Annotated in this window: 49 protein-coding genes (2 of these 49 cut by a window edge); 24 read left to right on the top strand and 25 right to left on the bottom strand. The window is 56.6% G+C overall.

Features of this window, described 5'->3' with window-relative positions; all coding sequences use genetic code 11:
• The 4 genes from QT230_RS00790 to QT230_RS00775 all read right to left on the bottom strand — a co-directional run.
• Window positions 1-2,634, bottom strand: partial view of an NAD-glutamate dehydrogenase gene (locus QT230_RS00790; RefSeq protein WP_308319593.1) — the 5' portion only. The gene continues 2,190 nt to the left of window position 1, outside the view; the window shows 2,634 of its 4,824 coding nt (coding positions 1-2,634); it begins with the start codon at window positions 2,632-2,634; its stop codon lies beyond the left edge, outside the window.
• Window positions 2,635-2,796: 162 nt separating this feature from the next.
• The gene (trmA, locus tag QT230_RS00785) at window positions 2,797-3,918 is read right to left on the bottom strand and encodes a tRNA (uridine(54)-C5)-methyltransferase TrmA (protein ID WP_308319592.1); all 1,122 of its coding nucleotides are present in this window, start codon (window positions 3,916-3,918) and stop codon (window positions 2,797-2,799) included.
• Between the two features lie 47 nt (window positions 3,919-3,965).
• Window positions 3,966-4,769, bottom strand: coding sequence for a glutamate racemase (gene murI / locus QT230_RS00780; protein WP_308319591.1), 804 nt, complete (start codon window positions 4,767-4,769; stop codon window positions 3,966-3,968).
• Window positions 4,770-4,850: 81 nt separating this feature from the next.
• Window positions 4,851-5,396 carry a hemerythrin domain-containing protein gene (locus QT230_RS00775; RefSeq protein WP_308319590.1) on the bottom strand — a complete coding sequence of 182 codons (546 nt, stop codon included), beginning with the start codon at window positions 5,394-5,396 and terminating at the stop codon, window positions 4,851-4,853.
• Window positions 5,397-5,635: 239 nt separating this feature from the next.
• Between QT230_RS00775 and QT230_RS00770 the strand changes: the two genes are divergently transcribed.
• Window positions 5,636-6,979: a replication-associated recombination protein A gene (locus QT230_RS00770; protein WP_308319589.1), complete on the top strand. Its 1,344-nt coding sequence runs from the start codon at window positions 5,636-5,638 to the stop codon at window positions 6,977-6,979.
• 105 nt (window positions 6,980-7,084) lie between these two features.
• On the opposite strand, the gene lolA is transcribed toward QT230_RS00770, so the two are convergent.
• Both lolA and QT230_RS00760 read right to left on the bottom strand, forming a co-directional pair.
• Window positions 7,085-7,750: an outer membrane lipoprotein chaperone LolA gene (gene lolA / locus QT230_RS00765; RefSeq protein WP_308319588.1), complete on the bottom strand. Its 666-nt coding sequence runs from the start codon at window positions 7,748-7,750 to the stop codon at window positions 7,085-7,087.
• A 245-nt stretch (window positions 7,751-7,995) separates the two neighbouring features.
• Window positions 7,996-11,106 (bottom strand): DNA translocase FtsK 4TM domain-containing protein, encoded by a 3,111-nt coding sequence (locus QT230_RS00760; protein WP_308319587.1) that lies wholly within the window; start codon window positions 11,104-11,106, stop codon window positions 7,996-7,998.
• 159 nt (window positions 11,107-11,265) lie between these two features.
• Between QT230_RS00760 and aat the strand changes: the two genes are divergently transcribed.
• The 3 genes from aat (at window position 11,266) to infA (ending at window position 13,132) form a co-directional block, all read left to right on the top strand.
• Window positions 11,266-12,015 carry a leucyl/phenylalanyl-tRNA--protein transferase gene (gene aat / locus QT230_RS00755; RefSeq protein WP_308319586.1) on the top strand — a complete coding sequence of 250 codons (750 nt, stop codon included), beginning with the start codon at window positions 11,266-11,268 and terminating at the stop codon, window positions 12,013-12,015.
• Window positions 12,016-12,048: 33 nt separating this feature from the next.
• The gene (locus QT230_RS00750) at window positions 12,049-12,783 is read left to right on the top strand and encodes an arginyltransferase (RefSeq protein WP_308319585.1); all 735 of its coding nucleotides are present in this window, start codon (window positions 12,049-12,051) and stop codon (window positions 12,781-12,783) included.
• Window positions 12,784-12,913: 130 nt separating this feature from the next.
• The gene (infA, locus tag QT230_RS00745) at window positions 12,914-13,132 is read left to right on the top strand and encodes a translation initiation factor IF-1 (protein ID WP_007111068.1); all 219 of its coding nucleotides are present in this window, start codon (window positions 12,914-12,916) and stop codon (window positions 13,130-13,132) included.
• Window positions 13,133-13,286: 154 nt separating this feature from the next.
• Here infA and clpA read toward each other — a convergent pair whose 3' ends face one another.
• The 3 genes from clpA to QT230_RS00730 all read right to left on the bottom strand — a co-directional run bounded on the left by clpA (window position 13,287) and on the right by QT230_RS00730 (window position 18,559).
• Window positions 13,287-15,563, bottom strand: coding sequence for an ATP-dependent Clp protease ATP-binding subunit ClpA (gene clpA / locus QT230_RS00740; protein WP_308319584.1), 2,277 nt, complete (start codon window positions 15,561-15,563; stop codon window positions 13,287-13,289).
• A gap of 139 nt (window positions 15,564-15,702) precedes the next feature.
• On the bottom strand, window positions 15,703-16,011 hold the full coding sequence (clpS, locus tag QT230_RS00735) for an ATP-dependent Clp protease adapter ClpS (protein WP_308319583.1): 309 nt from the start codon (window positions 16,009-16,011) through the stop codon (window positions 15,703-15,705).
• A 310-nt stretch (window positions 16,012-16,321) separates the two neighbouring features.
• Window positions 16,322-18,559 (bottom strand): NADP-dependent isocitrate dehydrogenase, encoded by a 2,238-nt coding sequence (locus tag QT230_RS00730; protein ID WP_308319582.1) that lies wholly within the window; start codon window positions 18,557-18,559, stop codon window positions 16,322-16,324.
• A 244-nt stretch (window positions 18,560-18,803) separates the two neighbouring features.
• Here QT230_RS00730 and QT230_RS00725 point away from each other — a divergent pair, with 244 nt between their 5' ends.
• The 9 genes from QT230_RS00725 to QT230_RS00685 all read left to right on the top strand — a co-directional run bounded on the left by QT230_RS00725 (window position 18,804) and on the right by QT230_RS00685 (window position 27,690).
• A complete protein-coding gene (locus QT230_RS00725; protein WP_308319581.1) occupies window positions 18,804-19,448 on the top strand; it encodes a pseudouridine synthase in 645 nt (214 codons plus the stop codon).
• Window positions 19,448-19,888: an NUDIX hydrolase gene (locus QT230_RS00720; RefSeq protein ID WP_308319580.1), complete on the top strand. Its 441-nt coding sequence runs from the start codon at window positions 19,448-19,450 to the stop codon at window positions 19,886-19,888. The genes QT230_RS00725 and QT230_RS00720 overlap by 1 nt, the downstream gene beginning before the upstream one ends.
• Before the next feature lie 73 nt (window positions 19,889-19,961).
• Complete coding sequence (gene mnmA / locus QT230_RS00715; RefSeq protein ID WP_374694430.1) at window positions 19,962-21,137, top strand: tRNA 2-thiouridine(34) synthase MnmA; 1,176 nt, start codon at window positions 19,962-19,964, stop codon at window positions 21,135-21,137.
• Window positions 21,134-21,775, top strand: a complete 642-nt coding sequence (hflD, locus tag QT230_RS00710; RefSeq protein WP_308319578.1) for a high frequency lysogenization protein HflD — start codon at window positions 21,134-21,136, stop codon at window positions 21,773-21,775. Before mnmA ends, hflD begins: the two co-directional genes overlap by 4 nt.
• 65 nt (window positions 21,776-21,840) lie before the next feature.
• Window positions 21,841-23,226: an adenylosuccinate lyase gene (gene purB, locus QT230_RS00705; RefSeq protein ID WP_308319577.1), complete on the top strand. Its 1,386-nt coding sequence runs from the start codon at window positions 21,841-21,843 to the stop codon at window positions 23,224-23,226.
• Between the two features lie 65 nt (window positions 23,227-23,291).
• Entirely contained in the window at window positions 23,292-24,479 is a 1,188-nt protein-coding gene (locus QT230_RS00700) for a cupin domain-containing protein (RefSeq protein ID WP_308319576.1), read from the top strand.
• Window positions 24,479-24,907, top strand: a complete 429-nt coding sequence (locus tag QT230_RS00695; protein WP_308319575.1) for a GNAT family N-acetyltransferase — start codon at window positions 24,479-24,481, stop codon at window positions 24,905-24,907. The genes QT230_RS00700 and QT230_RS00695 overlap by 1 nt, the downstream gene beginning before the upstream one ends.
• 364 nt (window positions 24,908-25,271) lie before the next feature.
• A complete protein-coding gene (locus QT230_RS00690) occupies window positions 25,272-26,870 on the top strand; it encodes an isocitrate lyase (RefSeq protein WP_308319574.1) in 1,599 nt (532 codons plus the stop codon).
• Between the two features lie 349 nt (window positions 26,871-27,219).
• A complete protein-coding gene (locus QT230_RS00685) occupies window positions 27,220-27,690 on the top strand; it encodes a glycine zipper 2TM domain-containing protein (RefSeq protein ID WP_308319573.1) in 471 nt (156 codons plus the stop codon).
• Window positions 27,691-27,773: 83 nt separating this feature from the next.
• Here the strand turns inward: QT230_RS00685 and QT230_RS00680 are convergent, their stop codons facing one another.
• Window positions 27,774-28,055, bottom strand: coding sequence for a hypothetical protein (locus QT230_RS00680; RefSeq protein ID WP_308319572.1), 282 nt, complete (start codon window positions 28,053-28,055; stop codon window positions 27,774-27,776).
• A 176-nt stretch (window positions 28,056-28,231) separates the two neighbouring features.
• Here QT230_RS00680 and QT230_RS00675 point away from each other — a divergent pair, with 176 nt between their 5' ends.
• On the top strand, window positions 28,232-28,714 hold the full coding sequence (locus QT230_RS00675; protein WP_071695751.1) for a peptidylprolyl isomerase: 483 nt from the start codon (window positions 28,232-28,234) through the stop codon (window positions 28,712-28,714).
• 71 nt (window positions 28,715-28,785) lie between these two features.
• Here QT230_RS00675 and nikR read toward each other — a convergent pair whose 3' ends face one another.
• Window positions 28,786-29,187, bottom strand: coding sequence for a nickel-responsive transcriptional regulator NikR (nikR, locus tag QT230_RS00670; protein WP_308319571.1), 402 nt, complete (start codon window positions 29,185-29,187; stop codon window positions 28,786-28,788).
• Between the two features lie 99 nt (window positions 29,188-29,286).
• Here nikR and QT230_RS00665 point away from each other — a divergent pair, with 99 nt between their 5' ends.
• From QT230_RS00665 to QT230_RS00645, 5 genes are read left to right on the top strand one after another with little or no spacing between them, the layout of a single operon-like run.
• The gene (locus tag QT230_RS00665; RefSeq protein ID WP_308319570.1) at window positions 29,287-30,879 is read left to right on the top strand and encodes an ABC transporter substrate-binding protein; all 1,593 of its coding nucleotides are present in this window, start codon (window positions 29,287-29,289) and stop codon (window positions 30,877-30,879) included.
• An 11-nt stretch (window positions 30,880-30,890) separates the two neighbouring features.
• A complete protein-coding gene (locus QT230_RS00660) occupies window positions 30,891-31,847 on the top strand; it encodes an ABC transporter permease (RefSeq protein ID WP_308319569.1) in 957 nt (318 codons plus the stop codon).
• Complete coding sequence (locus QT230_RS00655; protein ID WP_308319568.1) at window positions 31,844-32,662, top strand: ABC transporter permease; 819 nt, start codon at window positions 31,844-31,846, stop codon at window positions 32,660-32,662. The genes QT230_RS00660 and QT230_RS00655 overlap by 4 nt, the downstream gene beginning before the upstream one ends.
• 13 nt (window positions 32,663-32,675) lie before the next feature.
• Window positions 32,676-33,512: an ATP-binding cassette domain-containing protein gene (locus tag QT230_RS00650; protein WP_308319567.1), complete on the top strand. Its 837-nt coding sequence runs from the start codon at window positions 32,676-32,678 to the stop codon at window positions 33,510-33,512.
• Window positions 33,505-34,122, top strand: a complete 618-nt coding sequence (locus QT230_RS00645) for an ATP-binding cassette domain-containing protein (protein WP_308319566.1) — start codon at window positions 33,505-33,507, stop codon at window positions 34,120-34,122. The genes QT230_RS00650 and QT230_RS00645 overlap by 8 nt, the downstream gene beginning before the upstream one ends.
• Here QT230_RS00645 and QT230_RS00640 read toward each other — a convergent pair.
• From QT230_RS00640 to QT230_RS00625, 4 genes are all read right to left on the bottom strand, one after another.
• Window positions 34,119-35,321, bottom strand: a complete 1,203-nt coding sequence (locus tag QT230_RS00640; protein WP_308319565.1) for an MFS transporter — start codon at window positions 35,319-35,321, stop codon at window positions 34,119-34,121. The two genes, QT230_RS00645 and QT230_RS00640, sit on opposite strands and share 4 nt — an antisense overlap.
• Before the next feature lie 26 nt (window positions 35,322-35,347).
• The gene (locus QT230_RS00635; protein WP_308319564.1) at window positions 35,348-35,977 is read right to left on the bottom strand and encodes an NlpC/P60 family protein; all 630 of its coding nucleotides are present in this window, start codon (window positions 35,975-35,977) and stop codon (window positions 35,348-35,350) included.
• Between the two features lie 93 nt (window positions 35,978-36,070).
• Window positions 36,071-38,536, bottom strand: a complete 2,466-nt coding sequence (locus QT230_RS00630; RefSeq protein ID WP_308319563.1) for a YbeU/YbeR family protein — start codon at window positions 38,534-38,536, stop codon at window positions 36,071-36,073.
• Between the two features lie 177 nt (window positions 38,537-38,713).
• The gene (locus QT230_RS00625; RefSeq protein WP_008958536.1) at window positions 38,714-38,956 is read right to left on the bottom strand and encodes a GlsB/YeaQ/YmgE family stress response membrane protein; all 243 of its coding nucleotides are present in this window, start codon (window positions 38,954-38,956) and stop codon (window positions 38,714-38,716) included.
• Between the two features lie 149 nt (window positions 38,957-39,105).
• Here QT230_RS00625 and QT230_RS00620 point away from each other — a divergent pair, with 149 nt between their 5' ends.
• The 5 genes from QT230_RS00620 (at window position 39,106) to QT230_RS00600 (ending at window position 44,518) form a co-directional block, all read left to right on the top strand.
• Window positions 39,106-39,975, top strand: a complete 870-nt coding sequence (locus QT230_RS00620) for a D-hexose-6-phosphate mutarotase (RefSeq protein ID WP_308319562.1) — start codon at window positions 39,106-39,108, stop codon at window positions 39,973-39,975.
• Between the two features lie 61 nt (window positions 39,976-40,036).
• The gene (locus tag QT230_RS00615) at window positions 40,037-40,225 is read left to right on the top strand and encodes a hypothetical protein (protein WP_094890159.1); all 189 of its coding nucleotides are present in this window, start codon (window positions 40,037-40,039) and stop codon (window positions 40,223-40,225) included.
• A 93-nt stretch (window positions 40,226-40,318) separates the two neighbouring features.
• On the top strand, window positions 40,319-41,722 hold the full coding sequence (locus tag QT230_RS00610) for a YcjX family protein (RefSeq protein WP_308319561.1): 1,404 nt from the start codon (window positions 40,319-40,321) through the stop codon (window positions 41,720-41,722).
• Complete coding sequence (locus QT230_RS00605) at window positions 41,719-42,759, top strand: TIGR01620 family protein (RefSeq protein WP_308319560.1); 1,041 nt, start codon at window positions 41,719-41,721, stop codon at window positions 42,757-42,759. The genes QT230_RS00610 and QT230_RS00605 overlap by 4 nt, the downstream gene beginning before the upstream one ends.
• A 109-nt stretch (window positions 42,760-42,868) precedes the next feature.
• The gene (locus tag QT230_RS00600; protein ID WP_308319559.1) at window positions 42,869-44,518 is read left to right on the top strand and encodes a BCCT family transporter; all 1,650 of its coding nucleotides are present in this window, start codon (window positions 42,869-42,871) and stop codon (window positions 44,516-44,518) included.
• 86 nt (window positions 44,519-44,604) lie between these two features.
• Here QT230_RS00600 and QT230_RS00595 read toward each other — a convergent pair whose 3' ends face one another.
• From QT230_RS00595 to QT230_RS00550, 10 genes are all read right to left on the bottom strand, one after another.
• Complete coding sequence (locus tag QT230_RS00595; protein ID WP_308319558.1) at window positions 44,605-45,726, bottom strand: ABC transporter ATP-binding protein; 1,122 nt, start codon at window positions 45,724-45,726, stop codon at window positions 44,605-44,607.
• Between the two features lie 181 nt (window positions 45,727-45,907).
• The gene (locus QT230_RS00590) at window positions 45,908-46,786 is read right to left on the bottom strand and encodes a carbohydrate ABC transporter permease (protein WP_308319557.1); all 879 of its coding nucleotides are present in this window, start codon (window positions 46,784-46,786) and stop codon (window positions 45,908-45,910) included.
• Complete coding sequence (locus tag QT230_RS00585; protein WP_308319556.1) at window positions 46,779-47,705, bottom strand: sugar ABC transporter permease; 927 nt, start codon at window positions 47,703-47,705, stop codon at window positions 46,779-46,781. Before QT230_RS00585 ends, QT230_RS00590 begins: the two co-directional genes overlap by 8 nt.
• A gap of 94 nt (window positions 47,706-47,799) precedes the next feature.
• Window positions 47,800-49,059, bottom strand: a complete 1,260-nt coding sequence (locus tag QT230_RS00580; RefSeq protein WP_308319555.1) for an ABC transporter substrate-binding protein — start codon at window positions 49,057-49,059, stop codon at window positions 47,800-47,802.
• A 111-nt stretch (window positions 49,060-49,170) separates the two neighbouring features.
• Complete coding sequence (locus QT230_RS00575) at window positions 49,171-50,583, bottom strand: ATP-binding protein (RefSeq protein WP_308320102.1); 1,413 nt, start codon at window positions 50,581-50,583, stop codon at window positions 49,171-49,173.
• Between the two features lie 95 nt (window positions 50,584-50,678).
• Window positions 50,679-51,404 carry a response regulator gene (locus QT230_RS00570; protein WP_308319554.1) on the bottom strand — a complete coding sequence of 242 codons (726 nt, stop codon included), beginning with the start codon at window positions 51,402-51,404 and terminating at the stop codon, window positions 50,679-50,681.
• A gap of 118 nt (window positions 51,405-51,522) precedes the next feature.
• Window positions 51,523-52,320 (bottom strand): HAD family hydrolase, encoded by a 798-nt coding sequence (locus QT230_RS00565; protein WP_308319553.1) that lies wholly within the window; start codon window positions 52,318-52,320, stop codon window positions 51,523-51,525.
• A gap of 131 nt (window positions 52,321-52,451) precedes the next feature.
• The gene (gene nagE, locus QT230_RS00560) at window positions 52,452-54,161 is read right to left on the bottom strand and encodes an N-acetylglucosamine-specific PTS transporter subunit IIBC (RefSeq protein WP_308319552.1); all 1,710 of its coding nucleotides are present in this window, start codon (window positions 54,159-54,161) and stop codon (window positions 52,452-52,454) included.
• Between the two features lies 1 nt (window position 54,162).
• Window positions 54,163-56,751, bottom strand: a complete 2,589-nt coding sequence (ptsP, locus tag QT230_RS00555; protein WP_308319551.1) for a phosphoenolpyruvate--protein phosphotransferase — start codon at window positions 56,749-56,751, stop codon at window positions 54,163-54,165.
• Window positions 56,752-56,801: 50 nt separating this feature from the next.
• Window positions 56,802-57,671 carry the 3' portion of an SIS domain-containing protein gene (locus tag QT230_RS00550; RefSeq protein ID WP_308319550.1) on the bottom strand. 150 nt of this gene lie beyond the right edge of the window, so only the last 870 of its 1,020 coding nucleotides appear in the window; its start codon lies beyond the right edge, outside the window; its stop codon occupies window positions 56,802-56,804.

The following is a 57,671-nucleotide window of genomic DNA, read 5'->3' as shown; positions in this document are numbered from 1 at the left end:
CACATCTAGCAGCGCACGAATAAAGATTTGATAACAGGCGATGCCCTCTTTCTGTACCACGTCGCGGCTAGCACTCTCTGGCATGCGTTTGCATACAAAACCGCCTTTGGCTCCCACCGGGACGATAACGGCGTTCTTAACCTGCTGCGCTTTCACCAAGCCCAGCACTTCGGTGCGGTAATCTTCGAAGCGGTCTGACCAACGCAGGCCACCGCGCGCCACTTTACCGCCGCGCAGGTGCACGCCTTCGACACGTGGCGAGCAGACAAAAATCTCGAACATCGGCCGTGGCTTGGGCATGCCAGTGACTTTGGAAGGCTCAAGCTTATAAGCGATATAGTCTTTAAAGCGCCCACCCTCGCCGAGCTGGTAATAGTTGGTACGCAGCGTAGCGAGAATCAGCTCCATAAAGCGACGCAGCAGTTGGTCGTCATTGAGGCTGGCAACCCCCTCCAGCCGCTCGTTTATACTCGCAATGCAGCCGTCAGTAGCATGATCCTGGTGCTCTGGATCAAAGCGCAGGCAGAATAGCTCAACCAATTCACGCGTAATGGCCGGGTAGTTGGCCAGCGTGGCGGCAATATAGTCCTGAGACATCCCGAAGCGGATCTGTTTGAGATAGCGAGCGTAGCCGCGCAGCATGGCCACTTCGCGCCAATCCAGCCCTGCACCGATAATTAGCCGATTGAAGGCGTCATTGTCGGCTTCGCCGGTCCAAATGCGCTTAAAGGCTTCGGTGAACACATCGCGCATATCAGCCAAGCTGACATCTTTGCCGCCGTGTTCAAGCTCAAAATCGTGTATCCAGTAGCGCTGCTCTGTGGCATTAACATCGTAGGGGCGCTCACCAAGCACGCGCAGTCCTAGATTCTCCATCATCGGCAGCACGTCGGAGAGAGGAATCTGTGAGCCGCGGTGGAACAGTTTCAGATTCACACCGCCGCCCTGCTCTTCCAGTGGGCGGTAGAGCGACAGCGATAAGTCGTCACCGTTATTCAGCGTCAGCAAGTGCTGAACATCAAACACCGCAGTACGCGCGGAAAAATCTTCCCGATAGCTGGCTGAGAATGCCTCGCGGAATTCATCCATTAGGCTGTTAGCGCGCTCTTCACCGAAACCCTCGATCATCGCGCTCTGCAGCTCGTCGCGCCAACTGCGCGCTAGCCGCGCCACTTTGCTCTCCAGGCGCTTTAGATCGTAGTCGCTGGGGGCTTCACCGTTAAAGCGCAGAATCAGTTGAATACGCGCCAGCACCGATTCAGATAAGTAGGTGTTGAAGTCGCCAAAGTGGGCATCTAACTCATCGCACAGCACGTTTTGGATACGCTGGCGTAGATCTGTGGAGAACACGTCGCGAGGCACAAACACCAGGCAGGAATAGAACTTGCCGCTGATATCGGCGCGAATAAACAGCCGCACCTGGCGGCGCTCACGGATATTGAGAATGCCCAGCGCCGTACTCGCCAGTGACTCGGTATCGATCTGGAACAGGTCATCGCGGGGGTAAACTTCCAGCACCTGGAGAAGCTGCTTACCGTTATGGCCCTGGGGATTAAACCCAGCGATGTCCATCACCGCTTTAAGCTTGCGGCGCAGCAGTGGAATATTACGCGGCGACTCGTTATACACGGTGGAGGTAAATAGACCGAAGAAGCGTCGCTCACCAATCACATTGCCATCGTCGTCGTAGCGATCAACGGTGATGTAATCGGGATACGTCGGGCGATGAACTCGGGAGTGGTGGGCGCTCTTGGCAAACGACAGCAACTGCGGCACCAGCACATATTCGTCGTGCTCATCCACGCCCTCTTCGGTGCGAATGCGCTCACAGTAGCGCGGCTGGTCAAGGCGGAACACGCCTAATACGCTATCGTTATCGCGCTGCAATTTGCTGCTTTCCAGCAGGTATTCGTCGTAGCCTAGGAAGGTGAAATTATCTTTGAGCATCCACTCTAGGAAGGCTATCGCCTCTTCGTGGTCGTCCGGGTCGATTTGCGGCGGGCAGTTTTTCTCGAGTTCCTGAATCGACGCGGTAATTTGCGCGCACATGGCGTCGTAATCGACCACGGCGGTGCGCACATCACGAAGCACGTCATTGAGATTGCTTTCGATTTTCTCAAGCAAGGCCGCATCGGTGTGCCGGTCTACCTCAATCACAATCAGCGACTCGCGGGCGTCAGGTGCTTTTTCTGCTCTGGGCGAGGCCAACGCCTGCAGCTGGTGACGCTCATCGCGGGCGACCGCCAGCACGGCGTTTTGAATCGCGTGCACGGTCAAACCTCGGCGGTTGAGTTCGATACGCACCGAGTCGACCAGAAACGGCATATCTTCATGCAGAACGGCTACAAAGGTATGCGTTGATTGCCAGCCGTGCTCTTCAAAATCTGGGTTAAAAACGCGTACTTTGGGGCTTTGCGGGTCGTGGTGCTGCAAAAACTGCCAGATCGACAGCGTTGCGCCATACAGATCGTCAAGGCGACGATCAATCAAGTCCTCTACCGGCACGGTGGCGTAAAAGTGTCGAGCAAAGGCGTCAATGGTCGCGGCTCGAGTAGGCTCCAGGCGCGCATATAATCGTTCCTGAAGCTGCTTCAAAAGATCCTGACGACTCTCTTCAATCGCAACATAGTGCATCCATCACCTCGACTGCCTAGGCCGTTAAACGGCCAAAAAAACGAAGGACAATAGGCCGTTAGGCCAACATAGCAACTAGCTTACGCTACCTATCGTCGCGACCCTAATCACCTGACGTGTTAATCATGGCACATGCCGCTTATGCATCAGGTCTTATGCTGATTAGACTGCATGCCGCTGTAATAACACACCACACTCAAGATGATCAGTAAACGGGAACTGGTCAAACAGCGCAAAGCGCTCTATCCGATGCGTTTTGGTCAGTATCGTCAAATTTTCAGCCAATGTGGCCGGATTACATGAAATATAGACAATTTGAGCATACTCGCTGAGCAGTTCGCAGCTCTGCTCATCCAAACCGGCCCGCGGCGGGTCCACCAGCACAGTGGAAAAATCGTACGCTTCGAGCCCCATTTCTGCCACACGGCGCCCGGCTTTTTCACCTTTCAGCGCCAGCGAGAACTCCTCCGCTGACATGCGACCAATTTGCGCGTTCGTGACTCCGTTGGCTTCCAGATTGACGTTGGCACTGGCCACCGAGGTACGGGAAATTTCTGTGGCCAGTACGCGGCGGAAGTTATCGGCCAGAGCGATGGTAAAATTGCCATTCCCGCAGTAGAGCTCGACCAGGTCTTTCTTTAAGCCCTGATGCTGCTGGCTAGTGGTGACTTCCCGCGCCCAACTGAGCATTTTTTGGCAGATGTGCGCATTGGGCTGGGTAAAGCTATTTTCGACCTGCTGGTAGTGAAGCGTGCGGCCATCTACCTCGAGACGCTCCCAGACATGATCGCGGGTCAACACAATGCGCTGCTTACGGGAGCGGCCAATAATCATGATACCCAGCTCAGCTTCCAGCGCCCGCGCTTGTTGCTCCCACTCATCGCCAAGCGGGCGGTGATAGATTAGCGTTACCAGCGCTTCACCTGAAAGAGTGGTTAAAAACTCAACCTGAAACAGCTTTCGGCGCAGCTCATCAGATCTGAGAAAGGCCTCACGCAACTGCGGCATTAGTTGATTAATCCGCTCACTGGCTACCGCGTACTGGTCAAGCCGAATCACTCTCTTGTTCTTAGGATTTTCGGGGTCTACCTCGAACATGGCGTAAAAGAGGTCACTCTCTTCATGCCAAATGCGAAATTCGCAGCGCTGGCGGTAGTAGCCCGGCGGCGATTCAAATACTTCCAAATCCGGCGGCTGGAAAGCAGCAAAGGCACTCTCCAGATAGTCGCGTTTAGCGGCTAGCTGCTCAGCATAGCGTTCAGGTTCTACGACGGGAATTGCCAAGGCGGCTCCTTTTAAATCGATCAAAGTAGTCGTGGTGAATAGCCCCATTACCTTGTTATGGATAGCAACTGGGGCGTTTGAAACCCGTAGCGCGCTAAACCAACAGTTAGATTGGCAGCGGGCGCGGTGGTAAAACAGCGGCCATCCTGCTGTTGGCGATGATTTAGCCCATCGACCACTTGGGCTACCCGTCGGGCAATCGCATCGCCAGAATCCACCCAGTGCAGGGGCACGGGGGCGAGCTGTGTTAACCACGATTTGAGAAGAGGAAAATGGGTGCAGCCTAACACCACCGTATCCAACGCGGCATTAGCTATTGAAGGGGCAGCAGCCTGCCACAGCGGTGCCAGTGCGGCCTGAATTCGCTCAATGTTAGGCGCTTTGCCGGCTAAGTGCGCCTCTGCTTCTTTCACCAAGCCGTCGGCGGCGACGCGAGTAATTAAACAGTCGCTGGCAAAACTATCAATTAAATGCTGGGTGTAGGGGCGCCCTACCGTGGCTTTAGTTGCCAACAACCCAATATGGCGCGTCTGGCTAAGCGCCGCTGCGGGCTTAATGGCAGGCACGGTGCCCACCACGGGAATCGCTAACTGCTCGCGTAAATTCTCCAACGCCAGCGTGCTTGCGGTATTGCAAGCAACGACCAGCACACGAGGTTGGCAAGCTTCAACGGCAGTTCGGCATACCGCCACGATGCGCTCGGTTAACGCTGCGTCTTCGCGCAGGCCATAAGGTAGCCAAGCATTATCGCAGGCGTAGCACATGGCCGCGTCAGGATAGTGTTGACGCAGCGACTGTGCCACGGATAGGCCGCCGACACCGGAATCAAAAATTAATACAGGGCCTGTCATGACTCTGCCTGTAAAAAACGGAGCTGCTAGTTTAGCATGCTCCGTCATTTTATCGATTGCGGTTTCAGTTGGCCGCTCGCGTTACACTGCGGGTACGTCAGCCCCGCGCAGCTCTGCGTAAAGTTCAGGGTAGTCTTGCTGCAGGCGCTCTAACTCCTTCTCAGCGCCTTCAGGAAGCGCCTGACGCAGCTCTTCCATGTCCTCGGGGCTAAAGTGCTCGTCAATCAGCGGAAATAAGCCTTCACGCTCATGGCGTAGATAGGCGCGGTGCGCTTCCAAATAGGCTTTTAAATCATCGGCGAAGCGATCCATCGGTAGGACATTATCCATCAGGATCATGTCGATATCGTTGGATAAGCGTTGTAAACGCGGCTTTAATTCACGGTAGTCCTCCGCCATCTGCTCAGTAAGTGCAATATGCTCGGGCGCTTGGGTTTGCAGCCGCTCCACACAGACGCGCTCCAGCGGTGCAGCGAAACCATCCATATAGGACAAAATGTAGTCTACAACTTCACGCATTAGCTGAAAGTTGGGCCGCTCTCCTAGCACGAGAGTTTTCTGTTTAAGCTGTAGCACATGGAGTAATCTCGCCATATTGGCATGATCTGTACGCAGTTGGTTAAACATCGAACTGTCTCCTTTGTGGGGTCATGCCTACCGTCGGGCCATGGTGGTTAACGGCATGCGATCATAAGCGCGCAGGATTTATTATCAGTGGTTATCATCAACAATGCCTCTGTGGCGTTATCCTAGCAAGTGCATCTTTTGAGTAGTTTACGCCAAAGGTAGTTCGCCAAGGCATGGTTTACCACCATCTCTTGTTGGCGCTTTGTTGCCCAACGTCTCGATTTATAACGGAAGCTTACATGGATCTTTTTGATAGCGCCCAAGCGGTACCTGCCGACGACGCCCCGCTGGCTTTTCGCATGCGCCCTCGCCGTTTAGACGATTACGTGGGGCAACAGGCGCTGATCGGGCCAGACAAACCGCTGCGCCGCATGGCGGAATCAGGCGTCGTGCGCTCGATGATTCTGTGGGGGCCGCCAGGCGTTGGCAAGACCACGCTAGCAGAACTATTAGCCAGGGCATCTGACGCCCACCTGGAACATCTCAGCGCGGTAATGGCCGGGGTAAAAGAGATTCGCGCGGTGGTAGAGCGTGCTCAGCAGATGTCTTCCACGGTTATTCTCTTTTTAGATGAGATTCATCGCCTCAACAAGAGCCAGCAGGATGCCCTTCTGCCCCATGTGGAGTCGGGGCTGCTGACGCTGATCGGTGCCACCACCGAAAACCCGTCATTTGAAGTCAATTCGGCACTGCTCTCCCGCGCGCGGGTTTACGTACTGAAATCACTCACCCAGGAGGAGCTGATCACGGTGATGCGCCAAGCGCTCCAAGACATTGAGCGCGGGCTAGGTAAGCGTGACATTCAGGTAGACGATGAGGTATTGAGCGCTCTGGCCCACGCCAGCGCAGGGGATGCCCGGCGGGCACTGGGACTACTCGAAACCGCCTGTGATTTCGCGACTCAAGAAGCGGGCCGCGAAGTGCTGCATACAGAGGTGCTTGCGGATGTGATCGGCCATCAGGCCAGCGCTTTCGATAAACAGGGGGATGCCTATTACGATTTGCTTTCGGCGATTCATAAATCGATACGCTCTTCGCGCCCCAATGCTGCATTGCTGTATATGGCGCGTTTTATCCAGGGCGGCGGCGACCCGCTGGACGTAGTGCGTAGGCTGACCGCTATTGCCTCAGAGGATGTCGGTAATGCTGACCCCCGCGCGCTACCACTGGTGATAGCGGCCTGGGACGCTTACTTACGTTTAGGCGATTACGAAGGCCAGCGGGCGATTGCCCACGCGGCGATTCATCTAGCGGTAGCCCCCAAAAGCAACCGCATCGACCGTGCCTGGAGCGAGGCTAAGCAGTACGTTCACCAGCAGCCCCAGGTAGAGGTGCCCACTTACCTGCGCAATGCACCCACCAAATTGATGGAGCAGTTAGGCCACGGCGAGGGTTATCGCTATGCGCACAGTGAGCCAGACGGCTACCCGGCGGGCAGCGCCCACGACTGCTGGCCTGAAGAACTGCCTAAAGCCACTTTCTTTAAGCCGAGCGCGTTCGGCCAGGAGAAGCGCTTTGGTGAAATAATGGCGTGGCGGGAAAACCGTGATCAAGAAGCAGATCAGGCGCCCGAAGGCGCCTGATGGTTATACCAGTGGCAGGTTATTGACTAACTGCCACTCTCAAGCAACTACAATCTTTAACGACGTACTGTTCACGCCTTACACTTCAAGCTTCACCTTTCCACCCTAAAGCTCTTCGCGGATAACATCGGTGCCTTCGGGAATCTCAAAATCAAACATGTCCGAAGCAATCTCGCCATTGAGCGTGATATTGCTGAAGGTAATCGCGGTACGCTGGCCGGTGCTGTCCATCATCCACAGCTCGGTTAACGTTTCGCCTTCAAAGACCATGCTCAACTCTTCAAACAGCGTATCGGCAGAGATGGGCACCAGGGTAAAGACATCTTCTCCCCCGTCCTGCTCGTAGAACACCTCATAGCTCTCGGTTAAATCGTTTGAACTTCCCGACAGTAATAACGCAGGGGTGTGGGTTACTCGATCATCCATCTCTTGAACGGTGACCTGCTCAAGATCGGGATCGTACATATACACATCTTCACCGTCGGAGACCACGGTTTGGCTGTAGGGCGCCTCCACTTCCCAACGCAGCATACCTGGGCGGGACAACCACATCTCGCCGCGCGCGCTCTGCAGACGTTCGCCGCTGCCATCCAGAATCTGCTGTTCAAAACTCGCTTGATAGCGCTCAAGCGGATCCAGCCGCTCGGTCAAACGTTCGGCAGCATCCTCTGCCCAAGCGGGAGCGCCAAATGTTAACCCCAAAGCGCTGGCCGCAAATGCCAGTTGTGGCGCACCTATTGATGACGGACGTTTTGTTTGCGTATCGCGCATATGTTCTCCCTAGGCAACCGTTGCCAAATAACTGTTGTTCAAAACTGCTGCTCAAAACTATTTCTCAAAACTATTGCTCAAATATCTGCTCAAAACTATTGCTCAAATATCAAGCAGTGAGGCAGTGAGAGGCAGTGAGGTCGGCTTAACCGTCCATGTGTCGTTAAGACGCGAAAAACGCCGCAGGGTTTCACCTGCGGCGCTACTTCCACGCTTATTGCATAATTGTGCCTTACACCAAGCGATTAGTGTCCCACCGGAGGCGGCGCAAGCACTTCCCGGGCACCGTTAGAGCCCATAGAAGTCACCACGCCGGCGCCCTCCATTGCCTCAACCAAACGCGCTGCACGGTTATAGCCAATTTTAAAGCGCCGCTGAACGGCGGAAATCGACGCTTTGCGGGTTTCCGTGACGAACTGAACAGCTTCATCATAAAGCGCGTCCTGTTCGGCATCGTCACCGTCGCCCCCTTCGGCCTCAAGGCCGGTTAAGGCGTCAGCGGAGACGCCGCCGGAGAGAATCTCCTCGATATATTCTGGTGCGCCGCGGCGCTTCCAGTCGTCGACCACACGGTGCACTTCGTCGTCATCGACAAAGGCACCGTGGATGCGATTGGGCGGCCCAGAGCCCGCGGGCAAGTAAAGCATATCACCATGCCCAAGCAGGCTTTCTGCGCCGCCCTGATCAAGAATGGTGCGCGAATCAATTCTTGATGAGACCTGAAACGCCATCCGCGAAGGAATGTTGGCTTTGATCAACCCCGTTACTACGTCTACTGACGGGCGCTGAGTTGCCAATATCAAATGGATACCGGCGGCGCGGGCCTTTTGCGCCAAGCGGGCAATCAGCTCTTCAACTTTTTTACCGACAATCATAAACATATCGGCAAACTCGTCGATCACCACAACGATGTAGGGCAGTTTTTCCAGCACCGGATGCGGCTGATGCACTTCCCACGGCTGTGGCTCCCACAGCGGGTCAGCCACCTGGGCACCGGCGCGTTCCGCTTCGTCCAAGCGGCCATTAAAGCCCGCAATATTGCGCACGCCCATCGCTGCCATTAGCTTGTAGCGGCGCTCCATCTCAGCCACACACCAGCGCAAGCTGTTGGCCGCCTCTTTCATATCAGTGACCACAGGTGCCAGCAGATGAGGAATGCCGTCATACACCGACAGTTCCAACATTTTCGGGTCGACCATGATCAGCTTTAGCTCGCTAGGCTTGGCTTTGAGCAGCATCGAGATCAGCATGGCGTTAACGCCCACCGATTTACCCGACCCGGTAGTACCAGCTACTAACAAGTGCGGCATCTTGCCCAGGTTGGCGACCACAGGGCTGCCGCCAATATCCTGGCCTAGCGCCATGGTGAGCGGTGATGTCTCCTGCTGGTAGCGATCAGAGTCGATGACTTCGCGCAGGCGGATCATGGCGCGATTGGGGTTAGGTATTTCAATCCCCACCGTGGGGCGTCCTGGAATCACCTCGACCACGCGCACACTTTTAACCATCAGTGAGCGCGCCAAGTCTTTGGCTAGATTACTGATTTTAGAAACTTTGACGCCCGCGGCAGGCTTGATCTCAAAGCGGGTAATGACGGGACCAGGCCAGGTATCGACGACTTCTGCCTTGACGCCGTATTCACGCAGCCGCACTTCAAGCAGCTCGGCCATATCGGCCAACTGCTCATCGCTGTAGTTGGGCTGATACGGTTCTGCCGGTGTCAGCAGTTGCAGACTCGGTACGTCGCCTTCGGGCTCATCCTGGGTTTCAAAGGCAGGCCGCTGGCTCTGTAAATGCTCTACGGTCCATAGAGTGGGACCCTCATCCGCCTCCGGCGTGCTCTCGTCAGGTGCGAAGGTGGGCTCCTGGCGCGCTGCAGAGGGCGGCATCGATGGTGTGGGAGGCTCTTCATCATCCACCTCTTCATCATCCCACACAGGTTCCGGCACGACCTCGGCCACACGCTCAGGTTTACGTGCGGGCCCAGTTTCAAGACCATGCTCAGGTGCACGCTCTGGCACGCTAGTGCGTGGTTCGGTCTCGGCAGGCGCTTCATCGTTGACAAAAAAGCTGCTTGCAGCGGGCGTCGGTGGCTCTTCTTGACGCGACGCACGCAGCGGGAAGGCGGTGTCGGCTTCCTCGGGCTCTGCTATCGATGCGTCAGCCTGGACGAAGGCATTTGCCCGCGGCTCTTTGGATACGGGTATCTCTGGCGCTTCAACGTCTTTCTCAACTGGCGCGCCTGGCTCAGAAGCTAAGGTCGGCTCGGCAGACGCAGGCGGTGTGACGGTTGGCTCTTTGCCAGGTGCAGATGTGACAGGCGCGGGGGTTTTAGCAGGCACGTGTTTGTTGCTTGAAAATGCCGCAGCCTCCCAAGGAATTGAGGTATCCGTCGTTTCGCTGCCAGCGACGTTACTCGCCGCTGCATCGGAGGAGCTGTTAGAAAGCGGCACACTGAAGCCCGGTTCACGCCGTTCACGACCACTGGTGCTTTTACCCATCGACTCAGCAACAGTCTTAGCCTCAGCGGGTTTAGTCTCAGCGGTTTTAACCTCAGCAGGCGCAGTTCTAGGCTCTACGGGTGCTCCTGCTGATGCCTCTACCTGGGGCTTCGGCGCGGACTTAGCGGCGGCGCGCTGCGCTGCGCGCATACGGCGTGCTTGCCTGCGCGCCGACAGCCAGCTGCCAAGACGGCATATCCGCTTGCCGAGTTCATCTGCCACCTGCAGCCAGGACATGCCGCTAAATAGCGGAAAGCCGCTTAAAATCAACGCCGCGGCAATTAATCCAACGCCACCGCTGCTTACCAGTGGCCTAAGCGCGCCAACCAGGCCCTCGCCTAAAATACCGCCAGAGGCGTAGGGCAGTATGCTTTCTGGGTGGTAAAAGTGCAGCGCACCCAGCATGGTGGTGCCAAAAATAAGCAGCACCAAACCACCTGCGTGCACAGCGATCGCCACCGGATCGAGTTCAAAACGTACCTGGCGCGAGCGAATCAGCCACCAGGCGGCGAAACCAAACATACCCGGCCACCACAGAGCGCTGGCGCCCAGCAGTGAATAGAGCACATCAGCCAGCCAAGCGCCGACTTGCCCCATCCAGTTACGCACATCTGTTTCCGGCCCCTGATAAGACCAGCCTGGATCAGATGATTGATAACTAAACAGCGCTAATAATAAAAAAACACATAGCGCAAGCAGTAGCACCACCACGCCTTCGCGCACTGAGCCTTGTAAGCGCAGGCCAAAACGGCGAGCCTTATCCTTCGCGGCGCTTACACGCGCAGAAGAAGCCGATGATGGTGTTTGACGCGCGTTACGCTGCGTTCGCTTGTTTACCGCTTTATTCACTTTCAAGCGACTCTCCCTTTACACCCCAATGGCGTCTTTAATCCACTTGCGAGTTTGCATGATACCGAGCATCCTTCCGCGGTCACAGAACAGCCTTTAGCTGAGCGCCCAGTAGAAGAACGCTTTACATAAACGTCGTAAAGGACGTAGCAACAGGAGCAAGCAATGCTACCTTGGCTTTCCTCGCCACATCCCACCTTTCCATCCGCTGCCGCGGCTCTGGACGCCCCCAACGGCCTGCTAGCTGCCGGCGGCGAACTCTCCCCATTGTGGCTGGTAGAAGCCTACCGACAGGGTATATTCCCCTGGTTCAGCGACGACGACCCGATTCTGTGGTGGAGTCCAGATCCGCGCATGATACTCCTTCCTGAACAATTTAAGCAGCGTCGTAGCTTAACCAAACGACTACGCCATGGTGGCTTCCATATCACCTTGGATCAACACTTCGACCAGGTTATTGAGGCCTGTGCCGCCCCTCGCGACGAAGAGGGAGGCACTTGGATCACCGTCGAGATGCGCGAGGCCTACAGCCTGTTGCACGCACTCGGCATTGCCCACAGCATTGAAGTTCATCAACACGGCCAATTAGTTGGCGGGTTGTATGGGCTAGCCATGGGCCCGGTATTTTTCGGTGAATCCATGTTTTCCCGCGCTCCGGATGCTTCTAAAGTGGCGCTGGCACACCTCGCCAGAGCAATGCGCGAGCATGGCGGTAAACTTATCGACTGCCAGATGCACACACCCCACTTGGCTAGCCTGGGCGCTATTACAGTCGCTCGAGGGGCATTCATCAACTATCTTAAAAACTGGCTGCCTGATAAGTCGTTTACATCAACCTCATCACCCGATAAAACGCCGTCAGTGCCCCCGTCACCTTGGCTGAAAGCGATTAATGCCGAGGGTAGCGTATATTGATCGCCTCATACTGTTATACCAAGGAGGAGAGCCGTGAGCAGTAACACTCCGCGTCGCCCGGTGCGGGATTTGCGCTTCTTCCTTACTGTGCCGCATGCCTGTAGCTATTTGCCAGGTAGAGAAGCAACGACGCTGTTTCTTGATCCACTGGAGTCACCCGTTCCAGGTGTCTATGACTCGTTGGCGCTATTAGGGTTTCGTCGCAGCGGGCGCCATTTATACCGCCCCCACTGTGAGGGTTGCAACGCCTGCCGCTCGGTGCGCATCCCGGTTGAGCAGTTTGAGGCTAATCGCACTCAGCGCAAAATTTTACGCCGCAACGCCGATATTAACATTCGAGTAATGCCCGCTCACTTTGTGTCTACCCACTACACGCTCTACGCTGACTATATTCGCCAGCGCCATGCCGACGGCGATATGTACCCTCCCAGCCGCGAGCAGTACCGCACATTTCTTACCCTTGATGAGCCTTATGCGCATCTTATGGAAATGTACCTCGACGGCGAACTGGTCGGCGTGGCGGCCTTTGATCAATTGGAGCATGGGCTCTCGGCGATCTACACCTTCTTTGCTGTCAACGAAGCGCTCGATAAGCGCTCGCTTGGCACCTTTGCCATTCTGCGCTTAATTGAGCTCAGCCAAGAAAAAGCACTGCCCCACCTGTATTTAGGGTATTGGATCGAAGAGTGCCGTAAGATGCGCTATAAGCAGGCATTTACACCACTAGAGATACTCGACGGGCGCCATTGGCGGCAGTTAATTCGCTAATTACGTCAGCTTTTTTGCCTTGACGGCGGGCTTACGGCACAATATAGCGCTGTTTATTGAGCGCCCCTTTAGCGGCACTGAATTCTGATCGATTGTTACATAATTAAATCATAAGTGAGGACATGCCTATATGGCACGCGAAGATCATATTGAAATGGAAGGCGTTATCGTCGATACCCTTCCGAACACCATGTTTCGTGTTGAGCTGGAAAACGGTCACGTTGTTACCGCTCACATTTCTGGCAAAATGCGTAAAAACTATATCCGCATTCTGACCGGCGACAAGGTAAAGGTAGAGCTAACACCTTACGATCTCTCTAAAGGCCGTATCGTTTACCGTTCGCGCTAAGTCTCTACTATTTTGTTTGTAGTTGATAGCTAGCGCCGATCAGCGTCAACGGCTATTCACTAAAACGACAACGCCCCGTCGATGACAGGGCGCTGCGCTCTTATGCATAAAAAAGGAGTGCATGAAAATAGTGATTGGCGGCAAAGCGCCCTTTTCAGGGCGCATCAGCCATTTCAGTCTCCGTAGAAAGGTGCAGTTCGCCCTCTTCCAGGCTGACGTGGACAATACCGCCCTGTTCGGCTAGCTCGCCAAAGAGAATCATCTCGGCTAGTGGCTTCTTCAGCTTCTCTTGAATGAGGCGCGCCATTGGTCGTGCGCCCATATCAGGATCATAGCCTTTATCGGCTAGCCAATCCCGCGCCATATCGTCCACATCCAGTTGAACACGCTTCTCATCCAGCTGCGCCTGCAGTTCGATCAAGAACTTGTCGACGACATTGCGCACTATCGAAACCGGCAGCGAATGGAACTGAATAATGCCATCCAGACGGTTGCGGAACTCCGGCGAGAAGGTGCGGCGGATCACTTCCATGGCATCGGTAGAGTGATCTTGGTGCTGGAAGCCAATTGAACGGCGCGACGCCTGCTCAGCACCGGCGTTAGAGGTCATGATGACAATCACGTGACGGAAATCCGCTTCACGACCGTTGTTATCGGTTAAGCGTCCGTGATCCATCACCTGCAACAGCAGGTTGAAGACTTCCGGGTGTGCTTTCTCAATTTCATCCAACAGCAGTACGCAGTGCGGCTGCTTAGTGACCGCCTCGGTTAGCAAACCGCCCTGGTCGTAGCCGACATAGCCGGGAGGCGCACCAATCAGGCGCGATACGGTGTGACGCTCCATGTACTCGGACATATCAAAGCGCACCAGCTCGATGCCCATGATATGCGCAAGCTGTTTGGCCACTTCCGTCTTACCCACACCGGTAGGGCCGGCAAACAGGAAGCTACCGACGGGCTTATCGGGGGATTTAAGCCCGGCCCGGGAGAGTTTAATAGCCGCGGAGAGGCTATCAATCGCTTCGTCCTGCCCGAATACCAGCATCTTCAGGTCACGATCAAGCTTCTCGAGCAGTTTGCGGTCAGAGCTCGAGACACTCTTCGGCGGAATGCGCGCAATCGATGCCACCACAGCTTCCACCTGCTCGACATCGATCGTTTTGGCGCGCACTTCTGGCGGCAGCAGGCGCTGGTGAGCCCCCGCCTCATCAATAACGTCAATCGCTTTATCAGGCAGGAAGCGGTCGTTGATATAGCGATCCGCTAAGCGTGCTGCGCTCTCAAGCGCCCCATCGGTGTACTTCAGCTCGTGGTGCTCTTCAAAGCGTGAGCGCAAACCCTTGAGGATTTTGATAGTGTCATCAACAGAGGGCGCCATGACGTCCACTTTTTGGAAGCGGCGCGCCAAAGCGCGGTCTTTCTCGAAGATACCGCGGAACTCTTGAAACGTGGTCGAACCAATGCAGCGCAGCTCGCCCGAAGAGAGCAGCGGTTTGAGCAGGTTGGACGCGTCCATTACGCCGCCAGAAGCCGCCCCAGCACCAATCACGGTGTGAATCTCATCGATAAATAGGACGGCATTAGGCTGTTTACGCAGCTCGCTCAGCAGGCTCTTGAGGCGTTTTTCAAAATCACCGCGGTATTTGGTACCGGCCAGCAGCGCGCCCATATCTAGCGAATAAACCACTGCATCAGCAATAACGTCGGGAACATCTTCCTCAACGATGCGCTTGGCCAAGCCTTCGGCAATCGCCGTTTTACCCACGCCTGCTTCACCCACTAACAGCGGGTTATTCTTACGCCGACGGGCCAGAATTTGCACCACGCGCTCAAGCTCGTGATCACGGCCAATCAGCGGATCGATTTTGCCTAACCGCGCCTGTTCGTTGAGGTTGGTCGCATAGCCAGTGAGCGGGTGCGCAGCCCCTTCGCTACCGCCCTCTTCCGCGTCTTCGCTTTCTGATGAAGAGGGAGAAGGGGATGGCCCGTGCCCAGCCACTTTGGAGATACCGTGGGCAATATAATTTACTGCATCAACGCGAGCAACGCTCTGCTGTTTAAGGAAGTAAACTGCCTGACTCTCTTGCTCTGAAAAAATCGCCACCAGTACGTTGGCACCGGACACTTCACTTTTTCCAGATGACTGAACGTGGAAAACCGCACGCTGTAAAACGCGTTGAAAACCGAGCGTGGGCTGTGTTTCACGATCACCCTGACCCTCGGGGATCAGCGGGGTAGTCGAGTTGATAAAATCCTGCAGATCGGACCGCAGCTTGTCGAGGTTAGCCCCGCATGCCTTCAGTACGTCTACCGCTGAGGCATTATCCAGCAACGCTAGCAGCAGGTGCTCAACGGTCATAAACTCATGGCGCTTGGAACGCGCCACAGTAAAGGCCGTGTTCAGGGTCATTTCAAGTTCTTTGCTCAGCATGGCAGTCCCCTTTTCGCTACTACCTAGGGCGTATCGCCACCTAGGGCTTGCGTCGGATCAGTTTAATCGACCGGCACTCTCAACATCGGGTACAAATGGCACGGTTGCAAGCCTCTCCGCCAATTATTTCTCAACGTTCTTAATCAGCGGCTTCAATATCGCTTATCAACGGATGCTCACACTCCCGCGCGTACTCGTTTACCTGATAGCTTTTGGTCTCGGCTATATCGCGGGTAAACACGCCACAGGTGGCCTTTCCCTGGGTATGTACCGCGAGCATGACCTGAACGGCCTTCTCGCTATCCATGTTAAAAATACCTTGCAGTACTTCAATAACAAACTCCATCGGCGTGTAGTCATCATTGTGAAGCACCACCTTATAGAGCGGCGGTTGTGCCAGCGCAGGTTCCGCCGACTGCACAGTTAAATCGCCATCATCATCGGGCATGTTAGGTCGCGTCATTCCCGCGTTAACGGGCGAGGCGACAACGTATGAACTCTTTAGGTTGGACATAAGTAGCACGGTTGGTTGTCTCGCGACTGACCGATGGAAGTGTCTAAATAATGTTATCTATTTTTTCAGACGCTGCCGATCAGCAAGGGTTCATGGAAAACACAAAATTAACATATTAAGTAAGACAAAAAACCCTCGCCCACTAAGGTGGGCGAGGGATATCACAGCGTTTAATGCGCTCCACCTTGTGGCCGCGCAGACTGCTTGTGAAGCGTCTGGTTTCAAAACTTTGGTTTTTGAAACCCTAGCCGTTTGCCACCATAGCAAGCGCTTCGTTGAGCGTTTTACTCGGACGCATTACTTGGCTGGCCAATTCGCCGTTCGGGTGATAATAGCCTTTAAGATCGACAGGCTGGCCTTGAACGCTGTTAAGCTCGTCAATAATAGTAGCTTCTTTGGCCTTCAGCGTTTCCACAAGGCGGGCAAAGAGTGCTTTCAGCTCAGCGTCTTGATCTTGAGCCGCCAACGCTTCTGCCCAGTAAAGCGCCAGGTAGAAATGGCTTCCTCGGTTATCCAGCTCGCCCACTTTGCGTGAAGGAGACTTGTTGCTTTCGAGGAACTTGCCGTTAGCTTCATCCAGCGCTTTTGCAAGCATCTTAGCACGGTCGTTGTCAAAGCGTTTAGCGAGGTGCTCCAAAGAGGCTACCAGCGCCAGGAACTCGCCAAGGCTGTCCCAGCGAAGGTGATTCTCTTCCAGCAGTTGCTGAACGTGCTTGGGCGCAGAGCCACCAGCACCGGTTTCAAACAGACCACCGCCATCCATCAGGGGAACGATAGAGAGCATCTTGGCACTGGTGCCCAGCTCAAGAATCGGGAATAGATCCGTCAGATAATCGCGCAGGATGTTGCCCGTCACTGAAATAGTATCGAGGCCACGAATCACACGCTCTAAGGTGTAACGCATCGCCCGAACCTGGGACATGATATGGATCTCAAGCCCATCAGTGTCGTGATCCTTGAGATACGTTTTAACCTTCTTGATCAACTCGTTCTCGTGGGGGCGGTATGGATCGAGCCAGAATACCGTCGGCATACCAGAATCACGGCAGCGCTCTACTGCCAGCTTGACCCAGTCGCGAATCGGCGCATCTTTGACTTGGCACATCCGCCAGATATCGCCCTGCTCCACGTTTTGGGTCAACAGCACTTCACCCGTATCCAGATCGATGATATCGGCCACACCGTCTTCTGGAACTTCAAAGGTCTTGTCGTGGGAGCCGTACTCTTCGGCTTTTTGCGCCATCAAACCGACGTTGGGTACGGTGCCCATTGTCGCCGGATCAAAAGCACCGTGCCATTTACAGAAATTGATCATTTCCTGGTAAATACGCGCGAACGTGGACTCGGGCATCACGGCCTTGACGTCCTTAAGACGACCGTCACCACCGTACATCTTGCCCCCGGCACGGATCATCGCCGGCATCGAAGCGTCCACAATCACATCGCTGGGCGAGTGGAAGTTGGTGATACCACGAGCCGAATCGACCATCGCCAACTCTGGGCGCTTTTCATGGCAGGCATGCAAATCGCTGATAATTTCATCACGCTGTGATTCTGACAACGTTTCAATTTTTTCGTAGAGGTTGGCGATGCCATTGTTGACGTCGACACCCAGCTCCTTGAACAACTCGCCGTGTTTCTCGAAGGCGTCTTTGTAAAAAATCTTAATACAGTGGCCAAACACAATCGGGTGCGAGACCTTCATCATCGTCGCTTTCACGTGCAACGAGAACATTACGCCAGATTCACGCGCATCTTCTATTTCACGCTCGTAGAATTCGAGCAATGCTTTTTTGCTCATGAACATACTGTCGATGATCTCACCTTCGAGCAGCGAGATATTCGACTTGAGCGTCTTAGTCTGGCCACTCTTGGTGGTCAGTTCCATCTTCACAGTGCGCGCACGATCCAGCGTTATCGATTTTTCACCGTCGTAAAAATCGCCCTTATGCATATGAGAAACGTGGCTGCGCGAGGCCTGACTCCACTCACCCATCGAGTGAGGGTATTTGCGCGCATACTCTTTGACGGCCTTCGGCGCACGACGATCAGAATTACCTTCACGCAATACTGGATTAACCGCGCTGCCTTTGACTTTGTCATAGCGCGCTTTGATATCTTTCTCTTCGTCGTTACTTGGCTCGTCAGGATATTCCGGCAGTGGGTAGCCCTGCTCTTGCAGCTCTTTGATCACTGCCCGCAGCTGCGGCATGGAAGCACTGATATTGGGCAATTTGATGATATTGGCTTCCGGAACCTTGGCCAGTGCACCTAGTTCAGCCAAGTGATCCTCAATGCGCTGTTCTTCAGTTAAATAATCGGGGAATAAAGCGAGAACGCGGGCCGCCAGGGAGATATCTCGGGTTTCCACTTCAATGCCAGCAGCGTCGGTAAAGGCGTCAATAATTGGAAGCAAAGAGTATGTTGCGAGCGCAGGCGCCTCGTCGGTGAGCGTGTAAATGATCTTCGGCGTTTTAGACATTTTGCGTTAACCTCTTTTCTATCGCTGTGATTATAAAGACCCTGAGCAACGCGACTCATTCAACGAGAGACCATGCCGCGAAGCAGGCGGGGTCGTTTTAATTGGCTTTCTAGGTTATTGATCGGTGGTTGTTGAGCTGGTTATTGGGTTAGCTGTTGAAACGACTTTTGAAAAGTATACCAGCGCAGCATTTTAATCGCATGAGAGATTGTCGACAAATCAAGGGCAACCCCATAAAGAGATCATGAGTACCTTATATTTACTGCACAAACCCTATCGTATGCTCTCTCAGTTTACCGACAAACAGGCTCGCGCCACATTAGCCGATGTTATTACGGTACCAGGGGTGTACGCCGCCGGACGCCTTGATTACGACTCGGAGGGCCTACTACTGCTCAGTGATGACGGCGAATTGATTCACCGCATCTCTCACCCGCGTTACAAGCAGCCCAAAACCTACTGGGCTCAAGTAGAAGGTGAGATTAGTGACGCAGCGCTGAAAGCGCTACGTCAAGGGGTGACGCTGAAAGATGGCCCAACGCAGCCAGCCAAGGCTCGTCGAATAGATCCCCCGACGATTGCGCCGCGCCAACCCGACATCGACCCCAAACGCCACCCGTCGACTAGCTGGCTGGAGCTCACCATCAGCGAAGGCCGTAACCGCCAAGTGCGCCGCATGACCGCCCACGTCGGCTTTCCAACCCTGCGTTTGATTCGTGCGGCCATTGGCCCCTGGCGGCTGGATGGTTTAGCCCCTGGCGAATGGCGCAAGGAGACTTTGCACACGCCCCGGCCCGCCAATGCGCCCCCTGGCCGGGGAGTAGGACAGCGAGTAGCGCAGCAGAAAAATCAGCACGCACGGCCCACCACCAAACGCAGGAAACCCTGATGAGCCTTATTCATAGCACGGCAGCCTGCGTGATTCAGCAGGGTGAGCGCTTTTTGCTGGTGGAAGAGCATCGCGGCGGCCCGCAGAGCGTGTTTAATCAGCCCGCTGGGCATATCGAACCCGGCGAAGGCCCCATTAGAGCAATTCTGCGCGAGGTAGTGGAAGAGACTGCCTGGCAAGTATCACTTACCGGTTATCTGGGCCTGTATGTTTTTCATACCGGCACTGGAGAAACGTTCCATAGCCACGGGTTCATTGCTGAGCCGCTTCAGCAACTCGATCTCCCCCTCGACCCGGATATTTTCGCCACCCACTGGCTTACCATTGAGCAGATACGGTCGCTCGATCAGCAAGCGCGCCTGCGCAGCCCGCTAGTGCTTAAACGCATTGAAGACGCACTCAGCGGGCAGTGTTACCCGCTGGCAGTGATTCGCGAGTGAAGCACTCGAAGGCATTCCCTCCCATCGTGTATAATCCCCGCCCAATTGCACACTACTTCTACTGAGGATGCCTATGTCATCCAATACCGGGTCATCCAATACCGAGTCATCCAGCACTGGCTCAACCACTACCGAAACCTCTGCTAACGGCAAAGTGATTGTCGGTATGTCCGGCGGCGTGGACTCGTCCGTTTCTGCCCTTCTCCTTATGCAGCAAGGCTATGAGGTGGAAGGCCTGTTTATGAAAAACTGGGATGAAGACGACGGCACCGAGTACTGTACGGCCAAAGAGGATCTCGCCGACGCCGAGGCGGTCTGCGCAAAGCTCGGCATTAAACTGCACACCGCCAATTTTGCGGCGGAGTATTGGGATAACGTCTTTGAGCACTTTTTAGCCGAATACAAAGCGGGCCGCACACCCAACCCGGATATTCTGTGTAACCGGGAAATCAAATTTAAGGTATTCCTTGAGTACGCCGAAATGCTCGGTGCCGACAAAATTGCCACCGGCCACTATGTACGTCAGGGCATGCGCGAGGGCCGCCCGCGCCTGCTTAAAGGGCTGGATGGCAATAAAGACCAAAGCTACTTTCTGCATGCAGTGCCGGAAGCCGCGATTGCACGCACCCTGTTCCCCGTGGGTGAGCTGGAAAAACCTGCCGTGCGCGCCTTGGCTGAACAGCATGGACTAATTACCGCGAAGAAAAAGGACTCCACGGGCATCTGCTTTATCGGCGAGCGGCGCTTTCGCGACTTCCTGCAGCAGTACCTACCCGCCCAGCCCGGCAACATCGAAACACCGGATGGCGACGTGATTGGCCAGCATATGGGGCTAATGTACTACACCCTGGGCCAGCGCCAAGGATTGGGCATAGGCGGGCTTGCCAACTATTCAGAAGAGCCCTGGTACGTGGCGGCGAAAGACCTTGATCGCAACGTACTGGTTACGGTGCAGGGTAAGCACGATCAACTGCTTTACTCCGACACCCTCGCCACGGAAGCCATGGATTGGGTAGCGGGCGAGCCGCCGGTTCAGCAGGGCCGCTTTACCGCTAAGACCCGCTATCGGCAAAGCGACTGCGGCTGTGAAATGCGCGCGCTGCCCGACGGCGGCGTCGAGGTCACCTTCGACGACCCACAGTGGGCGGTTACTCCAGGTCAGTCACTGGTACTTTACGATGGCGACATCTGCTTGGGCGGCGGAGTTATTCGCGCGACCTGGAAGAAAGCCGCGGAGGCTGCTGCATGAATCCCACCACGCCGATTCATCGTGCCCCCGACTCACCGTCCGCCCGCCAGGCGCTTGCGTTGGCGGGCGTGTTTCAAGCCGCCAGTCTGGTTGACGAACTCGCCCGCACCGGTCAGGTCGACCCACGTGCTTGGGAAACGTTGATTGAAGCCACCGTGGATACCAACCCGGAGAGCTTTGAAGCCATTTACGGCGGACACCCCAATAATCTTCGCCGCGGCCTGGATACCTTAGAAGCCCTGGTGGGTCGCAAGCAGGCGAACCCAGTGGTGCTGCGTTACGGTTTCTCTCTGCTGATGCTGATGAATAAACTGCGCACCAACAACGACATGATGGACTCATTGGGTCAGAAGCTCACCCGCATTCAGGGGCAGACCGAGCACTTCGGCACCACCCATGAAAACGTGGTCGCAAGCCTAGGGGAAGCGTATCAAGAGACTATCTCTACCTTTAAAACCCGCATTGTGGTGCAGGGCGACCCGTCGCTGCTGCAGAGTCGCATGATGCCCGAGCGTGTGCGCGCCTGCCTGATGGCAGGGATTCGCTTTGGGTTATTGTGGCACCAGCAAGGCGGGCGGCGTTGGAAGCTGGTATTCCAGCGCAAAGCGCTACGCCGGGCGCTGGATAGCCTCAGCTAGGCCACCCCCTCATTGATCAACTTGCTTTCGACTAATTTTCTTTCGAACCTCCTGGAAACGATGCCATGCAACTCTCTGCTTTAACCGCCCTCTCCCCCGTTGATGGCCGCTACGCCACCAAAGCCGCAGCCCTGCGCGAACACTTCAGTGAATTCGGCCTGATCCGCGCCCGTGTGATTGTGGAAGTCCGCTGGCTACAGCGTTTGGCCGAGCACGCGCAAATTATCGAAGTGCCACCGCTCTCTGCTGAGGCAACCGCGTATCTTGAACAGTTGATTCGTGAGTTTTCGCTCGAAGATGCCGAGCGCATCAAAGTAATCGAACGCACCACCAACCATGACGTCAAGGCGGTGGAGTATTTCCTCAAAGAGAAAATTGCCGATCAAGCCGAGCTGCATGCGGTCACCGAGTTTATTCACTTTGCCTGCACCAGTGAAGATATTAACAACCTCTCTTACGGCGTGATGCTTAGCGACGGCCTCAACGCCATGCTGCCCACCATGCACGAAGTGGCTGACGAAATCGGCAAACTAGCAATTGCCCACGCCGCCCAGCCGATGCTGTCCCGTACTCACGGTCAAACCGCCACCCCGACCACGTTAGGCAAAGAGATGGCCAACGTGGCTTACCGCCTTAAGCGCCAGCTAAAGCAGATCGAAGCGGTGGAAGTGCTGGGCAAAATCAATGGCGCTGTGGGCAATTACAATGCTCACCTGACCACATACCCAGAGATCGATTGGGAAGCCAACGCACGTACCTTTGTGGAAGGCCTAGGGCTAACGTTCAATCCTTACACCACCCAAATTGAGCCCCACGACTATATCGCCGAACTGTTCGATGCTATCTGCCGCTTCAATACCATCCTGATCGACTTTGATCGCGACGTATGGGGCTATATCTCGTTGGGTTACTTCAAGCAGCGCACGGTTGAGGGCGAGATCGGCTCATCGACTATGCCGCACAAAGTTAACCCGATCGACTTTGAAAACTCCGAAGGCAACCTGGGTCTGGCTAACGCAGTGCTGAGCCATCTCGCTCAGAAGCTGCCAATTTCCCGCTGGCAGCGCGACCTGACCGACTCCACCGTGCTGCGTAATCTGGGCGTTGGCTTGGCGTATGGCCTGATCGCCTACCACGCCAGCCTAAAAGGCATCAGCAAGCTGGAAGCCAATCCCGAGCGTTTAGACGCCGATCTGGATAACAGCTGGGAAGTGCTCGCCGAGCCGATTCAAACCGTGATGCGCCGCTACGGCATCGAAAAGCCCTACGAAAAACTCAAGCAGCTAACTCGCGGCAAGCGTATTGACCAAGCAGGCTTTGCAGCGTTTATTGATACGCTGGAACTACCCAGCGAGGTAAAAACCGAGTTGAAGGCGCTCTCACCAGCCAACTATATTGGTAATGCTCAGGCCCAGGCCAAAGCATTGACGCAACAATTAAACGCTTTATAAAGAGTTTAATTAAGACATCTATAACGTCACCTTGTATCGCCAACTTCCTAACGCCAGGGCATGCCATGAACCATCACGATAAGCCGTTAACCCTGCTGGGCGACCTTACCGCCGCCGACTTTCTGGCCAACTATTGGCAGCAAAAGCCGCTGCTGATTCGCGGTGCGATGCCCGACTTCATCAGTCCGATTGAAGCCGATGAGCTGGCGGGTCTTGCCTGCGAGCCTGGTGTTGAGGCGCGCTTGGTTGAAGAGGAAGGCCCGGATGGCCCCTGGCAGGTTTCCCACGGCCCCTTCGATGAAGCCACCTTTGAACGGCTGCCGGAAAACAACTGGAGCCTGCTGGTGCAGGCAGTCGACCACTATGTGCCCTCGGTGGCGACGCTACTGAACGAGTTTGACTTCCTGCCGCGCTGGCGGCTTGATGACGTCATGATCAGCTACGCCCCTCCGGGCGGTAATGTGGGCGCGCATATCGACCAGTACGACGTCTTCCTACTCCAAGCCAGCGGCCACCGTCGCTGGCAGTTGGGCGGCAAACTCACCGAAGATGCGCCGATTATCCAAGGTATTGATCTGCGCATTTTGGAAGAATTCAGCGTAGAGCCGGACTCTGACTGGGTGCTCGATCCCGGAGACATGCTCTATCTTCCCCCTGGCTGGGCGCATCACGGCGTCAGTCAAAGCGACGACTGCATGACCATCTCGATTGGCTTTCGTGCGCCTTCCGCCGATGAGGCGATCACCTCCTACGCCGACTATTTGGGCGAACAGCTACCGGCTTCCCAGCGCTACAGCGATGCCGGCATGGCGCCTGCCCAGCAGTCTGGTGAACTGGACGACGCTGCGGTAGAACGGATGCGTCAGCTCATTATGTCGACGCTGGATAACCCGACCCAAGTCGCTCAGTGGTTTGGCCGGGTAATGACTCAGCCAAAATATGTCGATCAAGTGGTACCGCTTGAAACACCGATGACCGAGGCTGAGCTTGTTGCTCAGCTACAAGACGGCGAACCGCTTTACCATATGCCCGGTGCACGCTTTGCTTGGCGTAGTGATGCCAGCGGCACCACGCTGTTTGTCGATGGCGACGGCCACGCCTGCTCGACCGAGTTGGCTAAACGCCTTGCCGACCCCACTCCGCTTTATGCTGAAGACCTTGAGCTTGACGGCGCCGCCGCGCTTTTCACGCAGTTGATCAATGCCGGCAGCCTGGGCTTTATGAGCGATGAAGGTGACGACGAGGAGTATTGATGGCGATTACCCAGATTCGAACGGGCAACTGGGAAACGCTTGGCCCGGCGGCTAGCGAGATCCGCCGCAGGGTGTTTATCGATGAGCAGAGCGTGCCCCAGGAAGAGGAGTGGGACGGCCTGGATCCAGAGTGCGTGCACTTTCTTGCCACGCTTGACGGACAGCCGGTAGGCACCGCACGCCTGCTGCCCGATGCCCATATTGGTCGTGTCGCGGTGCTGGCTGATGCCCGCAGCACCGGCATTGGCGTACTACTGATGCAGGCCGCTATTGAAGCAGCCCGCCATGCGGGTCACGCACACGTGGAACTCAGCGCTCAGGTACATGCCCTGACGTTTTATGAGCGGTTAGGCTTCGTCGCCCACGGCGAAGAGTTTCTCGATGCGGGCATCCCCCATCGAGAAATGACGCTTTCGCTCGCGAAATAAGTTCTGCTGTTTGATCTCTAGCACTGCCTCGGTAGTGCTTTTTTATGCTCTTTTGTCGCCCTCCTGACGAAAAACCACTACACAAACCTACCGCTTTGCTACCCCGCTGTAGTCGGGTTACAACCCACTGTGCCCCCAAGTGTCAATTGTTGAATGCGCTAGTTTCGTTGATAGTTATTGCATTGCAGCGACGCGAGATCTGTTCAGCCTCCCGATAATAATTTTCAACCGTATACGACGTTTTAATAAGAGACCTTTTTATTAAAGACACGGCAGAAAAACTAGGTAATGCTGAATTGACTTCGCAGTTGCAGCATAAGTTAATGCTAATTTGCAAAACCATCATGACCAAGAGGGTAAGCTCATGTCAGGACTGCTCGACGATATCAAAGCCATGGCCCAATTACGCGAAGCACAAGGCGGGAAGTGGGAAGCCATCAAACCCGAGTACGCCGCCCGTATGCGTGCTCAAAACCGCTTTCACACCGGCCTGGATATTGCCCGCTACACCGCCAAAGTCATGCGCGAAGATATGGCCGCTTACGATGCTGATACCGCACAGTACACCCAGTCACTGGGCTGCTGGCACGGCTTTATTGGTCAGCAGAAGCTTATCTCGATCAAAAAGCATTTTGGCACCACCAAACGCAGCTACCTCTACTTGTCAGGCTGGATGGTCGCCGCGCTGCGCTCCGAGTTCGGCCCGCTGCCCGACCAGTCGATGCACGAAAAAACCTCCGTGGCGGATCTGATCGAAGAGCTCTACACCTTCCTAAAGCAAGCCGATGCCTGGGAGCTTAACCACCTGTTCCGCGCCCTCGATGAAGCCAAAGAGGCGGGCGACAGGGGCAAAGAACAGGAACTGATCAGCAAAATCGATAACTATGAAACCCATGTTGTACCGATTATTGCCGATATCGATGCAGGCTTTGGTAACGCGGAGGCCACCTACCTGCTGGCGAAGAAGTTTATTCAAGCGGGTGCCTGCTGCATTCAACTGGAAAATCAGGTCTCTGATGAGAAGCAGTGCGGCCATCAGGACGGTAAAGTCACCGTGCCCCATGAGGACTTTCTGGCCAAAATTAACGCCGTGCGTTATGCCTTCCTCGAACTCGGCATTGAAGACGGCGTTATCGTCGCGCGCACCGACTCCCTCGGCGCTGGCTTGACGCAAAAGATTGCCGTCACCAATGAGCCCGGCGATCTCGGCGACCAGTACAACAGCTTCCTGGATGGCGATGTAATCGAGAACGCTGCCGATATCAACAACGGCGATGTGGTCATCAAGCAGAATGGCAAGCTGGTCAAACCCAAGCGCCTCGCCTCGGGCCTTTACCAGTTCAAACCGGGCACCGGTGAAGAGCGCGTTATTCTTGACTGCATCACCAGCCTGCAAAACGGCGCCGACCTGCTGTGGATTGAAACCGAGAAGCCCCACGTTGGCCAGATCGCCAGCATGGTTAACCGAATTCGTGAAGTAGTGCCGGATGCCAAGCTGGTCTACAACAACTCACCGTCGTTCAACTGGACGCTCAACTTCCGCCAGCAGGTGTTCGACGCCTGGCAGGAAGAGGGTAAAGATGTCTCGGCTTACCAGCGTGACAAGCTGATGAGCGCCGAGTACGACAACACCGAGCTTGGCCAGTTGGCCGATGAGTGGACGCGTAACTTCCAACGCGACTCCTCGCGGGAAGCGGGCATCTTCCACCACTTGATCACCCTGCCGACTTACCATACCGCCGCCCTGTCCACCGACAACTTGGCGAAAGGCTACTTCGGCGACGAAGGTATGCTGGCTTACGTTAAAGGCGTCCAGCGCGAGGAAATCCGCCAGGGAATTGCCACGGTTCGCCATCAGGATATGGCCGGCTCCAATATCGGTGACGACCACAAAGAGTTTTTCCACGGTGATGCAGCGCTTAAGGCCGGTGGCAAAGACAACACCATGAATCAATTTGGTTAGTGAGCAGTTTAAACGCTTTAGCTAGCTAACCAACCGCTGCAACAGGAGGCCTCATGGCCTCCTGTTTTTGGTTGTCTAAGCGTATTTGCACACTGTTTTCTTAATACGCTGTTACACTCTCCGGTATGCTATTTTATAGCGATTATGTTTGTCCGCGCTGATCTTCTCGGACCACAGCTGGTCAAAAGCGCTAATATAGGCTATTTTAACGAACACTGTTCTACAACCGCATTGTGTAGCTGTGATCAATTCTTACTCATTGAGAAAGATACTGTGAAAAAGATGAGATTGAAAAAGATGACAGAGCTACAGATGGCCGTTAGAGAAATTAATACACTTGGAGGTTTTGATGAAACGTCTTCTTTTACCTATTGCCGCCATGAGCATGCTCACCTTAGCAGGCTGCGCTAACACATCCGGCTACTCTGGCGACGTCTATAGCGGCAACCAAGCTAAAACGAGCCAAAGCGTCACTTATGGCACTATCGTGGCGGTTCGTCCGGTGCAGATTCAGGCGGAAAGCCGTGCAGGCGGTCTTTTAGGTAGTGGTGGTGGCGCGATCATTGGTGGCCTGCTGGGCAATCAAGTCGGTGGTGGCTCAGGTCGTCAGTTGGCAACAGTTGCAGGCGCACTCGGCGGTGCGGTGGCAGGTACCGCAGCTGAAGACGCGACTAACCGCGTTAACGCGCTGGAAATGGAAATTCGTCGTGACGACGGCTCTGACATCGTTGTCGTTCAGCGTGCAGACCGCCAATTCCAAGCTGGCCAGCGTGTCCGCTTGATCGGTAGTGGTGCTAACGTGAGCGTGGCACCCTATTAAGCAGCATTGATAGTCGAAAGCGGTTAAGTATAAACAAGCCCGGCCATCTCATTTGATGGCCGGGCTTTTTAGCTGCAATCAGCTTAACGGTGAGTCTTATTACCTGCCCAGCTAGCCAGTGCCATAATAGCCCAGCCAATCAGGCCTAGCAGGATAACGACCAGCAGCATATCAACCGGCTTCACTAACGTCGTCGCGCCTAACACTGCCAGCGTAATTACCCATAGATAGCGGTTGTCGCCATGGCTTTTCAAAAAACCTGGCAGCACCTTGTCCAACCCCTCGCTAACGCCGCTATTCCAGCGTTGATAGGCAAAATAAGCAATCAGGCAAAATGCGACAAGCCAAATAATCAAGATCGTCATTGCATGCTCCAATAGTGATAGGGCAAAGGAAAAAGGAATGGTCGTAGGGTATCCCTGGTCACCCTGGTGCGCAATACCGCCGAAAGTGGTGAGTAGGAAAAAGCGCTGCTACCCCCTGACAAGTCAGCGCACACGCGTTACCATATTGGGACATGCACTCACCGTAAGGTTATTCCATGCAAATTGCGCAAAACTCGGTTGTCGCGTTTCACTACACCCTGACTAACGATGCAGGTGAAGTGCTAGACAGTTCCGAAGGCCGTGAGCCGCTTACCTACCTCCACGGCGCCGGAAACATTATTCCGGGTCTTGAGAAAGAGCTGGAAGGACGTGCGGCTGGCGAGAAACTGAACGTTAGCGTCTCTCCTGAAGAAGGTTACGGCGAGTTGCAAGAGCAACTGATGCAAGAAGTACCGCGCGATGCGTTCCAAGGCGTTGAAAGCATTGAGCCGGGCATGCAGTTTCAAGCCCAGACTCAGGGCGGCCCATTGATGGTTACCGTCAAGAAAGTTGAAGGCGACACGGTCGTGGTTGATGGCAACCACCCGCTGGCAGGCCAGCAGCTTAACTTCGACGTTGAGATCGCGGAAGTTCGTGAAGCGAGCGCTGAAGAAGTCGAGCACGGCCACGTGCACGGCGAAGGCGGTGTTGAGCACTAAGTCGCTCGCGCTACCGATCAGAAAAGGTGACCCAAGGGTCACCTTTTTTATGCCCGCAACCTTTTGCAGCCCTACTCATCCGGTATTAGTACCAGCTGCCCATGGCGCACACTTCGCGACGATGTGACTTCGGCCGCAAACTGCTTTAGCGCCCGCCCCTGGCCTTTGAGCAGCGCTACTTCCAGGCAGCTATCGTGGTTGATATGCACATGCAGGGTCGAAAGCGTCAGGTCATGATGGTCGTGGGAGTGGCGCGTTAAGCGCTTGGACAGCTCACGGGCGGCATGATCATAGACATACACCAGCGCGCCCATGCAGAGCGAATCCGGTGCGGCCTCTTCCCTCACCTGCTTTAAACCGCTGCGGGTCAGGTCGCGAATCGCCTCTGAGCGGTTTTGGTAGCCGCGTTCACGCATCAATGTATCGACTTCTGCCACCAGCTCCTCATCAAGCGTTACCGTTACACGCTGCATTCACGCCTCCCTCAATTGATTCACTTTGCAAGTGTCGCCCATGCCGTTAGTATGACGTTCTTTAGTAAAGATCATACTAATGACTTTAAGGATATACCGATGGCTAAACCAACTCGATCTATCTTACTGGGTATTGCGCTAAGTTGTTTAACTGCCATCAGCAATGCACAGGCGAAAGAGCAACTGGTGCTAGCCATTGGTGGCGAACCCGAGCAAGGCTTCGACCCACTTTTGGGCTGGGGGCAGTACGGTAATCCGCTGTTTCAGTCGACGCTGCTATCTCGGGGTAGAGACCTTACGCCACAGCCAGAACTGGCCACCGAGTGGTCGCTCTCTGAAGATCGCCTGACCTGGACACTCACGCTGCGTGACGATGCCCGCTTTGCCGACGGTGCACCGCTGACCGCTGAAGACGTGGCCTATACCTTCAACGCAGCGGCTAAGGCGGGTGGGCGTGCCGACCTAAGTGCCCTGGATCATGCGCAAGCCGTGGATGAGCATACCGTCACGCTTTACCTCCGCACCCCACGCATCACCTTTAGTGATCAGCTAATGACGCTGGGTATTGTGCCAAGCGCCGAGCGTGACAACGGCTATAGCGAGCAGTATGGCCGCCAGCCCCTGGGTTCTGGGCCCTATCAACTGGTCGAGTGGCAAGAAGGCGAGCAGTTGATTGTTGAACGTAATCCCTACTTCTACGGCCCTACGCCCGCCTTTGAACGGCTGGTGTTTCGGTTTACCGGTGAAGACGCCACGCTAAGTGCCGCCCATGCTGGCCAGGTTGATATCGCCTCGGTGCCGCCAGCGCTAGCGGCCAATGTACCGACGCATATGCAGCGGGTCATCATGCAAAGCGTCGATAATCGCGGCATCCTGTTCCCCATGCAGCCTGCCAATGGCGAGCACGCTGAATCAGGGGCACCCATTGGCAACGATGTGACCGCCGACCTTGCCATCCGTCAAGCCATCAACCTTGCCGTCGACCGCAATACACTGGTCGAGGTAGCGCTACATGGATTCGGCCGCCCCGCCTTCGGCCCTGCCGATGGCCTAGCCTGGAGCGATGACGAAGAACACGTCGACGCGCCCGACCTGACCCTTGCTGGAGAGATACTGGATGCCGCAGGCTGGGCGTTGCACGACGATGGCCTGCGCTACAAAGATGGCCTGCCCGCACGCTTTCGTCTCACCTATCCTGCCAGCGATACCACCCGACAGCTGCTCGCGGAGGTTAGCGCCGAGATGGTACGTCCACTGGGTATTGAGATGCAGCCCACCGGCCGCCACTGGGACGAAATCCAGCGTGAAGCGTTGCACCAGGACGCCATCATGTTCGGTTTTGGCAGCCACAGTCCCCAGGAGATTTACTACCTTTTCCATAGCCAGCATGCGGGCAATGGCTTCTATAACAGCGGCTTTTACGCCAACCCGGAAGTTGATGCCCACCTTGATGCCGCCCAGGCGGCTGACAGCCTCGAACAAGCCAACCAGTACTGGCAAGCAGCCCAGTGGGATGGCACGACTGGCTATGGCCTGCGCGGCGACAGTAGCTGGGCCTGGCTGGTTAATCTTGAGCACGTCTACTTTGCTAATACCTGCTTAGACGTTGGCGAACTGGGCGTAGCTCCCCACGGCCACGGCTGGCCGATCACCGCTAACCTGCTTGAGTGGCGTTGGACGTGCGAGGAATAACGCTTCTCGCCATGCGGCTGACACACCTAAGCGTGGTCCTACTGTGCGTGGCACTGGTCTCGTTTGGGCTGATGATGGTCTCACCTATTGACCCAATCGATGCCTACCTAGGCCCCCAAATGGCCCAGGTTAGCCCTGAGCAGCGTGAATTAATCGCCCAGCGCTGGGGGTTCGATGAGTCGCCTGCTGTTCAGTTTGGCCACTGGCTACGGCAATTAGTGGGCGGTGATTTAGGCTGGAGCCATGTGTATAACCAGCCCGTCAGTGACGTGATCGGCCAGCGCTTCCAGCGTTCGATTGCGCTGCTGGGGGGCGCTTGGCTACTGTCCGCACTGCTGGGCTTTAGCCTCGGCGTTGTCGCTGGTGCCAAAGAGGGTTCAAGGCTGGATAAAATCATCACCACCTACGCCTATATAACCGCCTCCACCCCGGCTTTCTGGCTGGCAATACTCGCGGTGCTGCTATTTTCAGTAATGCTAGGCTGGACACCCACCTGCTGTGCAGGGCCTGCCGGAGCTTTGAACCAGGACGTTTCTTTCGCCACGCGGCTGCATCACTTACTACTGCCAGTTGCCACGCTGGCGCTGCTGGGCATCGCTAGTATCACCCTGCATACACGCACCCGTATGCTGGCGTTGATGCGTTCAGACGTTGCTATCTACGCCTTCGCCCAGGGCGCCAGCCGAATTGATGTCGCGTGGCGACACGGCCTACGTCACGCCAGTTTACCGGCAGTTACGCTGGCATTTGCCTCCTTAGGTGAGCTATTTGGTGGCTCTATTTTAGTTGAGCAGGTATTTGCCTACCCAGGTCTGGGCCAAGCCACGGTAGCGGCGGGGCTGCGCAGTGACGTTCCACTACTGCTGGGCATTGCGCTGTTTACCACGCTATTTGTCAGCGTCGGCAATATGATCGCCAATACGCTGTATGGCGTTATCGACCCCCGCATTCGTCAGGGGGAGCTATGAGATTGGTACTAACAAGCCAGAGCGATCAACCGCGTCTGCGTGCCGCCTTCAGCCTGGGCATCACCACTCTGCTGGTGATGGGGCTAGTCGCTAGCCAGTGGCTGCTAGGCGATTCAGCCCAGCAGATGCAGTTTGACGCTAGACTAGCCCCGCCCAGTATTGATCACTGGTTAGGTACCGACGCGCTAGGGCGCGAGCTATGGGCAAGAACCCTGGCCGGGTTGGCGCTAAGCTTCTGGGTGGGCTGTTTAGCAGCGCTATTAAGCACATTGATTGCGTTGAGCTTGGCCGCGTTGGCTACACTGTCCGCACGGCTGGATGCGCTGGTGAGTCTGCTGATTGATACACTGCTCAGTGTACCCCACCTGATTTTATTGATGCTGATCGCGTTTGCTTTGGGCGGCGGCACTCAAGCGGTGATTATCGCCGTGGCTGTTACCCACTGGCCGAGTTTGGCCCGGGTGCTGCGCGCAGAGCTGCTGCACCTGCGTCAGGCGCCCTATGTGCGCATCTCCCGCGCGCTGGGTAAAACACGCTGGTTTGTTCTTCACGATCACCTACTCCCCCACTTACTGCCTCACTGCCTGGTCGGAGCGCTGCTGCTGTTTCCCCACGCGATTCTGCATGAAGCCGCGTTAACCTTTTTGGGCTTTGGCTTGAGCCCCAGCCAACCGGCCATTGGTGTGCTGCTAGCCGACGCCATGCGCTACCTAAACAGCGGCTACTGGTGGTTAGGGGTTTTCCCAGGCTTGGGGCTGTTATTGATGGTGCTTAGTTTTGAGCGCCTTTCCAGCCACCTGCGCCGTGCGCTATAGAGAGGCACTCCCAATGCTAACCATTGACCAATTATCGCTACAGCTACCCTACTATGCTCACGGGCATGCTTCCTGGTGGAAGCGTAAGTGGGCAACCTGTTTAGATGAACTCTCGCTACAGTTCTCGGCAGGTGAGGTGCATGCAGTGGTGGGCGCCTCAGGCGCTGGAAAAAGCCTGCTCGCCTACGCCATTATGGGCTTGCTGCCGCCTGCTGCTCGCTTAAGTGGCCAGCTCAACTACCACGAAAAACCGCTTGATGAGCAGCGCCAACGCCAGCTTCGCGGCCGGGAGTTAGCGCTGATCCCTCAGTCGCTTAGCGCTCTAGATCCGCTGGTGCGCACTCATCGCCAAGTAACCTGGGCAGCCCAGCGCGCAGGTCATTCCTCAGCGAATGCCTGGCTCTCTGCTCTGCAAGCTTTACATCATTATCAGCTAGACGCCCGCGCGCAACAGGCCTATGCCCATGAGCTTTCCGGCGGCATGGCCCGCCGGGTACTCACCGCGATGGCCCATGTAAGTCAGGCAAAGCTGGTGATTGCCGATGAGCCCACCGTCGGTTTAGACCCGCATCAGCGCCAGCGCGTATTGGCGGCACTGCGTGGGCTGGCTGACCAGGGCAAAACGATCATATTGATCACCCACGACCTGCGCCACGCCCTACCGATTGCTGACCACGTCACGATTATGCGTGAAGGCAAGCAGGTCGAAACGGCACCCGCGGGCGCTTTTCAAGGCACGGGTAGCTCGCTTAACAGCGCTTATTCCCAGGCATTATGGTTAGCACTGCCGGATAATAACTTCGCAACCACGACCGCCGACGCGTTAAAACGGGAGGCAACCGTTGCTTGAAGCGCGCCAACTTAGTTTCCAGTTTGCTCATAACGCACCGCTGCTCCAAGCCGTTTCACTGACGCTGAGCGCGGGCCAATGGATAGGGCTAAGCGGGGACTCAGGGGCGGGCAAATCGACGCTGGGCAAACTGCTGGCTGGCTATTTAGCTCCCCAGGCAGGCGATGTCGCACTTGATGGTGCCGCGCTCCCCAAAAGCGGCGTGCAGCCTGTGCAGTGGCTGCCGCAATCACCGGAATTAGCGGTAAACCCTCGCTGGCGGGTAGGTAAAATACTGCGTGAAGCCTGGACGCCCTCTGATGCCCAGTGCCAAGCGTTTGGCATCAAGACAAAATGGCTATCGCGCTTTCCACAATCATTATCAGGGGGAGAGTTACAGCGCGTATGCGTATTGCGGGCGCTCGCGCCAGCGGTGCGCTTTCTAGTGGCCGACGAGATATCAACGATGCTTGACCCGATTACTCAGGTGGAGCTTTGGCAGGCGTTAAAGCAGGAAGCGCAAAAGCGCCAGCTTGGCGTACTGGTGATTAGCCACGACACCGCCCTACTGAAACGCCTCTGCCCACTGCGCTACCACTTAAGCGAAGGTCAATTGAAGCAGGTTAGCTAATCGCTAATGCAACTAACGGTCTGGCGGCGTTCAAAACGCCACAGGCCGAAGGCGATCATCAGCGTAATACTTAGCAGCAGCCATGAGCCAACGCTCACCCCCGGCCAGCCGGCCCAGCGCCAGAACGGCTCCAGCCAGAAACCGCCTAAACTGGCGCCCACGTAATAAAACACCAGATACAGCGCCGAGGCACTGCCCCGGGCGCCCTGGGCGTAACGCCCTATCCAACTGGACGCCAACGAATGGGCCAGGAAAAAACCAAAGGCATTAACGCTTAAACCAACAATAATCAACACCAGCGAATCCGCTAACGTAATCGCCGTCCCCAGCATTAAAATTATAACGCCCATCATCATGCACGCTGCTGGGGAAAAGCGGCCAGCCAAACGGCCAGAAATCATCGAACCGAAAGTACCACCGAGGTAGGTCAAGAAAATCAGCCCCAGTCCACTGGCAGCCAACTGATACGGTTCGTCCGCCAAGCGAAAGGTGATATAGCTATATTGATTGATAAAAATCAGGAAGTTAATGCCACCTAAACAATAAGCAGCGAGCAGCACCGGGGTGCGCAAATGGCCGAGTAGATCAGCCGCCGCTTTGCGCAGCTCAAAGCGTTGAGGAGTAAAAGCGCGGCTATTGGGTAACAGGCGCCAAAATACCACGCAACCGATGAGCGTCATCACCCCGACCGCTAGAAAGGCAGCGGTCGGCCCACCGACTTCGGCGGCGGCCCCACCCACAATTCGCCCGCTGATACCGCCGAGAGAATTGGCACCAATATAGAGTCCGACAGCACTTAGTAACGCTGGCTTTTCAAACTCATCGCCCATCCAGGCAATCGCCACCGCCGGTAGCCCCCCTAGCACAAACCCCTGCACCAAACGCAGCACTAGTAAGCTTTCGAAAGTGGGCGCGAAGGCCAAGGCAAGGGAACAGCCACCTGCCAATAGCAGGGTAATGCGCATGATGGCTTCACGGCCAATGGCGTCCGAGAGTGGCCCGAACACCAGCAATGCAATAGCCAAGGAGAGCGTCGACACCGACATCAGCAGGCTGACGCCGAGGGTGGAGACAGCGTAAGTCTCCTTCAACCCTGGCAGCAGCGGCTGCGGTGCATAGAGGTTAATAAAAACTAGAAATGAGCCTAGGCAAAGCGCCAAGGTGGCGCGCCACCAGGCGCGCGTTCTGGCTTCAATCATGCCATTCCTAAATGAGAGACTGACGGCTAGAAGGCGCTACTACTCAGTTGGGCCATATGGGTTGGCTCCAGCGCGCGACGTGCCTGCCAGTAATGGCGACGCCAGTAACTATTATCCAGGCTGGAAATAATGACCCCTCTCGAGGTAGAAGCATGGAGAAAATAGCCATCACCAACGTAAATGCCCACATGGTTATAGCGACCCGGCGGGCTGAAGAACACCAGATCGCCCGCCTGCAGCTCTTGGCGGTCGATCGGGCGTCCCTCGTGCACTTGACCACGGGTGGAACGCGGAAGCTCTAAATTAAAAGTGTCACGATAAACATTGCGGACCAGAGCAGAACAATCAATGCCTCGTTTTGTGGTACCACCAATCCGGTAAGGCGTTCCCGCCCAGCGCTGGTGCTGGGCCAGCAGCGCCTCTCGTACAATTGTTGGTGGCGGTACTTGTAGGCTACGCAACTGTGCATCGATTGGGTCAACCGGCGACATTAGCGGCTTCCCCTCCATTCCCGGTAGCGCCATGGAGAAGTAGTTCTCCGGAGCCTGGATATTATTCTGTCGGGAAGAGCCTGCACAGCCAGCGAACAAAGTAACTAAAAAACAAATACTTAAAACACGGACAGCGATCACAGCGGAGCGTGGCAACGCAACCATGCGATTAACCTCGTGACATTGATAAGGGGGTGGTATGACAAAACTCATTTTTCCACACACGACTATAAGCTAGTTATCATATGTTTGGCGAGCCTAATGTAATGTGCGCTGGTCGCCCGGCAACGTATCGATGTGCAGGGGGGCAAAATGGCGCGGTTTATTGCCAGGGAAATCCAGGCTGGCCCACGGCCCTGCCAACACCGGCGCACCGCATACCCAGGCCACTAGCGCTTGGCGAAAACCAGCTAAAAAGCTCTCCCGTTCAGGAGTGTCGCCCATAAAAAATGAGAAGCCTGCATACATCCCCATCGCGTACTCTTGCCAGCCGGCATAATGGTCGGCGGCCAACTGATAGGCACTATCCAGCACTTTCGCAAAGGCAGCACTATCCAGCCAACCCAATTGCCGCGCGGCAATCGCCAAATCGACCAATTGAGCGATATCCCAGGCTGCCATATCGACCTCATTACAGCCGTCTTCGTTATCACGGACACGGCGTAAGCGAAGCAGATGGTGGCGGTCTTCTTCTGAACAGTCGCCGGACTCCAGAATGGCGATCTCAGCGTCCAAACGCTCAGCGTTGAGGGTATAGGGCGCATAGTTAATCTGGTACTCCTGGCGATCCCCCGACTCAAGCATGTAGGTCAAAAATTCCTGCATGTCGCCCGCGCTATTTAAGTGGTAGTGGCTATCCACCCACTCACGGATCTCGGCGCACTCTCGCACACTCTCAGGCTGGGGCTCGCTCCACACCGCACTGTTCAGTGGGCCCACCAGCGACATGGCAGTGAAGTGGCTCAAAGTAGGCCGACTTCCCGGCTCGCACCAGGCGTCATGGCGCCAATCCAGCCAGTGAAACAGGCTACCGGGGTCTTCAATATGCCAAACAATTTCATTAATTAGCGAGGCGTGCTCAGGTTCGGGTAGGCAGCTCTCCCAAGCAAACCAAGCTTCTAACAAGCGCTTGGGATTGGGATAAAAACGACACAGGCAGCTGCGCAGCTCACTGGCGTAAGCCATTAATGGCGCTTGATCCAGCAAACCGCTATCGAGCGACATATGCAGATAGAAAGCGAACTTTTCAGCCATATGGATAGTGGCCGCGTGGCGGCTCACGCCCTTTACGGCATTACGTTGCTTGAGCTCTTCCGGGGTTGGCTGACCAAACCAGCTCTGGGACGGCGGCAAAACGCCGTGTACGGCATCAGCCGCCAACTGATTAAGATGGTGCGCCTGAGCGGGCAACCAGTAACGTGCGAGTGCATGGGCACCTTCATCGGCATGCAAGCCCAGCGACTCCTGCAAATAGAGCGCTGCGTCGGCCCGCTGCTCTTCCGGCAGCGCCGATGATGGATCTATTTGACGTAGCATGGCATCCGGCTCGCGAACGCTGGCCAGCGCCAGCAGCCAGTGATGGGGCGTATTACGCCACTGACGAATGCGCGCTTGAGAAGCCTTGCGCGTCGGTTCATCCAGCAGCTCCCCGGGCGGTCGCTTCCAAGGACTATGGGCGCTGTGCAGCAGCAATTGATGTCGCTCGTCGGGTGTTTTACCCCGCCGGTCGAGGCCATCAAACAGACTCTGCCCCCGCCCGTAGGCGTTAAGCACCGCATACCAGTCGTGGTAACGACGACTCATCAAATCAGCGGCGTGCGCCGCCAGATCATCAGCCTCTTCCTGGCTCAGCCAACCACAGCAGGCACCCGCCCAGGCAAGTTCGACTAACCGTAACCAATCCCAGGCCGCCCACTCCAGAGGCTCGCCTTGGGTGACGAACTTATTCAGTATCGGCGCATAGGGTGTCTCCTCCACCACGCTGCGCTGCCACTCCATGCGCTGAGCGTTATCCATACTCAATAGCTCACGGGCTTCAATATCCCAGCGCTGGCGTTCGCCCTGAGCACCTAGCCAAAGCATCACCCCAAGCAGCGCATCACGGTCATGAACATCCCATACGTGGGCCAGCCACTCGCGGGCTTCTGGCCAATCGGCCTGGCTGGCGGGATAGACTATAATCGGTCGAAACAGCGCACATAGCCGCCAGCTCTGCGCCTGGGGTTGCTGAGGCCATAGCGGGGCGGGGGCAGGAAGTTGAGCCAGCGCGTTTTCAAGCGCTTCCCAGGTCACTCCTTCGCCATCGCTTTCGAGATTGGCCAGCGCTTGGCAGGCATCGATAAAGCGATCATCGGCACCACTTTCCCACCCCCGCGCGCCAAGGGCACGGCGTAAATCTGCCAGCCATGCACGCAAATCGCCATAATCGCTGGTAATTCGGCGGATTAAATGGTGCGCCCACGCCTCTGATTGATCTGCCTCAAGCCAACCCGCCGCGCCTGCAAGCGCAGCCCATTCTAAAACGCCTAATAGGCGATCGGCATAGCCTGAAGGTGCGCCCAGACCATGAAACAGCTGCTCCGCCAGCTCTCCCCGGTCAGTAATTCCCAGTTGCAGCAAGCGCTGTTCCGCCGCTCCTGCATCGACCGCCAGCGGATGAGGAGTAAATGCCCAATCACACAGCACTAGCTGTTGGGCCCACCAGGCATTTAACACGTCGATCAAGAGGCACCTCGAAAAAACACAATGTCACCAGCAAGCGCCGGATTAAAAGCGCTTAGTGTAACGGAAAGTGGCGTGAACACCGATAGCCACCGTCATACATATAGGGATTGGGGCGGGCTAAAACACCACCGCCCGGCACAGGGCCGGGCGGTGGTGTTACCGGTAGCGGACAAATAGCTACGCTTTTTTCACCTTACTGATGACCCACAAGAGCACTACCGCACCCACGATCGCGGTGACCAATGAGCCTATAAAACCACCTGAAGAGAGGCCTAGAAGGCTGAACAGAAAACCGCCAATAACCGCACCAACGATACCGACACCAATGTTACCCAGGATGCCGAAACCACCGCCGCGCATGATGTTGCCAGCAATCCAACCAGCCAGACCACCAATGATTAACCATGCAATAAAGCCCATATAGTCTCCTTACTATTTCAATGACGGGTTTTAGCTAAGTATGTTGATAGGCGTTTTACCTACCAGTCGCGCTTGTTCTACCATAGCACATGGCGTTGCTTTCCGGTGCCTCTAGATATAGATGCTTGGCTACTCTTAAAGGAAAATTCATGATCCCCGACTCGCTCAATCAACTGATTAAAAGCACTCAAGGGCAACAAACGGTTCAGTGGGAAGGCCGTGACGTGGTGCTGTTCAATATGCCTTGGGGCGAGTTGGTGATTAGCCTCCAGGGCGCTCAAGTGCTGCATTTCTGCCCTGTGGGGGATACCCACTGGCTATGGCTGACGCCTACGCCCCAGGCGCTGCCTGGCGCTATCCGCGGGGGTATTCCACTCTGTTGGCCATGGTTCGCCGACGAGCGCTATGCCGACCAGAGCCCCAACCACGACGGCCCCTTCCATGGCCTTGCCCGCCACGCCGACTGGCGACTGGACGCCGTTGATGAGCATGCTGAGGGAATTGAACTCCACCTCTCCCCTGTGCAGCCCCTGCATACACTGCTCACCGCACGCTTGGTGGTACAAGCCAACGCCCAGCGCCTAAACGTTGAGCTGATTAGCGAGAACATCGGTGAAACGCCAGTCAAAACCAGCGGCGCGCTGCACACCTATTTAGCCGTTGCCGATACCCATCAGTGCCGCTTGGAAGGCCTTTCTGGCGCACGCTACCTCGATAAGCTGCGCGACTTTGCCGAGAGTGAGCAGCAGGGTACGCTGGCCGTTCAGGGCGCCGTTGATCGCATTTACCACACCAATGAAGCCGTGCTGCTCAACGATGGCGAGCGCAGCCTGCGCATCGGCAAGCAGTCGAGTGATTCCACTGTGGTGTGGCACCCCAACAGCGACCTACCCAGCGACACGCCCGCTGACGTAGCGCGCCACTTTATCTGCGTTGAAGCCGCCAATACGCGCCTGGATCCGGTGTGGCTGGTGCCTGGCGCCCAGCATCTGTTAGGCACCACCCTTAGCCGCGGTTAATCTTTGGTTCATCAACGCGTTGTTAACATACGCTCACTTTTATTTGCGCTAGGGAGACCGAATGGATCCGCAGCAATGGCTAGAAGCCGCCACGCTGGCGTTTAATTTGATCGGTATGGTGGTGTGTTTGGTCGGCCTTACCCTGGCGCAGAAGATGACCCGCCGCTGGCCAGGTTACACGCTGGCGGGGGTTGGCTTTTTGATTGCCACCCTGCCGATGCTTTCGCAGCTACTATTAGTGTTTCGTTAATATGATGTCGGCACTGGTCAATCAGCCCTTTTCACTGTCGTGAGTTAGCGCTGTTAATGGATAGTGGTCAATTGCCACAAAAGGATCAATAGGATGCGCCAGCCGTTAAGTCGCGAACTGAGCAATTTATTAGAGCGTGGGCGAGATCGCCAGTTGCGCTTAGCGGTCACCGGCCTCTCCCAAGCGGGCAAAACCGCGTTTTTGACCTCGCTGGTCAACCAGCTGCGCCATGCTGGCGTAGAGGCGCAGCTCGATTTGCTGCCCGCCGCCCGGGAAGGCCGTCTGCTGGGTGCCCAGCGGCTTAACCAGCCCGACCTGGGCGTACCGCGTTTTCCTTACGACCCCGGCATGGCCGCGCTGCACGATACGCCGCCGCGCTGGCCGGAGCCCACCCGCGGCATCAGCGAGTTACGCTTACAGCTGCGCTACCGCCCCGCCCGCAGCGGCTGGCTAACCCCTGAAATTGCTCACCTGACGCTGGACCTGTTCGATTATCCTGGAGAGTGGCTGCTCGACCTACCGCTACTGCAACACGACTTTTACAGCTGGAGCCAAGCGCAGGCGCTATACGCAGGCGAACAGCGCCGCAGCCTGTTTAGCGAGTGGCTGGCGGCGGTAGAACAACTCGACCCGGCTGGCGAGGCCGATGAGGCCTTACTGGCTACCCTCGCAGAAGAGTATGCTCAAGGCCTACGCCGCGCCAAGCAGGCGGGGTTTTCCGACCTCCAACCTGGACGCTTTTTGCTGCCGGGCGAATTGGCAGGCGCGCCGGTACTGCAGTTTTTCCCGCTGCCCCAGCTTAATGCGTCTCAAGCCAATACTTCTCGAGAAGCGCTGGAGGCCCTGCCCGCCAATAGCCTTTACGCTACCCTGGCGGCGCGCTTTCGCTACTATCAGCAGCAGGTGGTCAAACCTTTCTATCGCGACCACTTCCGCCGCTTCGACCGCCAAATCGTACTGGTAGATGTACTTGGCGCGCTCAATGCAGGCCCAGAGCGGTTTGAAGACCTTTCCCGAGCACTGCGCCAGTTAATGCACAGCTTTGACTATGGCCAGCGTAGCCTGCTCACGCGCCTGTTCGCACCCAAAATTGACCGGCTGGCGATTGCCGCCACCAAAGCGGATCATGTGACACCTGACCAACACGGCCATCTGGTGCAGCTATTAGAGGCGCTGCTGGCAGAGCCACTTAAAGACCTGCGCTTTGCCAACGTGCCGGTTAAAGCGCTCTCGCTGGCAGCGATTCGCGCCACTGAAGCCCGCGAGGTGGCCCATGAAGGGAAGCGCTCACCTGCACTGCGCGGCACTACGCTAGAGGGCGAAGACGTGCTGGTTTACCCCGGCGACGTCCCCGCCCGACTACCCGCTGCCGATTTCTGGCAGCAGCAGGGCTTTGACTTCCCCGGCTTTCGCCCGATGCCGACCCACTCAGAAGCGCTGGATCATATTCGCATGGACGCCGCTATTGACTGGCTGATTGGAGACAAACTGACATGACCACCCCACAGCCGCGGCGCGATTTTAATCTGGATGACAAGCCCGAAGAGGTCGCTGATGTAGAAACACCTCTTCGCCAGCGCGAAGCCTTTGCGGGCGCCAGCGAGCACCATCCACTAACGCCCCTGCCAGAAGACAAAGCCCTGCCCGCTGCCAGTTTAGGTGCACCGCGTAAACGCCGCTGGGGGCTGATATTCGCTCTGGTGGGAGGCGCCGGCTTGGGCACTGCGGAGCTGGTCACCGGCATTCCTGACGCGCTAGCCCAGTCCCAGTGGTTGAGCATAGCCTGGCAGGCGTTCGGGATCAGCTTGATTGGGCTAGGGGGAATCTCACTGCTCAAGGAGCTGGGTCGTTTGCGCCGTCTGAAACGCCACGACAAGCTGCGCGGCGAGCTTGCCGAACTGCCACTACGCTCGCCCAAGCAGGCACGCGCCATGGCTGAGCAGTTAAAGCGCCAGCTCAAACTCGCCGACGATGATCCGCACTGGCTGGCCTTTCAGCGCGCCAGCCAGCCCCACCATAGCGGCGAAGATATCCAAACGCTGCTGCGTTATCACCTGTTAGCGCCGCGTGACCGCGAGGCCCAGCGGCTGATTACCCGGATGTCCGGCGAAACCGCCATCATGGTCGCGATCAGCCCACTAACGCTGGTAGACATGGCGCTGGTGGCCTGGCGCAGCTTAGCAATGGTAGACAGGCTTTGCCGCCTCTACGGCCTTGAGCTCGGCTACGCCAGCCGCCTGCGGCTATTTCGCAATGTGCTACACAACATGGCCTTTGCTGGGGCCAGCGAACTGGCCACCGACGCCAGTATGGATATGCTCTCGCTGGATTTAGCCGGGCGCCTCTCCGCCCGTGCCGGGCAGGGTTTGGCTACCGGGCTACTCAGCGCCCGCCTGGGACTTCGTGCCCAGCGCCTTTGCCGCCCAGTGCCGTTTACACTCGATGAGCAGCCAAAAATCGCTGATCTACGCCAAGACCTTTGGCGGCAGATCAAGCGCCTCGACAAAGACAAGGTGCCACAGAGCCGCGAATGAAATAGATGTGATGGCGCCATCTAGCTTTCGACAACAATTTGCGATTCAACGCTGTATATCCTCATGATGGGGGTTTGGCATAACATCCTCCAATGTGGAGAAACTGTTTATGAACACCCCCAATGATCCTACGTCGCCTTCAATAGCGAGCGACATGCAGACCGACTATGTCGTCGGCCAGGATAATATCAAGGGGCAGCTCGGCCCCTTCGGTTTTGATATCCACAACCGCGTCTTCGTGGTCTCCGCGGTTGCCTCGGCCATTTTTATCGTCCTCACCCTGCTGTTTCCTGAACGGGCGAGTAGCGTTTTCCAGTCTATCGTTGCCTTCTCTACAGGAACGCTGGACTGGTATTTCATGATCCTGGTGGATTTCTTCATTCTGTTCTGCTTGGCTCTAGTGGTCCTTCCTCACGGCTCGGTAAGATTGGGCGGCCCCGACGCTAGGCCAGAGCACAGCTACCTCTCCTGGTTTGCGCTGCTGTTTACCGCAGGCATTGGCATTGGTCTGCTGTTCTTCGGCGTGCTGGAACCGGTATATCACGCCAATGTTTCGTTACCGCTGGGCGTTGAGTCTCCTTTCGGTGCCGATGGCGAGCTGAACCCTGACGCTATTGCCGACGCCAGTGCATTAGGGCTTGCGGGCACATACCTCCACTGGGGTATCCACGGCTGGGCGGTTTATGTCGTCATGGCGCTCGGGCTGGGCCTATTTACCTATAACAAGGGCCTGCCCTTCTCGATTCGCTCGGCGTTTTTTCCCATTCTCGGTGACCGTGTCTGGGGCTGGTGGGGGCATACGATCGACATCCTTGCCGTATTTTCGACCCTATTTGGATTGGCGACATCGCTAGGACTCGGGGCGCAGCAGGCTAATGCGGGAATGAACTTTGTTTTTGGGCTGGAGGTAAGTACTACTACCCAAGTCATCGTGATCGTACTAGTCACGGCGGTGGCGCTGATATCGGTGTGGCGTGGGCTCGAGGGTGGCGTTAAAAAGCTCTCCGAAATCAATATGGTTCTGGCCGTCCTGTTCTTCTTTTTCGTGCTGTTCGCTGGCCCTACTCTACTGGCGTTAAGTGGATTCTGGGCGGGCCTATCCACCTATGTGACTGATTTTCTGCCGTTATCGGCGCCCTTTGGGCGTGACGATGATGCCTATCGTCAGGCTTGGACAATCTTCTACTGGGCTTGGTGGATCAGTTGGGCACCTTTCGTCGGCATGTTCATCGCTCGGGTCTCGAAGGGCCGTACCGTGCGTGAATTCGTCCTCTGCGTACTGCTGGTTCCCAGCCTGTTTATCTTTATCTGGATGGGCGTCTTTGGCTCAACCGCGCTTGAGCAACTCTACGCCAACCCTGCCACCAGCTTGGTTAAAGAGTATGTGATTGATAGCTATAGGCCTGAACTGTCGCTGTTTGGCATGCTCAATGAACTGCCGTTGACGGGATTGATGTCGACACTGGGCATCGTTCTGGCGCTGATTTTCTTTGTCACCTCCTCTGATTCCGGCTCGCTGGTGATCGATACCATCACCGCCGGTGGTAAAATCGATGCTCCCCGCCCGCAGCGCATGTTCTGGGCGATTGTGGAGGGTCTGATCGCCATTGTGTTGCTGATCGGCGGTGGCCTGACAGCGCTTCAGGCGGGGGTCACCGCCACGGCGATTCCGTTCTCTATCGTGCTATTGCTGATGTGCTACTCGATTATCAAAGCACTCAATGGCGAACTGCGGCTTCTACGTCAACAACGCCTATAAACGATTGAGACGTTTAACAAACTAAAAAAATGGCCCCTGCTGACATCAGCAGGGGCTTATTTTTTAGATCCAGCAGACCAGAACACTTAAGCAATACGCTGCTCGGTCTCCGCATCAAATAGAATCGCCCGCCCCATATCGACGCGCAGTGCTAAGCGCTCCCCAGCCACCACCGCGCATTTAGGCCCAACGCGGGCGGTCACTTCCTGCTCGCCCAACGGTAGGCGCAGCAGAATATCCGCCCCGGTAGGCTCCACCACCGCCACACTGGCGCTTAGCAGCGTGCCTTCGGCTTGGGAGGTTAACCGCTCATCCTCTTCGCTGAAGTGTTCCGGGCGTAGGCCAAGAATAACCGGTTGGTTAAGCCGCTCGGCCATGTCGGGTGCGATACGCGCTTCCGGCCAGGGCAGCACCAGCTCCTCCTCCCCTGGGGTGGCAATGCACAGTTGATAACCACCGTTGTTATCTTCCAGAGTGGCGCGAATAAAGTTCATCGAGGGTGAACCCATAAAGCCGGCCACAAACATATCCACCGGGTTGTTGTAGACCTCATCCGGTGTGCCCAGCTGCAGTATATGGCCGTCGCGCATCACCGCGATGCAGTCCGCCAGGGTCATGGCCTCGACCTGGTCGTGGGTAACGTAAACAATCGTGGTACCCAGGCGCTGGTGGAGCTTTTTGATCTCGGTGCGCATATCCACGCGCAGCTTGGCATCCAGGTTGGAGAGCGGCTCGTCAAACAGATACACCTTGGGCTCCCGGGCCAATGCCCTACCCATGGCCACCCGCTGCCGCTGCCCCCCGGAGAGCTGGGCAGGCTTACGATCCAGCAGATGGGTAATCTGCAGCAGATCCGCCACCCGCTCCACCGCGGCTTCCCGATCTGGCTTGGGTACCTTGCGCATCTCCAGCCCGAAGCTGATGTTCTGACGTACGGTCATGCTGGGGTAAAGCGCGTAGGACTGGAACACCATGGCGATGTCGCGATCCGCGGGGGTGCGCCAGGTTACGTCTTCACCATCGATATAGATGTTGCCGGAAGTCACCGGCTCTAGCCCGGCGATGGCATTCATCAGTGTGGACTTGCCGCAACCCGAAGGGCCAACCAGAATCAGGAACTCGCCGGAATCGATCGAAATACTGACGTCTTTGAGCACCCGCTCGCTGCCGAACTCTTTACGTACATTGTGGATTTCTAACGCTGCCATAATGAAAATCCTATAGTAAAGCGACTGACAAACCCAATTCATTTAGTTTGGTTAGAAGCAGCCCGTAGCGGGGGTCTTTCGCCATGGATGGCGAAAGTAGCGCCCAGGGATGGGTTTACAGCGCCCCCGCGGAGGGCTGCTTCTGACCTTCTAGAAATGGTTGCCACTCACCTAGTTGTTATTAGCCTTTCACGGAACCCGCAGTCAGCCCGCGCACGAAGTATTTTCCCGCTAGCACGTACACCACCAGGGTGGGCAGCGCGGCAATCATTGCCGCTGCCATGTCGACGTTGTATTCGCGCACGCCGGTAGAGGTATTGACCAGATTGTTAAGCGCCACGGTCACCGGCTGGGTGTTGTGGGCCGAAAACGCCACCCCAAACAGGAAGTCGTTCCAGATCTGGGTGAACTGCCAGATCACCGACACCACGATGATCGGCGCGGAAACCGGCAGCAGAATGCGCCAGAAGATGCGGAAAAAGCCCGCGCCATCCAACTTCGCCGCCGATACCAGCTCGTTGGGAATACCCACGTAGAAGTTACGGAAAAACAGCGTGGTGAAGGCGATGCCAAATACCACGTGAACCAGGATCAACCCAGCGCGGGAGCTGGAAATCCCCAGCCAGCCGAGGGTTTGCGCCATGGGCAGTAAAACCACTTGGAAGGGAATAAAACAGCCGAACAGCATCAACGCGAAGACTAATTCAGAGCCTTTAAAACGCCATTTGGTCAGCGCGTAGCCGTTCAGCGCTCCAATCGTTGTAGAGATCAGCACCGCCGGAATCACAATCGCAAAGGAGTTCCAGAAGTAGCCACCGACGCCGTCGCAGCGCATACCCGTGCAGGCTTCGCCCCAGGCTTTCGTCCACGGTGCCAGGGTAGGGTTTTGCGGCAGCGACAGCAGCGACCCGGCGCTGATTTCGCTCAGCGGTTTCACCGAGGTCATCAGCATCACCACCAGCGGCAGGATATAGAACAGCGCGGCAAGTATCAGCACGCCATACAGCAGGCCACGGCCCAGCCGCGCAGCGGGCGTCTGTCGACGAATCACATTAGCCATGCTTGCGGCTCCTTAGTTCGGAGTAGAGGTATGGAATCAAAATCGCCAGCACGCCGCCCAGCATCAGCATCGCGCTGGCAGAGCCCAAACCAATCTGCGCCCGGGTAAAAGCGTGAGCGTACATAAAGGTGGCAGGTAGATCGGTGGCATAGCCCGGCCCACCGCCGGTGAGCGCGACGACCAGGTCAAAGCTCTTAATCGCAATATGGGCCAAAATCATCACCGCGCTGAACACCACCGGGCGTAGACACGGCATCACCACGCGCAGATAAATCCGCGGCAGGCTGGCGCCATCCAACTGGGCCGCCTTGATAATGCTGTCGTCGATACCGCGTAGTCCGGCCAAAAACAGCGCCATAACGAACCCCGACGCCTGCCAGACGGCAGCAATCACCAGGGTGTAAATGGCCATATCCGGATCCACAATCCAATCAAAACGAAACGACTCAAAGCCCCAGCCTTGTACCATGGCCTGAATACCCAACTGTGGGTTAAGCAGCCACTTCCACACCACCCCGGTAACGATAAACGACAGCGCCATGGGGTAGAGGTAGATCGTACGCAGCGCGCCCTCCTGGCGAATTTTCTGATCGAGCAATATCGCTAGCAGCGCGCCAATCACCAGGCAGACCGCTACAAACAAAACGCCAAAAATCATCAGGTTGGTGGAGGCGACCCACCAGCGCTCATTGGCCATTAAGCGCGCGTACTGACCAAAGCCGACAAAGTCATAGCTGGGCAGCATGCGTGAGCTGGTGAGCGACAGCACGAACGTCCAGAGCATAAAGCCGTAAACAAAGAACAGTGATATCGCCACGGATGGCGCTAACACCAAACGAGGCAACCACGCCTGCAAACCGCCGGAGGGCGTTGACCGCTTAGCGCCAGGCGCTAAGCGTATCGCAGAGCTATTTTTCATGGGGAGGGAATCTCTTATTGGAGAAGTGTCCTTGCCAAGCAGAATAGACGCCGCCGTTGCGACGGCGCCTAGAGAACGTAAGGCCTAGAAGACCTTAGAAAGAGGCCGCTTGGGCAGTGCTCACCATGCGTTCGGCTGCTTCTTCGGCGGGCATATCGGCGTCGTTGAAGTAGTTAGTCACCACGTCAAAAATAGCGCCCTGAATATCCGCACGCACGGCCATACCGTGGGCCATACTGGGTACTAAGCCCCCCTCTTCGGCGGTGCGCTGGAAATCGGCCAGGGACTGCTGAGCGCAGCTATCGAATTCGCTCATATCCAGATCAGGACGCGCCGGAATCGAACCTTTGGCAAGGTTAAACGCTTCCTGGAAGGTCGGCTCAAGCACTAGGCGGGCTAGTGCCTGCTGGGCCTCGCGCTCCTCGTCGTCGGTGACCCGGAACATAGCCAGGCTATCGATATTGAAGGTGAATGCATCTTCGGTGCCCGGCGCTGCCGCACATAGGTAGTCTTCTCCGGCGGTTAGCCCAGCTGCAGTAAATTCACCTTTGGCCCAGTCGCCCATTAGCTGAAACCCTGCCACGCCCTCGATCACCATCGCTGTCGCAATGTTCCAGTCGCGGCCGGACATACCTTCATCCATTAGCTCACGGGTGCGCTTGAAATCTTCAAGGGCCGCGATCATCTGTTCGCCACCCAGCGCTTCTGGATCTAAATCCACCAGGGCCTGCTGATAAAACTCGCTGCCCTGGCCGCCCAACAGTACGCTCTCAAATACCGTCGCGTCCTGCCAGGACTGACCGCCATGTGCCAGCGGCACGAAGCCCGCTTCGCGGATAGCCTCGCCTGCTTCGAAAAGCTCATCCAGCGTGGTGGGCATTTCCACCCCTGCTGCCTCCAGCACTTCCGGGTTAGCCCACAGCCAGTTTACCCGGTGCACGTTAACGGGCACCGCTACGTACTCACCATCGTAGCGCATTACATCGGCGACCACTTCAGGCAGTAGCTCGTCCCAGCCTTCGGCGTCAGCCACCTCACTCAATTCGCCGAGCAAACCCAGCTCGCCCCACTCCTGAATTTCAGGGCCTTTGATTTGGGCTGCAGAAGGTGGGTTGCCCGACATGGCGCGAGACTTGAGTACCGTCATAGCGGTTTCACCGCCGCCCCCGGCCACGGCGAAGTCCTGCCAGCCATAGCCTTCGGCTTCCATTAACTCTTTGAGCACGTTGGCAGCGCGAGCTTCGCCGCCGGAAGTCCACCAGTGCAGCACTTCAACTTCACTGGCCTGAGCGGTAGTGGCGAGCGTGGCACCTGCCAGAGCAAGCGCGAGGGTTGTCTTCTTAAACGTCGACATGGAGTCACTCCTTATATTGTTATTGTCCTCTCGGACGTGCGACCTCCAAAAGGTTACGCCAAGGCGAGCGACAACGGGAGTTACCGAGTACTGCATAGTGTTGGGGTTTTATTACAAACCTGTAATAGTTTCCTGCCGGGGTAGCGTTAGGGTGACTACCAGCCCACCATCGGCATGGTTGGCGAGCGTAATATCACCGCCATGGGCACGCGCAATATGCCGCGCGATGCCCAGCCCCAGGCCACTGCCGCCGGTATGTCGGCTGCGTGAGGGCTCCAGGCGAACAAACGGCGAAAACACCCGACCTAGCTGCTCTTCAGGAATGCCGGGGCCATGATCACGAATACGCAGGATAACCTTGTTACCCTGATCAATTAGCGCTACATCGGCCTGCTTGCCATAGAACACCGCATTCTCAAGCAAGTTGGCTAGGCAGCGCTTAAGGGCTATTGGCTTGGCGATCAGTGGTGCCACTGGATAGCTGTATTTCTCAATAGTCAACTGCCCTCCCTGCAGGCTAAGTTCTCCCGCCAGCTCTTCGAGTAGTGACGCCAGCGAGACGGGAGCTGGCTCCTCGTGCAGATCCAAGCCTTTTACTGATGCCAAGGCGCCCTTTACCAGGCTATCCAACTCATCCAGCGAGGCACAAAAGCGCTCCCGCTGGTAGTCATCATCGAGCATTTCAGCGCGCAGCCGCATACGGGTTAACGGCGTTTTCAAGTCATGGGAAATTGCCGAAAACAGCCGCTCACGCTCCTCAATCTGCTCGCGGATACGCCGTTGCATTCGATTAAACGCCGCCGCGGTGGCGGCAACTTCCTTGGGGCCGCTCTCTTTTAGCGGCGGCATATCCAAGTCATCGCCGAGCTGATTCGCCGCCCGTGAAAGCCGCGCCAGCGGTCGGGTGACGCTGGAAATGCCCAAAAACGAGAGCGCCAGCACACTTAGTAGCACCAGCAGCCCGACCAGCAAGCGCTCTTCAGAGAGCCAGCGATAGCCGCTGAAGATATCCGGCACGCCCAGCAGCGTGGCCACGTAGAGCCAGGTATCCGGAGCAAGCTCTAACTGAACCACTAAAATCGGCGGCGAGAGCGGCTCCATCAGCAGACTGTGCTGCCCCCAGCGGGGCGGCAAGTCGTAAAGCAGCACTTCGTTATTGAGAACACGCAGGTTTTCGGGGCGGGAGAACTCGACAATCACATCATCGATATTGAGCTGCTGGGTGAGCACCGAGCGCACATTATTGACCACTACCTGTTTTTCTGGCCCTGAGCCAATATCGTCGATAGTGAGTCTGCGTTCGTTGACGCTAACAAAAAAACGCGTGCCGCCCATATTGCGCAGTTGATCCAGCACGATGTGGCGGTAGTCCACGGGCAATGAGCGGAAAAACTTCATGGTGGAGGCGATGCTAAACGCCATATTGGTGGACAGCTCATCCAACTGGGCCAAATGGCTGGAGCGCACCTGGGATGTCCAGATGGCGTAGCTGGCCCCCTGGGCCACCAGCACCCCGGCGATCATAATAATCACAAAGCGCCCGCGTAGTGATGCTGGCAGCCAGCGAGATAAGCGGCGCCGGGTATTTGCCCACCACTTATTTTCCCACCACTTCCAGCTCACGTTAATGCGTCTACCTGGGCGGTTAATACGTAGCCCGCCCCGCGCACCGTTCGAATCAGCTGCGAGTGCTGAGCATCTTCACCCAGCCGCTGGCGCAGGCGACAAACGTGGACATCAATGGAGCGGTCAAGCGGCGGCGCATCACGCCCGCGGGTTAGCGCATAGAGATCGTCCCGGGTGAGCACCTTAGCGGGGTGCGCTAAAAACACCTGCAGTAACTGAAAGTCAGCCCCCGAAAGTGCGGCGCGTTCGCCCTGCAGGTCAATCAGCTCGCGGGTCATGCGGTCGAGCTGCCAATTACCAAAACTGACCCAACGCGCCTGCCCGGCGGGCAGTTCAGGCGGCGTACTGCAGGTACGCCGCAGCACCGCTTTAATACGCGCCAGCAACTCGCGGGGATTAAACGGCTTGCCTAGATAATCATCAGCGCCCAGCTCAAGGCCAAGAATACGGTCGGTCTCATCGGCGCTAGCGGTCAGCATAATAATCGGCACATCGCTGTGCTTGCGGACGTCGCGGCAGATGGTAAAGCCGTCGTCACCGGGCAGCATTAGATCGACAATCAACAGGTCTGGCATATGTTCAGCGCGCAGAACATGCAGCGCTTCGGCTCCCTTCGCGGTAAATACCCGGTAGCCGTGCCGCCCCAGGTAGTCCGCGAGCAGTTCACAAATTTCCGGATCATCATCGACCACAATCAAGGTAGCAGGGGGTGTCGTCATCGCAGCGGTTATCGCCCTACGTTGTTGTCGTTTTATTGGGCCTTGATGATGGTCGAGGGGCCAGGTAGTAGCAATAGTGCTACTACCAAGGTTGCATTAGTTTAGTGTTGTTCAGCATTTAAAGCCCAAACCGCTGTTTCAGCCACTGAGCAACGGCAGCTTCACCGTGGTGGCCGATGCGTTCAGCGCCGGTGATACGGTCAAACAGCGCCGGATGGGCGTTGGCCATTACCTGGGCCTCCCCCGCTAAATCGAGCATTTCGGTATCGTTAAGGTTGTCACCAAATGCTAAACAATCTGCGGGCGTTAAGCCCAACCGTTCCAGCAGTGATGACAGCGCCACGCCTTTGTTGACACCGCCCGCCATAATTTCCAGTGAATCAATCGTAGAGTAGGTGATGTGCAGCGCGTCGCCGTGGGCGTCATGGGCCTCTCCTTCCAGCTGTTTCAGCGCCTTTGGGTCGCCCAGATAAAGCACTTTGCCCACGCCGTCAGTGTCCATCTGATCAGGCGGCACGACTTGATAGCCAAAGCCGGTAGTGGCGTGGAGTGATAATAGGTGTGGGGCCTCTGCATCAATATGCCAGCCGCTCTCGCGATAGAGATTCAACCGTACCTGGGGCGGACGCGGTAGACCGATCAGCGTCTTGGCATGCGCGGGCGCGAGGTGATTAGCCGCCAGCAAGGCATCTTCAGGATCATGAACATAGGCACCGTTGGTGCTGATAAGGTGCGCGGGAATATTTAACTGATCACGAAACACCTTCATATCGTGGTAGTGGCGACCCGAGGCGAGCGCGACATGATGCCCCTGCTCCACCAATGCTCTTAGCACCTCGACGGTGCTTTCGTGTAGGGAGTGGTCGCTTCCTAATAGGGTGCCATCCAGGTCAGAAACAATCAGGCGAGGTGTCATAACGCGCTCCATAAGTATGTAACTTTAGCTTAACCGATTCATCCCTGACGCTCCTAGACAGATCAAGATTAAACAACCAGACCGAATGGAAATGGCCGCCCATACTCCTCTGGGGCGGCCTGATCGCTTAATTAGGGCAATGATAGCCCCAAGGCCACCGAGTTTGCCCGTTCACCGATTAGCACATGGATTACCCCACGCTCCAAACGCTGCACGCCGGAAGCGCCCAGGCTAGTCAGGGCAGCCTCGTCTAGCGCAGCGGCATCGGCCAGCTCCAAGCGCAGACGAGTGGAGGCAACAGCCGTCGCGCTGCGCACATTCCTTTCGCCCCCCAAAGCCTGCTGCCAAGCCAGTCTATCCTGAGAGTCAATAGGCGCTACATCGGTTGCTGAAGTTGCTTCGGCACTAGAATTTCCTTGGACGGCCTGCCGCTCAGGTGCCTCAGCACTAAGTGTATTGCGGATCTCATCAGCGACGCCATCTGCAATCGGCCCTACGATGACCTGAACACCACCACCTTGCAGACGCAGCAGCCCACGCGAGCCCAGTGCCTTAAGAGCAGCTTCATCGATAGCGTCGGGATTCTCTAACACCAAACGCAGCCGAGTGGTACACGCACCAACGCTTTGTAGGTTGGTTGCCCCGCCCAGGGCCGCAACAAAGGCTGGGCCACGCTCACTAGGAGCGTTTTCCGTCCCAACGGGCGCGATTATCTCAGAGTCACGGCCCGGCGTAGGTAGGTCGAAACGTACAATCGCCCAGCGGAAAATCGTGTAGTAAATAACGAAATAGGCCAATCCTACCGGCAGCATCAGCCAACCATTGGTAGAAAGCCCGTACGAGAGCGCGTAGTCGAAGGCCCCTGCAGAGAAAGTAAAGCCCAGCTTAACGTCCAGCCAGTGAAGCAAGGCTACTGAGATACCGGTTAATAAAGCATGCAAGCCATAAAGAAGCGGCGCCAGGAACATAAAGGTGAATTCGATAGGCTCGGTAACACCGGTAAGGAAGGCGGTCAACGCCAGCGACAGCAGCAGACCGCCCACCTGGGCACGCCGGCCCTTCGGTGCAGCATGGTACATGGCCAGCGCTGCAGCTGGCAGACCAAACATCATCACTGGGAAAAAGCCTGCCATAAAGCGGCCTGCGGTAGGATCACCCGCGAAGAAGCGATTAAGATCCCCGCTTACTACCGCCCCAGATGCCGTCTCAAAGCTGCCAAAAACAAACCATACTAAGCTGTTGAGCACATGGTGCAGGCCGGTGACGATTAATAGCCGGTTGAGCATCCCATAGACGAATAGCCCTAGCTCACCGGCATCGATCAGCCACTGGCCTAATAAGTCAATGCCATGCTGAATGGGCGGCCAGGTGATCCCAAAGGCGACACCGAGAACCACAGCGGTAAGGCCTGTGACAATAGGCACAAAGCGCCGTCCGCCGAAAAAAGCCAAGTAGTCGGGCAATTGAATAGTGTGAAAACGGTTATAAAGCAAACCCGCTATGCTGCCGATGATGATGCCCGCCAGCACGCCCATATCAATCTCTGGATTGAGCGAAGTCAGCACCGCATCAAGCACCAGGTAGCCAATCACACCGGCCAGGCCGGCAGCGCCGTTACTGTCATTAGCGAAGCCTACCGCCAAGCCGATGGCAAAAATCAGCGCCAAATTGGCGAATATTGCTTCGCCCGCGCTGGCGATAAAAGCAATATCCAGCAGATCAGGCTGGCCCAAACGTAACAGCAGACCAGCGATGGGTAGCACCGCAATGGGCAGCATCAGGGAACGGCCCAGTTGCTGTAGCCCACCCATCAGGCGGGCCCCAAGGGTCATAATAGCCATATCAGCACCTCAATAAGGGAGTTGTTGTCGACGTTGTTATTGGCTGATTTTTATCATTCCGGGCCACCAGCTCAGCGAGGCGCCGACGCACGGCGGCGGCATCAGGGAGGGCCAGCAGGTCGGGGAGTTCAGCCGCCAGGTCGGCTGCGTCCAGGCGACGCAAAGCTGTCTTCACTGCCGGTATGCGTGCAGGCTCTACAGAGAGTTCATCAACGCCCAGAGCTACCAACAGAGGAGCGGCTAGGGCATCACTGGCGGCACTCCCACATACGCCTATCGGGCAACGCCCTGCTGCTCCAGCAACAGTAGCCTCAATCAGACGCAGTACTGCCGGGTGAAGCACATCGGCACGGGCGGCCAGAAACGGATCTTCTCGATCCATGGCCAGCGTGTACTGGGTCAGGTCGTTAGTCCCGATAGATAGAAAATCTGCCTCGGCAGCGAGGCTGGCAGCGCATAGTGCAGCGCTGGGTACTTCGATCATGGCGCCAAGACGTGGCCGTTCGTTTAGGCCCAGCTCCTTGATTAGCGACTCCAGACGCCGACGCACCTCGCACAGCTCGCCAACCTCGCTCACCATGGGTAGCATGATTTGCAGCGTTGAGAGCGGCGTAACGGTGAGCAAAGCCCTCAGTTGGGTCTCCAGCAGCTCAGGCTGGCTCTGCCATAAACGAATGCCGCGCACTCCTAGGGCGGGATTGGGTACGTTGGGCAAGCGCAGATAGGGAAGCTGCTTGTCGGCGCCAATATCCAGCGTGCGGATAATGATCGGCCTACCGCCAAGGGCATCAACAACCGCCTGGTACTCTGCACGCTGTGTCGCCTCATCGGGAGCGCTATCGCGCCCCAGAAATAGAAACTCACTGCGCAGCAGGCCCACGCCATCGGCACCGTTCGATGCCGCTAGGCGCGCCTCTTCGGCACCGCCAATATTGGCGCACACCTCAACCTTACGCCCGTCCAGCGTGACGACTGGCTCATGCGCTTTAGCCCGCGCCTGCTCGGCTTCATACCGGCGATCCTCAATCCGCTCCGCCACCTCAGCCAGTTGGGTAGAACTTGGTTTCAACGCCAGATAACCGGTCTCAGCATCCAGAATGACGCTTTCATCTGAAGTATCGCTAGCTGATTCCAATAGCGCTTGTCCCATGGCGACTAGACAGGGAATGCCCCGCGCCCGAGCCAGTATTGCCACATGAGAAGTGGTGCCACCTCCTGCGAGACACAGCCCTGCTGGGCGCTGGTCGGCAACAGCCACCAGCTCAGAAGGGGTCAAGTCCTCGGCCATCAAAATGGCGCCTTCGGGCAGCTCAGGAGCTGCCGCATGATGGTCGTCACTCAGCGCCGCCATCACCCGTCGCTGCAAGTCGCGCAGGTCAGCGACCCGGGCAGCCAGCAAGTCGTTACCCGTAGCGGCAAGCCGCTCTGCTTCAGCGTCTAATGCCTCCCGCCAGGCTTGACCGGCGCTGCGGCCATCACCCATATACGCCTCTGCCGCTGCCACGAGGGCCGGATCCTCCAGCCAGGCGCTATGGGCAGCAAAGATCTCCGCCTCAGCGCCTTGATCTTGGCTCGCCGCCTGCGCTTCGGCTTTCGTTAAGTCTGTAGCGACACGGTGTAATGCATGTTTAAGGCGCGGAGCTTCTACGCTCTCCCCTTCGCCCTCGTAAGGCACTCCAGGCAGTGGCGGACAATAGATAACCAGCGGTCCAATCGCTAGCCCCTGGCTGGCCACTAGACCAGCCAACTCTCCTACTCCCAGGGCATTGGTCTGTGCCGACTTGAATTCGGCTGCGATTTGCTCGTCTGCTTCGGGGGTTGTCAACAGCGTCTCAGCGGCGTCCAGAGCTGACTCGCCTCGGGCGCCTCGTGCACTCAGACGTAAAGCACTACCCGCCACCAAGCCCAGGTTCATCAACGCACTTAAGCTTTCAGCGCTAGCGCCAGAACGTTCAGTTGCCCCCTCATGGTGTACTTCCAAACTGACACCATACTCCCGGGCGATGGCTCTTAGCCGCGCCGCAGGGCGGGCGTGTAGCCCTGCAGCAAGGGCTAGCGTCAAACGACGCTCAACCAATGGACCTTGTGTCGGTGCCTCGACCGGCTTCGCTGTGCTGAGAGCGAGCACCAGCAGTTCCTCACCAAGCGCGATCCGCGCACCTTTGCTATGGTGTGACGGCAGCAGATGCCAGCCCTCGGCCTCCGTGACCACAAGGGGCGTAATCAGCGCAGAGGCCGCTTGTGCCAACCTATCGGCATCAAAGCGACACAGCGGCTCACCTACGCGCACCCTGTCACCCACCGACACCAGTAGCTCGATGTCTTGGCCCTCTAGCTCGACGGTGTCCAGCCCCAGATGAAGCAATAACTCTACCCCGGCGTCTGTTCTCAGGGTCAGGGCATGGCGAGTGCGGGCACACTGCACTATCTCGCCATCGCAGGGGGCATGCAGACACTCGCCGAGAGGGTCAATGGCGATACCTTCGCCCAGCGACAGACCGGCGAAGACAGGGTCGGGCACCTCGCTTAGGGGAACCACAACCCCCTCCACAGGTGACTGCAAGATTAAGGTTTGACTTGGATCGGACATGGGAAAACTCCCGCGTTGTCTTTATTATGAAATTATTGGTTTATTTGTCTTTATAGAGTGCAGGTGACCTTATTTAGGTGCTGAGGGCGATCCGGGTCACTGCCTCTGGCCGCCGCTAAGCCGGCCACCATGATGTAGAAGCTTTGGATGACAGATAGCGGCTGCAGGGCCTCGTGGCCTGCCTCCACCACCGTTAATTGGCGCTCAGAGACGTCCTCATCGGCGGCTAGCAGAACGCGAGCACCAACGCTTTCAAGCCACTTGGCTAACGCCAGCAACCCAGCCTGCTCTGGCCCTGGAGGCGCAAATATCAGCACTGGATAGTCGGGGCCAATCAGTGCCATGGGGCCGTGGTGCACTTCGGCGCCGCTAAAGGATTCGGCCTGAATAGCGCAGGTCTCCTTGAACTTGAGCGCCGCTTCCTGGGCCACCGCCAAGCCTGAACCGCGACCAATGACCATCAGTCGATCAGCCCCCTGCAAGGCCTCAATGGCCGGGGTCCAGTCTTGATCCAAAGCGCGTTCTAAACGTCCTGGCAGTTCCTCCAAGGCACCCAGCAAGCGGCGATCTTCATTCCAGTGGCCAATCAATTGGGCCATGGCGGAGAGCGTGGTCAGATAACTTTTAGTGGCCGCCACACTTTTTTCTTCGCCTGCATAGAGCGGAACCTCATTGTCGCTAGCCGCGCCCAGAGGTGACTGTGGCGTATTAATCAGCGCTAGTGTTTGAGCGCCAGCGGCCGCCAGTGCTTGCTGAGTGGCGATCAGGTCAGGACTCTGCCCCGACTGAGAGACCGCTAGGGCCAATTGGCCGCGAACGCGCCAAGGCGCCTTGCTCAATGTGGTCAGGGAGGGCGGCAACGAGGCCACCGGAATTCCCCGTTGCTGCATGCAAAGATAGGCAAAGTAGCTGGCAGCATG

Origin of the sequence: Halomonas sp. SpR8 (assembly GCF_031010195.1) — a bacterium.
Taxonomy (GTDB): domain Bacteria; phylum Pseudomonadota; class Gammaproteobacteria; order Pseudomonadales; family Halomonadaceae; genus Vreelandella.
The sequence above is the reverse complement of the archived record's forward strand: the minus strand, read 5'-3'. Positions and strand labels throughout refer to the sequence as shown.

Excerpts from the sequence above, each read along its gene's own strand:
- QT230_RS00695 (WP_308319575.1), top strand. The coding sequence starts at position 24,479 with ATGGCGATTACCCAGATTCGAACGGGCAACTGGGAAACGCTTGGCCCG.
- QT230_RS00575 (WP_308320102.1), bottom strand. The coding sequence starts at position 50,583 with ATGATCGCCGGGGTGCTGGTGGCCCAGGGGGCCAGCTACGCCATCTGG.
- QT230_RS00605 (WP_308319560.1), top strand. The coding sequence starts at position 41,719 with ATGACCACCCCACAGCCGCGGCGCGATTTTAATCTGGATGACAAGCCC.
- QT230_RS00720 (WP_308319580.1), top strand. The coding sequence starts at position 19,448 with ATGAGCCTTATTCATAGCACGGCAGCCTGCGTGATTCAGCAGGGTGAG.
- QT230_RS00620 (WP_308319562.1), top strand. The coding sequence starts at position 39,106 with ATGATCCCCGACTCGCTCAATCAACTGATTAAAAGCACTCAAGGGCAA.
- mnmA (WP_374694430.1), top strand. The coding sequence starts at position 19,962 with ATGTCATCCAATACCGGGTCATCCAATACCGAGTCATCCAGCACTGGC.
- clpS (WP_308319583.1), bottom strand. The coding sequence starts at position 16,011 with ATGCCCGATGATGATGGCGATTTAACTGTGCAGTCGGCGGAACCTGCG.
- clpA (WP_308319584.1), bottom strand. The coding sequence starts at position 15,563 with ATGCTGAGCAAAGAACTTGAAATGACCCTGAACACGGCCTTTACTGTG.
- nagE (WP_308319552.1), bottom strand. The coding sequence starts at position 54,161 with ATGGCTATTATGACCCTTGGGGCCCGCCTGATGGGTGGGCTACAGCAA.
- infA (WP_007111068.1), top strand. The coding sequence starts at position 12,914 with ATGGCACGCGAAGATCATATTGAAATGGAAGGCGTTATCGTCGATACC.
- QT230_RS00650 (WP_308319567.1), top strand. The coding sequence starts at position 32,676 with ATGCTAACCATTGACCAATTATCGCTACAGCTACCCTACTATGCTCAC.
- QT230_RS00775 (WP_308319590.1), bottom strand. The coding sequence starts at position 5,396 with ATGTTTAACCAACTGCGTACAGATCATGCCAATATGGCGAGATTACTC.
- murI (WP_308319591.1), bottom strand. The coding sequence starts at position 4,769 with ATGACAGGCCCTGTATTAATTTTTGATTCCGGTGTCGGCGGCCTATCC.
- QT230_RS00680 (WP_308319572.1), bottom strand. The coding sequence starts at position 28,055 with ATGACGATCTTGATTATTTGGCTTGTCGCATTTTGCCTGATTGCTTAT.
- QT230_RS00700 (WP_308319576.1), top strand. The coding sequence starts at position 23,292 with ATGAACCATCACGATAAGCCGTTAACCCTGCTGGGCGACCTTACCGCC.
- nikR (WP_308319571.1), bottom strand. The coding sequence starts at position 29,187 with ATGCAGCGTGTAACGGTAACGCTTGATGAGGAGCTGGTGGCAGAAGTC.
- QT230_RS00565 (WP_308319553.1), bottom strand. The coding sequence starts at position 52,320 with ATGACACCTCGCCTGATTGTTTCTGACCTGGATGGCACCCTATTAGGA.
- QT230_RS00675 (WP_071695751.1), top strand. The coding sequence starts at position 28,232 with ATGCAAATTGCGCAAAACTCGGTTGTCGCGTTTCACTACACCCTGACT.
- QT230_RS00685 (WP_308319573.1), top strand. The coding sequence starts at position 27,220 with ATGAAACGTCTTCTTTTACCTATTGCCGCCATGAGCATGCTCACCTTA.
- lolA (WP_308319588.1), bottom strand. The coding sequence starts at position 7,750 with ATGCGCGATACGCAAACAAAACGTCCGTCATCAATAGGTGCGCCACAA.
- QT230_RS00615 (WP_094890159.1), top strand. The coding sequence starts at position 40,037 with ATGGATCCGCAGCAATGGCTAGAAGCCGCCACGCTGGCGTTTAATTTG.
- QT230_RS00635 (WP_308319564.1), bottom strand. The coding sequence starts at position 35,977 with ATGGTTGCGTTGCCACGCTCCGCTGTGATCGCTGTCCGTGTTTTAAGT.
- QT230_RS00660 (WP_308319569.1), top strand. The coding sequence starts at position 30,891 with ATGCGGCTGACACACCTAAGCGTGGTCCTACTGTGCGTGGCACTGGTC.
- ptsP (WP_308319551.1), bottom strand. The coding sequence starts at position 56,751 with ATGTCCGATCCAAGTCAAACCTTAATCTTGCAGTCACCTGTGGAGGGG.
- QT230_RS00725 (WP_308319581.1), top strand. The coding sequence starts at position 18,804 with ATGAGTACCTTATATTTACTGCACAAACCCTATCGTATGCTCTCTCAG.
- QT230_RS00570 (WP_308319554.1), bottom strand. The coding sequence starts at position 51,404 with ATGACGACACCCCCTGCTACCTTGATTGTGGTCGATGATGATCCGGAA.
- QT230_RS00625 (WP_008958536.1), bottom strand. The coding sequence starts at position 38,956 with ATGGGCTTTATTGCATGGTTAATCATTGGTGGTCTGGCTGGTTGGATT.
- QT230_RS00580 (WP_308319555.1), bottom strand. The coding sequence starts at position 49,059 with ATGTCGACGTTTAAGAAGACAACCCTCGCGCTTGCTCTGGCAGGTGCC.
- aat (WP_308319586.1), top strand. The coding sequence starts at position 11,266 with ATGCTACCTTGGCTTTCCTCGCCACATCCCACCTTTCCATCCGCTGCC.
- QT230_RS00730 (WP_308319582.1), bottom strand. The coding sequence starts at position 18,559 with ATGTCTAAAACGCCGAAGATCATTTACACGCTCACCGACGAGGCGCCT.
- QT230_RS00610 (WP_308319561.1), top strand. The coding sequence starts at position 40,319 with ATGCGCCAGCCGTTAAGTCGCGAACTGAGCAATTTATTAGAGCGTGGG.
- QT230_RS00640 (WP_308319565.1), bottom strand. The coding sequence starts at position 35,321 with ATGATTGAAGCCAGAACGCGCGCCTGGTGGCGCGCCACCTTGGCGCTT.
- QT230_RS00665 (WP_308319570.1), top strand. The coding sequence starts at position 29,287 with ATGGCTAAACCAACTCGATCTATCTTACTGGGTATTGCGCTAAGTTGT.
- QT230_RS00585 (WP_308319556.1), bottom strand. The coding sequence starts at position 47,705 with ATGAAAAATAGCTCTGCGATACGCTTAGCGCCTGGCGCTAAGCGGTCA.
- hflD (WP_308319578.1), top strand. The coding sequence starts at position 21,134 with ATGAATCCCACCACGCCGATTCATCGTGCCCCCGACTCACCGTCCGCC.
- purB (WP_308319577.1), top strand. The coding sequence starts at position 21,841 with ATGCAACTCTCTGCTTTAACCGCCCTCTCCCCCGTTGATGGCCGCTAC.
- QT230_RS00690 (WP_308319574.1), top strand. The coding sequence starts at position 25,272 with ATGTCAGGACTGCTCGACGATATCAAAGCCATGGCCCAATTACGCGAA.
- QT230_RS00590 (WP_308319557.1), bottom strand. The coding sequence starts at position 46,786 with ATGGCTAATGTGATTCGTCGACAGACGCCCGCTGCGCGGCTGGGCCGT.
- QT230_RS00595 (WP_308319558.1), bottom strand. The coding sequence starts at position 45,726 with ATGGCAGCGTTAGAAATCCACAATGTACGTAAAGAGTTCGGCAGCGAG.
- QT230_RS00655 (WP_308319568.1), top strand. The coding sequence starts at position 31,844 with ATGAGATTGGTACTAACAAGCCAGAGCGATCAACCGCGTCTGCGTGCC.
- QT230_RS00600 (WP_308319559.1), top strand. The coding sequence starts at position 42,869 with ATGAACACCCCCAATGATCCTACGTCGCCTTCAATAGCGAGCGACATG.
- QT230_RS00770 (WP_308319589.1), top strand. The coding sequence starts at position 5,636 with ATGGATCTTTTTGATAGCGCCCAAGCGGTACCTGCCGACGACGCCCCG.